General features: G+C 69.3%; 39 protein-coding genes, 1 tRNA gene and 2 pseudogenes (1 of these 42 running past the window's edge). 22 read left to right on the forward strand and 20 right to left on the reverse strand.

Annotated features, from left to right (window positions below; translation table 11 throughout):
* Together NVS89_RS18695 and pyc are read right to left on the reverse strand one after the other, a co-directional pair.
* A pseudogene (locus tag NVS89_RS18695) lies at positions 1-180 on the reverse strand (NAD(P)(+) transhydrogenase (Re/Si-specific) subunit alpha); the annotation flags it as partial.
* 56 nt (positions 181-236) lie between these two features.
* Positions 237-3,704 carry a pyruvate carboxylase gene (pyc, locus tag NVS89_RS18700; protein WP_258734279.1) on the reverse strand — a complete coding sequence of 1,156 codons (3,468 nt, stop codon included), beginning with the start codon at positions 3,702-3,704 and terminating at the stop codon, positions 237-239.
* A gap of 492 nt (positions 3,705-4,196) precedes the next feature.
* Here pyc and pyk point away from each other — a divergent pair, with 492 nt between their 5' ends.
* The gene (gene pyk, locus NVS89_RS18705; RefSeq protein WP_258734426.1) at positions 4,197-5,735 is read left to right on the forward strand and encodes a pyruvate kinase; all 1,539 of its coding nucleotides are present in this window, start codon (positions 4,197-4,199) and stop codon (positions 5,733-5,735) included.
* 116 nt (positions 5,736-5,851) lie between these two features.
* Here pyk and NVS89_RS18710 read toward each other — a convergent pair whose 3' ends face one another.
* Positions 5,852-6,397, reverse strand: a complete 546-nt coding sequence (locus NVS89_RS18710; RefSeq protein ID WP_258734280.1) for a GNAT family N-acetyltransferase — start codon at positions 6,395-6,397, stop codon at positions 5,852-5,854.
* 101 nt (positions 6,398-6,498) lie between these two features.
* Positions 6,499-7,524 (reverse strand): L,D-transpeptidase family protein, encoded by a 1,026-nt coding sequence (locus NVS89_RS18715; protein WP_258734281.1) that lies wholly within the window; start codon positions 7,522-7,524, stop codon positions 6,499-6,501.
* Between the two features lie 235 nt (positions 7,525-7,759).
* On the opposite strand from NVS89_RS18715, the gene NVS89_RS18720 reads away from it, so the two are divergent.
* Positions 7,760-8,926 carry an acyltransferase family protein gene (locus NVS89_RS18720; protein WP_258734282.1) on the forward strand — a complete coding sequence of 389 codons (1,167 nt, stop codon included), beginning with the start codon at positions 7,760-7,762 and terminating at the stop codon, positions 8,924-8,926.
* A 10-nt stretch (positions 8,927-8,936) separates the two neighbouring features.
* Here NVS89_RS18720 and NVS89_RS18725 read toward each other — a convergent pair whose 3' ends face one another.
* Both NVS89_RS18725 and bcsN read right to left on the reverse strand, forming a co-directional pair.
* Positions 8,937-11,417, reverse strand: coding sequence for a thiamine pyrophosphate-binding protein (locus tag NVS89_RS18725; protein ID WP_258734283.1), 2,481 nt, complete (start codon positions 11,415-11,417; stop codon positions 8,937-8,939).
* A gap of 80 nt (positions 11,418-11,497) precedes the next feature.
* A complete protein-coding gene (bcsN, locus tag NVS89_RS18730; protein ID WP_258734284.1) occupies positions 11,498-12,658 on the reverse strand; it encodes a cellulose biosynthesis protein BcsN in 1,161 nt (386 codons plus the stop codon).
* A gap of 300 nt (positions 12,659-12,958) precedes the next feature.
* Between bcsN and bcsA the strand changes: the two genes are divergently transcribed.
* The 4 genes from bcsA to NVS89_RS18750 are packed head-to-tail and all read left to right on the forward strand — an operon-like array spanning position 12,959 to position 21,232.
* On the forward strand, positions 12,959-15,169 hold the full coding sequence (bcsA, locus tag NVS89_RS18735; RefSeq protein ID WP_258734285.1) for a UDP-forming cellulose synthase catalytic subunit: 2,211 nt from the start codon (positions 12,959-12,961) through the stop codon (positions 15,167-15,169).
* A 5-nt stretch (positions 15,170-15,174) separates the two neighbouring features.
* A complete protein-coding gene (locus tag NVS89_RS18740) occupies positions 15,175-17,979 on the forward strand; it encodes a cellulose biosynthesis cyclic di-GMP-binding regulatory protein BcsB (RefSeq protein ID WP_258734286.1) in 2,805 nt (934 codons plus the stop codon).
* Entirely contained in the window at positions 17,976-19,028 is a 1,053-nt protein-coding gene (locus tag NVS89_RS18745; protein ID WP_374114601.1) for a family 8 glycosyl hydrolase, read from the forward strand. Before NVS89_RS18740 ends, NVS89_RS18745 begins: the two co-directional genes overlap by 4 nt.
* Before the next feature lie 20 nt (positions 19,029-19,048).
* Positions 19,049-21,232 (forward strand): tetratricopeptide repeat protein, encoded by a 2,184-nt coding sequence (locus NVS89_RS18750; protein ID WP_258734428.1) that lies wholly within the window; start codon positions 19,049-19,051, stop codon positions 21,230-21,232.
* A gap of 57 nt (positions 21,233-21,289) precedes the next feature.
* On the opposite strand, the gene NVS89_RS18755 is transcribed toward NVS89_RS18750, so the two are convergent.
* The 7 genes and pseudogenes from NVS89_RS18755 to fdnG all read right to left on the reverse strand — a co-directional run bounded on the left by NVS89_RS18755 (position 21,290) and on the right by fdnG (position 30,713).
* Positions 21,290-21,385 (reverse strand) — tRNA-Sec (locus NVS89_RS18755).
* A 117-nt stretch (positions 21,386-21,502) separates the two neighbouring features.
* Positions 21,503-23,347 (reverse strand): annotated as a pseudogene (selB, locus tag NVS89_RS18760) (selenocysteine-specific translation elongation factor); the annotation flags it as partial.
* Entirely contained in the window at positions 23,344-24,771 is a 1,428-nt protein-coding gene (selA, locus tag NVS89_RS18765; RefSeq protein ID WP_258734287.1) for an L-seryl-tRNA(Sec) selenium transferase, read from the reverse strand. The gene selA and the pseudogene selB, both read right to left, overlap by 4 nt.
* A gap of 11 nt (positions 24,772-24,782) precedes the next feature.
* A complete protein-coding gene (fdhE, locus tag NVS89_RS18770; RefSeq protein WP_258734288.1) occupies positions 24,783-25,694 on the reverse strand; it encodes a formate dehydrogenase accessory protein FdhE in 912 nt (303 codons plus the stop codon).
* Between the two features lie 207 nt (positions 25,695-25,901).
* On the reverse strand, positions 25,902-26,621 hold the full coding sequence (locus tag NVS89_RS18775) for a formate dehydrogenase subunit gamma (RefSeq protein ID WP_258734289.1): 720 nt from the start codon (positions 26,619-26,621) through the stop codon (positions 25,902-25,904).
* Positions 26,618-27,613 (reverse strand): formate dehydrogenase subunit beta, encoded by a 996-nt coding sequence (gene fdxH, locus NVS89_RS18780; RefSeq protein ID WP_309486570.1) that lies wholly within the window; start codon positions 27,611-27,613, stop codon positions 26,618-26,620. Before fdxH ends, NVS89_RS18775 begins: the two co-directional genes overlap by 4 nt.
* Before the next feature lie 13 nt (positions 27,614-27,626).
* On the reverse strand, positions 27,627-30,713 hold the full coding sequence (fdnG, locus tag NVS89_RS18785; RefSeq protein WP_258734290.1) for a formate dehydrogenase-N subunit alpha: 3,087 nt from the start codon (positions 30,711-30,713) through the stop codon (positions 27,627-27,629).
* A gap of 242 nt (positions 30,714-30,955) precedes the next feature.
* Between fdnG and NVS89_RS18790 the strand changes: the two genes are divergently transcribed.
* The 3 genes from NVS89_RS18790 (at position 30,956) to selD (ending at position 33,868) form a co-directional block, all read left to right on the forward strand.
* Positions 30,956-31,585, forward strand: a complete 630-nt coding sequence (locus NVS89_RS18790; protein WP_258734291.1) for a TlpA family protein disulfide reductase — start codon at positions 30,956-30,958, stop codon at positions 31,583-31,585.
* Positions 31,582-32,712 (forward strand): transglutaminase-like domain-containing protein, encoded by a 1,131-nt coding sequence (locus NVS89_RS18795; RefSeq protein WP_258734292.1) that lies wholly within the window; start codon positions 31,582-31,584, stop codon positions 32,710-32,712. The genes NVS89_RS18790 and NVS89_RS18795 overlap by 4 nt, the downstream gene beginning before the upstream one ends.
* Before the next feature lie 79 nt (positions 32,713-32,791).
* Positions 32,792-33,868, forward strand: coding sequence for a selenide, water dikinase SelD (selD, locus tag NVS89_RS18800; protein ID WP_374114603.1), 1,077 nt, complete (start codon positions 32,792-32,794; stop codon positions 33,866-33,868).
* On the opposite strand, the gene NVS89_RS18805 is transcribed toward selD, so the two are convergent.
* Positions 33,802-34,209 carry a winged helix-turn-helix transcriptional regulator gene (locus NVS89_RS18805; RefSeq protein WP_258734294.1) on the reverse strand — a complete coding sequence of 136 codons (408 nt, stop codon included), beginning with the start codon at positions 34,207-34,209 and terminating at the stop codon, positions 33,802-33,804. The two genes, selD and NVS89_RS18805, sit on opposite strands and share 67 nt — an antisense overlap.
* Positions 34,210-34,368: 159 nt before the next feature.
* On the opposite strand from NVS89_RS18805, the gene NVS89_RS18810 reads away from it, so the two are divergent.
* The 4 genes from NVS89_RS18810 (at position 34,369) to NVS89_RS18825 (ending at position 38,216) form a co-directional block, all read left to right on the forward strand.
* A complete protein-coding gene (locus NVS89_RS18810; protein WP_258734295.1) occupies positions 34,369-35,220 on the forward strand; it encodes an SDR family oxidoreductase in 852 nt (283 codons plus the stop codon).
* Positions 35,221-35,602: 382 nt separating this feature from the next.
* Positions 35,603-36,169, forward strand: a complete 567-nt coding sequence (locus NVS89_RS18815) for a TetR family transcriptional regulator (RefSeq protein WP_258734296.1) — start codon at positions 35,603-35,605, stop codon at positions 36,167-36,169.
* Positions 36,170-36,296: 127 nt separating this feature from the next.
* A complete protein-coding gene (locus NVS89_RS18820) occupies positions 36,297-36,902 on the forward strand; it encodes an ANTAR domain-containing response regulator (RefSeq protein WP_258734297.1) in 606 nt (201 codons plus the stop codon).
* Between the two features lie 276 nt (positions 36,903-37,178).
* Positions 37,179-38,216, forward strand: a complete 1,038-nt coding sequence (locus NVS89_RS18825) for an aliphatic amidase (RefSeq protein ID WP_258734298.1) — start codon at positions 37,179-37,181, stop codon at positions 38,214-38,216.
* A gap of 112 nt (positions 38,217-38,328) precedes the next feature.
* Here NVS89_RS18825 and NVS89_RS18830 read toward each other — a convergent pair whose 3' ends face one another.
* From NVS89_RS18830 to adhP, 3 genes are all read right to left on the reverse strand, one after another.
* Entirely contained in the window at positions 38,329-40,626 is a 2,298-nt protein-coding gene (locus NVS89_RS18830; protein WP_258734299.1) for a nitric oxide reductase activation protein NorD, read from the reverse strand.
* Positions 40,623-41,435 (reverse strand): CbbQ/NirQ/NorQ/GpvN family protein, encoded by an 813-nt coding sequence (locus NVS89_RS18835; protein ID WP_258734300.1) that lies wholly within the window; start codon positions 41,433-41,435, stop codon positions 40,623-40,625. The genes NVS89_RS18830 and NVS89_RS18835 overlap by 4 nt, the downstream gene beginning before the upstream one ends.
* 171 nt (positions 41,436-41,606) lie before the next feature.
* On the reverse strand, positions 41,607-42,635 hold the full coding sequence (gene adhP / locus NVS89_RS18840) for an alcohol dehydrogenase AdhP (RefSeq protein WP_258734301.1): 1,029 nt from the start codon (positions 42,633-42,635) through the stop codon (positions 41,607-41,609).
* Between the two features lie 228 nt (positions 42,636-42,863).
* On the opposite strand from adhP, the gene NVS89_RS18845 reads away from it, so the two are divergent.
* The 6 genes from NVS89_RS18845 (at position 42,864) to NVS89_RS18870 (ending at position 49,352) form a co-directional block, all read left to right on the forward strand.
* Positions 42,864-43,847 carry a zinc-dependent alcohol dehydrogenase family protein gene (locus tag NVS89_RS18845; RefSeq protein WP_258734302.1) on the forward strand — a complete coding sequence of 328 codons (984 nt, stop codon included), beginning with the start codon at positions 42,864-42,866 and terminating at the stop codon, positions 43,845-43,847.
* A gap of 57 nt (positions 43,848-43,904) precedes the next feature.
* Positions 43,905-46,289, forward strand: coding sequence for a phosphoketolase family protein (locus NVS89_RS18850; RefSeq protein ID WP_258734303.1), 2,385 nt, complete (start codon positions 43,905-43,907; stop codon positions 46,287-46,289).
* A 136-nt stretch (positions 46,290-46,425) separates the two neighbouring features.
* Positions 46,426-46,713 (forward strand): PepSY domain-containing protein, encoded by a 288-nt coding sequence (locus NVS89_RS18855; protein ID WP_258734304.1) that lies wholly within the window; start codon positions 46,426-46,428, stop codon positions 46,711-46,713.
* Positions 46,713-47,276, forward strand: a complete 564-nt coding sequence (locus tag NVS89_RS18860) for a cytochrome b/b6 domain-containing protein (RefSeq protein WP_258734305.1) — start codon at positions 46,713-46,715, stop codon at positions 47,274-47,276. Before NVS89_RS18855 ends, NVS89_RS18860 begins: the two co-directional genes overlap by 1 nt.
* 7 nt (positions 47,277-47,283) lie before the next feature.
* Positions 47,284-47,961: a response regulator gene (locus tag NVS89_RS18865; RefSeq protein WP_258734306.1), complete on the forward strand. Its 678-nt coding sequence runs from the start codon at positions 47,284-47,286 to the stop codon at positions 47,959-47,961.
* Positions 47,958-49,352: a sensor histidine kinase gene (locus NVS89_RS18870; protein ID WP_258734307.1), complete on the forward strand. Its 1,395-nt coding sequence runs from the start codon at positions 47,958-47,960 to the stop codon at positions 49,350-49,352. The genes NVS89_RS18865 and NVS89_RS18870 overlap by 4 nt, the downstream gene beginning before the upstream one ends.
* On the opposite strand, the gene NVS89_RS18875 is transcribed toward NVS89_RS18870, so the two are convergent.
* Complete coding sequence (locus NVS89_RS18875; RefSeq protein ID WP_258734430.1) at positions 49,336-50,139, reverse strand: DUF72 domain-containing protein; 804 nt, start codon at positions 50,137-50,139, stop codon at positions 49,336-49,338. The two genes, NVS89_RS18870 and NVS89_RS18875, sit on opposite strands and share 17 nt — an antisense overlap.
* Positions 50,140-50,432: 293 nt before the next feature.
* Here NVS89_RS18875 and NVS89_RS18880 point away from each other — a divergent pair, with 293 nt between their 5' ends.
* The 3 genes from NVS89_RS18880 to NVS89_RS18890 are packed head-to-tail and all read left to right on the forward strand — an operon-like array spanning position 50,433 to position 55,407.
* Complete coding sequence (locus tag NVS89_RS18880; protein WP_258734308.1) at positions 50,433-51,503, forward strand: HlyD family secretion protein; 1,071 nt, start codon at positions 50,433-50,435, stop codon at positions 51,501-51,503.
* The gene (rbbA, locus tag NVS89_RS18885; protein WP_258734309.1) at positions 51,500-54,292 is read left to right on the forward strand and encodes a ribosome-associated ATPase/putative transporter RbbA; all 2,793 of its coding nucleotides are present in this window, start codon (positions 51,500-51,502) and stop codon (positions 54,290-54,292) included. Before NVS89_RS18880 ends, rbbA begins: the two co-directional genes overlap by 4 nt.
* A 2-nt stretch (positions 54,293-54,294) precedes the next feature.
* On the forward strand, positions 54,295-55,407 hold the full coding sequence (locus tag NVS89_RS18890) for an ABC transporter permease (RefSeq protein WP_258734310.1): 1,113 nt from the start codon (positions 54,295-54,297) through the stop codon (positions 55,405-55,407).
* On the opposite strand, the gene NVS89_RS18895 is transcribed toward NVS89_RS18890, so the two are convergent.
* Both NVS89_RS18895 and NVS89_RS18900 read right to left on the reverse strand, forming a co-directional pair.
* The gene (locus NVS89_RS18895) at positions 55,404-56,804 is read right to left on the reverse strand and encodes an FGGY family carbohydrate kinase (protein WP_258734311.1); all 1,401 of its coding nucleotides are present in this window, start codon (positions 56,802-56,804) and stop codon (positions 55,404-55,406) included. The two genes, NVS89_RS18890 and NVS89_RS18895, sit on opposite strands and share 4 nt — an antisense overlap.
* Positions 56,804-57,671, reverse strand: the 3' portion of a protein-coding gene (locus NVS89_RS18900; protein ID WP_258734312.1) for an NAD(P)/FAD-dependent oxidoreductase. The gene runs 362 nt beyond the window's last position; 868 of the gene's 1,230 nt are visible here — the last part of the coding sequence; its start codon lies beyond the right edge, outside the window — the gene reads right to left on this strand; it ends in the stop codon at positions 56,804-56,806. Before NVS89_RS18900 ends, NVS89_RS18895 begins: the two co-directional genes overlap by 1 nt.

Consider the following 57,671-nt stretch of genomic DNA (forward strand, 5'->3'; position numbering starts at 1 on the left):
GTCCGCCACCACCGACGCCCCCGCGCCCTCATACTCCCCGTCGCCCACGCCCGACGCCGAACCCGCACCCGACGAAACCACAACGTCAGCCCCAAGGCCCACATAACGCTTAACCGTGTCCGGGGACCCCGCCACGCGGGGGTCGACCGATGGGTCTTCCTTCACTATCGCCAGCCGCATTCCCTTCCTCCCTTCAGTCGTTTCGTTAGCCGGTTATCGTTCGATCGTTCCGAAGCTCATTCTTCCAGCACCACCAGCAGGTCCTTGGCGTCGATGGCGTTGCCCGGCGCCACCAGGATCTCCTGCACCGTGCCCCCGCGCGGGGCATGGATCGCAGTCTCCATCTTCATCGCCTCGATGGTGAGCAGCACGTCGCCCGCGCCCACCACCTGCCCGCTATGCACGCCGAGCGAGGAGATGGTGCCGGGCATGGGCGCGGCGACGTGGAGGTCGTTGCCCTCCTCCGCCTTGCGCCGCCCGGCGACCTTCGGCACCGCGTCGCGGTCGGCGACGACCACCATGCGCGGCTGGCCGTTGAGCTCGAAGAACACCTCGACGAGGCCGTCGTCGCGCGTCTCGCCCACCGCGGTGAGGCGCACCATCAGCGTCTTGCCGCGCTCGATCTCGACCGTCGCCTCCTCGCCCGGCTTCATGCCGTAGAAGAAGACAGGGGTGGGAAGCGCCGAGACCGGCCCGAACTTGGCGACCACCGGCGCGAAATCGGCGAACACCTTGGGGTACATCAGATAGGAGGCGAGCTCGCGGTCGTCGGCCTCGTGGCCGACCAGCTTCGAGGCTTCCGCGCGCTCGGCGTCGAGATCGGCGTCCTCCAGCAGCGAGCCGTAGCGCACCGTGATCGGCGGCTCGCCCTTCAGCGCCTTGGCCTGCAGCGCCTGCGGCCACCCGCCGAGCGGCTGCCCGTATTCGCCGTGCAGCATCGCCACCGCCGAAGCCGGGAACGCGACGTCGCGTTTGGGATCGAGCACGTCGGCGGCGGACAACCCCTGGCTCACCATCATCAGCGCGAGGTCGCCCACCACCTTGGAGGAGGGCGTGACCTTGATGATGTCGCCGAACAGGTCGTTGGCATCGCGATAGGCCTTCGCCACCTCGTGCCAGCGGCTCTCCAGCCCCATGGAGCGCGCCTGCTCCTTGAGGTTGGTGAACTGCCCGCCGGGCATTTCGTGCAGGTAGACCTCGGAGGCCGGCCCCTTCAGGTCGCTCTCGAAGGCGGCGTACTGGGCCCGTACGCCCTCCCAGTAGAAGCTGATGCGCCGGATCGCCTCCGGGTCGAGCCCGGTGTCGCGCGCCGAGCCGCGCAGCGCCTCGACGATCGAGCCGAGGCAGGGCTGCGAGGTCATGCCCGACATCGCGTCCATGGCGAGGTCGACCGCATCGACCCCGGCCTCGACCGCCGCCAGCACCGAGGCGCCGGCGATGCCCGACGTGTCGTGGGTGTGGAAGTGGATCGGCAGGCCCACCTCCTCCTTCAGCGCCTTGAACAGCACGCGCGCCGCCGCCGGCTTGACAAGGCCGCCCATGTCCTTGAGGCCGAGGATGTGGATGCCGGTCTTCTCCAGCTCCCTGGCCATGGAGACGTAGTATTTCAGGTCGTATTTCGACCGCGCCGGGTCGAGCATATCGCCGGCATAGCAGATGGCGCCCTCGACCAGCTTGCCGGTCTTCAGCGCCTCGTCGATCGAGACCCGCATGTTCTCGATCCAGTTGAGGCAGTCGAAGACGCGGAAGATGTCCATGCCCGCATCCGCCGCCTGGCGGATGAAGAAGCGCACCACATTGTCGGGGTAGTTGGCATAGCCGACGCCGTTCGCCCCGCGCACCAGGGTCTGGGTGAGGATGTTGGGCACGCTCTCGCGGATCTTCGCCAGCGTCTCCCACGGGTCCTCGGACAGGAAGCGCATGGCGACGTCGAACGCCGCCCCGCCCCAGCACTCCAGCGAGAGCAGTTCCGGCAGGCCGCGCGCATAGGAATCGGCGACCTGCGCGAGGTCGTAGGAGCGCATGCGGGTGGCGAGCAGCGACTGGTGCGCGTCGCGCATCGTGGTGTCGGTGACGAGCACGCGCTCCTGCGCCAGCATCCAGTCGGCGAAGCCCTTCGGGCCGAGCCGGTCGAGAAGCTGGCGGGTGCCCGGCGCAGGCTCGTTGAGGAAGGACGGCGCCTCCGGCACACGCGCGGTGGCGGCAGGCTTCGCGCGGCCCTTCACCTCGGGATGGCCGTTCACCGTGACGTCGGCGATCCAGGCGAGCAGTTTGGTCGCACGGTCGCGCCGGCCGCCGAAGTCGAACAGCTCGGGCGTGGTGTCGATGAAGCGCGTGGTGTAGCGGCAGCCGGTGAAGTCGGGATGGGTGAGCACGTTCTCGAGGAACGGCAGATTGGTCGCCACGCCCCGGATGCGGTACTCGCGCAGCGCCCGGTACATGCGCGCGATCACCTCGTCGCTGGAGGGCGCCCAGGCGGTCACCTTCTCCAGCATCGGGTCGTAGAAGCGCGTGACCACCGCGCCCGAATAGGCGGTGCCCCCGTCGACGCGGATGCCGAAGCCCATGGCGCCGCGATAGGCGGTGATGCGCCCGTAATCCGGGACGAAATTGTTCTCCGGGTCCTCGGTGGTGATGCGGCACTGCATGGCGTGGCCGTTGAGCCGGATCTCTTCCTGAGCAGGAATGCCGGTCTGCGCGACATCGCCGATATGGCCGCCTTCGAGGATGCGGATCTGCGCCTTGATGAGGTCGAGGCCGGTGACGACCTCGGTCACCGTGTGCTCGACCTGGATGCGCGGATTGACCTCGATGAAATAGAAGGCGCCGGTGTCGGCATCCATCAGGAACTCGACCGTGCCGGCGCCGACATAGTCCGTCGCCCGGCCGATGGCGAGCGCGGCGTCGGTCAGGCCCTTGCGGGTCGCCGCGTCGACATAGGGCGCCGGGGCGCGCTCGATCACCTTCTGGTTGCGGCGCTGGATCGAGCAGTCGCGCTCGAACACATGGACGAGGTTGCCATGGGTGTCGCCGAGGATCTGCACCTCGACATGGCGCGCGCGGCGCACCAGCTTTTCGAGATAGACCTCGTCCTTGCCGAAGGCAGCCTTGGCCTCGCGCTTGGCGGTCATCACCGCGTCGAGCAGCTTGTCCTCGCTCTCGATCGGACGCATGCCGCGCCCGCCGCCGCCCCAGCTCGCCTTGAGCATGACCGGGTAGCCGACCTTGCGCGCCGCCTCCAGCACCTGGGCGTCGTCGTCCGGCAGCGGCTCGGTCGCGGGCATCACCGGCACATCAACCGAGATGGCGAGGTTGCGCGCGGCCACCTTGTTGCCGAGCGTGCGCATGGTCTGCGGCGAGGGGCCGATGAAGATGATGCCGGCGGCCGCGCAGGCCTCGGCGAATTCCGGGCTTTCGGACAGGAATCCGTAGCCGGGATGGATGGCGTCGGCCTTCGCTTCCTTCGCGACCCGGATCACCTCGTCGATCGAGAGATAGGCGTCGATCGGCCCGAGCGGCCGCTCCAGCCACGGGCCCCGGCCGACGAGATAGGCCTCATCCGCCTTGAAGCGGTGCAGCGAAAGCTTGTCTTCCTCGGCATAGATGGCAACGGTCGAGATGCCGAGTTCGGTCGCGGCCCGGAAAACGCGGATCGCGATCTCTGATCTGTTGGCGACGAGAAGCTTCTTGATCGTGCGGGTCATGGCGGGACCGGGCCTGTGGTTGCGGTCGGGGAACGACGTTTCGGGACCTACATCCTGGCTTCGGACAATGATGAACGTGACGCCGCCGCCCTGCCGGTCCGTCCCTCCGGCGATGCATGAGCCATGCCGGAGAATTATCGCACCGACCCGCTTGCGCGGACTTCCTATTGGTATACAGAATTACGAATGCCAGCAAGTTGATTTCGCGTCCCGGCGGTCGACCTGCTGTCCATTCCCGGCGAAATGCCATGCCGAGAGCCGGCAAGCCGGTCTGACGGCACCGAATTGCTGCAATGCGAAAGGAATTGCGCGGCACAACATCGATTCAAGTCGCGTTCCCGCGAGCGAGCGCGAAGTTGTGAACGGTGTCGTCGCCAAACCGACACGCTGCAGTGCAAGATAACAACTAAGCGACAACTGTCCCGTTTTGGTTCATAGCTGAGATGCTGGCTGCGCGCCGGCACGCTTCACGACGGAGGATTACCCATGGTTATGCGGCGGGAACGCGCGACGAAGATCGTGGCGACGCTCGGGCCGGCATCGTCGAGCCCGGAAATGATCAAGGCGCTGTTCGAGGCCGGGGTCGATGTATTCCGGCTCAACTTCAGCCATGGCACGCAGGAGAACCATGGCCGCGTGCTGGGCGCCGTGCGGGCGCTCGAGAAGGAGGTCGGCCGCCCCATCGGCGTCCTCGCCGACCTGCAGGGTCCGAAGCTTCGCCTCGGCAAGTTCGTCGACGGCTTCATCAACATCACCGCCGGCTCGACGCTGCGCTTCGACACCGACCCGGCGCCCGGCGATGAGAAGCGGGTGCCGATCCCGCACCCGGAGATCATCGAGGCCCTGCACGAGGGCTCGACCGTGCTGCTCGACGACGGCAAGGTGCGCGTGCGCGTGGTCCGCAAGGGCTCCGGCTACATCGACGCCGAGGTGATCGCCGGCAACAAGCTGTCGAACAACAAGGGCTTCAACGTCCCCGACGTGCTGCTGCCGGTCTCGGCGCTCACCGACAAAGACCGCTCCGACCTGTTCTTCGCCCTCGACCTCGGCGTGGAGTGGATCGCGCTCTCCTTCGTGCAGAGCCCGCAGGACGTGATCGACGCCAAGGAGCTCATCCAGGGCCGCGCCCAGGTGAACCTGAAGCTGGAGAAGCCGCTCGCGGTCGAGCACCTCACCCGCCTGACCGAGCTGTCGGACAGCATCATGGTCGCGCGCGGCGATCTCGGCGTCGAGCTGTCGCTGCCGGAAATCCCGGCGCTGCAGAAGCGCGTCATCCGCGAATCGCGCCGGCTCGGCAAGCCGGTGATCGTCGCCACCCAGATGCTGGAATCGATGATCAGCGCCCCGGTGCCGACCCGCGCCGAAGTGTCCGACGTCGCCACCGCGGTCTATGACGGCGCCGACGCGGTCATGCTCTCCGCCGAGAGCGCGGCCGGCCAGTACCCGGTCGAGGCCGTGGCGATGATGGACCGCATCATCAAGCAGGTGGAGCAGGACCCGGGCTACCGCGCGATCATCGAATCGCAGCGCCCCGATTCCGGCCACTCGGTCGCCGATGCGGTGACGCAGGCCGCCTATCAGGCGGCGAATTCGGTCAATGCCGCGGCCATCGTCACCTACACGCTCTCCGGCACCACGACGTTGCACGCCGCGCGCGAGCGCCCGCGCATCCCGATCATCGGCATCGCCAGCCAGCTCTCCACCGCGCGCCGGTTGGTCATGTCCTACGGCGTCCACGTCGTCCATGCGCCCGAAGAGATCCACACCTTCGGCGAGATGGCGACCAAGGCGACGCAGGTGACGCTGGAGCACGGCTTCGCCAAGGAAGGCAACTGCATCGCCATCACCGCGGGCGTGCCCTTCGCCACCCCCGGCACCACCAACGTGCTGCGCCTCATCACCCTCGACAAGGCGATGATGGCACAGCTTCCGAGCGGCTCGAAGCCGGTCGAGGTCCCGCGCCGCGCCGCGGCGAAGACCGACGACGCTTCGGTGCTCCGCTCCGCGCCCGTCGCGAACGAGGCCGAGTAAGGCCTGCTGCCACGACGAACGGCTGGACGGAAAGGCCCTCCTTCGGGAGGGCTTTTCTCGTTTCGGGGTCACGCGCGGAATGGCGATACGCCGGCGGGGATCAGGCGGGCGGGGGATCAGGCCGGCGGGGTCGTGTCGCCCGCGCCCAGCGCGCGCTGCATCAGCACCGTGTCCACCCAGCGCCCGTGCTTGAAGCCGATCGAGCGGAACGTGCCGACATCGGCGAAGCCGTGCCGGCGGTGCAGCGCGATCGAGCCGGCATTGGCGCTGTTGCCGATCACTGCGATCATCTGCCGCCACGGCCCCTCTTCGCAGCGCGCGATCAGCGCGCCGAGCAGCCGGCTGCCGATGCCACGCCCGCCCTGCCCCTCGGCGACATAGACCGAATCCTCCACCGTGAAGCGATAGGCCCGGCGCGGCCGGTAGGCGGTGGCATAGGCATAGCCGGCAATCTCCCCGCCCGAGACGGCGACGAGATAGGGCAGCCCGGCCTCGAGCACGGCGGCGCGCCGGCGCAGCATCTCCGCGAGCGGGGGCGGCTCCTCCTCGAAGCTCGCCAGCCCGTGGCGCACATGATGGGCATAGATCGACTGCACGCCCGCCATGTCGGCCTCGCACGCCTCGCGCACCACAAGGCCCTCACCGCGAAGACATTCGCTCATCATCCGATCCCGCAGCTGCGGCGCGGGTCACTCCCCCGCCCGCACGGGCTATAGCCGAGCCGTGCGCCGCTGTCCTTCCTTGCGGATTGTGAGCCGCCGGCTCACTGGCTGGCGGTGACGATCTCGCCGCTATAGGGATCGGCCAGCGCCGCGTCGGGGCGGCTGACGGGGATCTTGCTCGAGGTCATCGCGGACAGCTTCTCCGGCCCGGAGCGGCGGAGCACCTCGCGGAAGCTCTCATGCATGCCGCCATCGACATAGGGCGGGGCGATCGCCGGATTGGCGGCGGCGACGGCGACCATCTGCGCCGTCTCGGCGAGCTGGCGCTGCTCGAGCTGCTGCGCGATCTGCTGGCTGCTAGGATCGGCCGGGCAGGCGCCGAGCGGGTCGAGCGCCGCATCCTCCGGCGAGGGCTGGGCGGTGAAGCGGTAGCGCCCGGCGCAGGCGGTGACGACCGGCGGGCGGCGCGTCATGTCGAAATAGTCGACGCCCTCCTCCAGATTGCGCCAGAACGGCACGTTCGGATCGTTGCGATGGGCGGCGAAATTGGCCGGCGTCATGCGGAACGGCAGCGCCTGCACCTGGAATTCCTCCTGCCCGCCCTTCAGCGCCTCGCGCGCCAGCGCGTAGATCTCCGCGACGCCGCCGTCGGTCATGGCGTAGCAGCCGGCCGAGGTGCACGCCCCGTGCACCATCAGCGCGCTGCCGGTGTAGCCGAGCGCGCTCTCCAGCTCGTTCGGGTAGCCGAGATTGAACGACAGGTAGAATTGCGAGCGCGGATTAAGCTGGGCGCGGGTGATGGTGTAGAAGCCTTCCGGCGCCTGCCGGTCGCCCTCGCTGGTCTTCGGCCCGAGCTTTCCCGACCAGCGGCACATCGGATAGGTCTTGAGCAGGGCGTAGGTGCCGCGATTGGTGCGCTTCCACACCTCGAGCTCGCTCTCCTGCTTGTAGATGCGGATCATGATCGGGTCTTCGGGCGTCATGCCCTTCTCCGACATCTCCGACAGGATCTTGCCGTTCAGCGGCACCGCGCCGCGATCGTCGCTATCGATGGAGGCGCAACCGGCGAGCGCCAGCGACGCCAGCAGAAGCGCGCATATTCCAAATCTGGCCAGCAGCTTACTCACGACCCGGAGCTCCCGACGCCTCACATGGCTCGCCCCTCAATGCCGCCCCAACACGGCGGATCGATGGACGGCGAAGGCTTCGGCTCCATAAAGCGCCGAATATGGTTTGCCCTTTATGAACGACGCGCGTGGCAGGGTGGATCGTCGGCGCCGGACGGCGGCCGGAGCATTGATGCGTGCGATGAGGCGATATTAGATCGCCACCCGCTCTCTTCCACCCGCCAAGGCCCGCACCATGCCCGCCTCGATGCCCGCCACCCTCGCCGGCGCCCCCGCGAAGACGGGGCGCGTGACCTGCCTCGACGGGCTGCGCGGCGTCGCCGCCTGCTCGGTGGTGGCGTTCCACTTCTTCTATGCCTTCACCCCCGGCCCGTTCTCCGACAGGGCCCGCACCGGCTTCACCGTCTTCGACACGCCGCTCGCCGTACTGTGGAACGGGCATTTCGCGGTCGCCGTGTTCTTCGTACTGTCCGGTTTCGTGCTCGCCGCCTCGAGCCCGAAAAGCGCGCGCGAAGCGCCGCTGATGATCTTCCTGCGCTATCTGCGCCTCGGCCTGCCCGCCCTCGCCTCATCGGCGCTGGCCTGGGCGTGGCTCAACGGTTTCCCGGACGCCGCGCGCGAGGCGCAGGCGATCAGCACAAGCTCATGGTTCCGCTGGACCTACCAGCCGCCCATCCCGCCGCTGTCGCAGGCGATCTGGGAGGGCGGCGTCGGCGTCTTCCTGAACGGGACAACCCGCTTCAACAACCCGCTCTGGACCATGCAGGCCGAGCTCTTGGGCTCGATCCTGATCTACGGCTCCTACGCGGTGCTGCGCGGGCGGTGGCGGCCGCTCGCCATGGCGCTCGGCATCGTCGGCTTCGGCGCGGCGGGGCTGTTCTATCTCGCTGCCTTCTGCGCGGGGGCGCTGGTGTACGAGATGCGCGAGCGCCTGCGCGAGCTTCCTGTCGCCGGGCTCGTCATCGGCCTCGTCGGGCTGGTGATCGGCGCGACCTACCCCTATCACGCCGGCGGGCCGGGCCTCGTCTCCACCCTCCAGTCGCATCTCGGCATGGACGGGTTCCGGGAGGCCGGCGCGGCGCTGGTGCTGGTGTCGGTGCTGATCACGCCGGCGCTGCGGCGCTTCTTCGAGAGCGGGCCGTTGCAGCGGCTCGGCGAGCTCTCCTTCCCGATCTATCTCGTCCACGTGCCGCTCATCGTCGCGCCGGCGGCGTGGCTGTTCGTCGCCTTCGCCCCGCTTGGCCCGGCGGGACTGACGGCGCTGTTCGCCGCGGCGTGCCTCGGCACGCTGGGGCTCGGCACGCTCTTCCTCGTCGCGGTGGAGCGGCCCGTGCTCGCGGCGCTCAAGGCGATCCGCACCCGCGCCCGCGGGCAGGCGCGCCCGGCAGGGGCGGCGCCCTGACGCGAGGGTCCTAGGCTTCCAATGCCCGCAGGTGCCGGATCGGCCGGCCGGGCGAGATCGACTGCGCCGCCGCGACGATGGCGTTGGCGTCGATGCCGTAGTGCCGGTAGAGATCGGCGATGGTGCCGGTCTGGCCGAAATGCTCGACGCCGAGCGCGCGCGTGCGATGGCCCGCCACCGAGCCGAGCCAGCCCAGCGTCGCCGGATGGCCGTCCAGCACCGTCACCAGCCCGCACTGGCGCGGCACCGCGTCGAGCAGCCGCTCGACATGGCTGCGCGCGTTCACGAGGCCGCGCTCGCGCGCCCGGGCGCCGGCGGTCCAGCCGGCATTGAGACGGTCGGCCGAGGTCACGGCCAGCAGGCCGACATCCTTGCGGTCCTCGGCCATCAGCCCGACCGCCTCGATCGCCTCGGGCGCCACCACGCCGGTATAGACCACGACGATCTCGGCGTTCGGTCCCGGCCGGCGCACCCAATAGCCGCCCTCGATGATGTCGCGCTCCAGCGCCGGGTCGATCACACGCCCCGGCTGCTCAAGCGTGCGGGTGGACAGGCGCAGATAGACCGAGCCGCCGGTCTCGTCGCGCAGCCAGTTCTGCTCCTCGGGCTCGCTCTCGAAATCCGGCGTGCCCTCGCGCTGGAGATGCTCGAACGCCCAGCGCAGCACCACCGCCAGTTCGTCCACATAGGCCGGCTCGAAGGCGGCGAGCCCGTCCTGCGCCATGCCGATCAGCGGTGTGGCGATGGACTGGTGCGCCCCGCCTTCTGGCGCCAGCGTCAGGCCGGAAGGGGTGGCGACGAGGATGAAGCGCGCCTCCTGGTAGCAGGCATAGTTCAGCGCATCGAGCCCGCGCTCGATGAACGGGTCGTAGAGCGTGCCGACCGGGATCAGCCGTGCGCCGAACAGCGAATGCGACAGGCCGAGCGCCGAGAGCAGGCTGAACAGGTTCATCTCGGCGATGCCGAGCTCCATGTGCTGGCCCTTCGGCGAGAAGGTCCAGTCGAAGGTGGAGGGAATGCGCTCCTGCCGGAACAGGTCCGCCACCGCCTCGCGCGCGAACAGCCCGCGCCGGTTGACCCAACCGCCGAGATTGGTCGAGACGGTGACGTCCGGCGAGGTGGTGACGATGCGGTCGGCGAGCGGGCCGCCCATCCGCGCGATCTCCGCCATGATCAGGCCGAAGCCCTGCTGGGTGGAGAGCGCGGTCTGCTTCGGCACCGCGAGCGCGCCCGGCACCTCCAGCTTCGCGTCGGCGAAGCGGCGCGCGCCCAGCGCGTTGAACGGCACCCGGCCGAGGAACGCCTCGACCTCCGCCGGGGCGATGTCGAGCCCCTCGAACCGATCCCACTCGTGGCCCGGGCGTACCTCCATCGCGGCGCGCAGCGTCTCCATCTGCGCCGGCGTCATCAGCCCGGCATGGTTGTCCTTATGCCCGGCGAGCGGCAGGCCGTAGCCCTTGATGGTGTAGGTGATGAACAGCACCGGCCGGTCGTGGTCGATGCGCTCGAACGTGTCGACCAGCGAGGCGAGGTCATGGCCGCCGAGATTGGTCATCAGCGCCGAGAGCTCGTCGTCGGAGCGTCGCTCGATCAGCGCCGTCACGTCGCCCTGGTCGCCGAGATCGTCGAGCAGGCGCTTCCGCCAGGCCGCGCCGCCCTGGAAGGTCAGCGCCGAGTAGAGCTGGTTGGGCGCGCGGTCGATCCATTCGCGCAGCCGCTCCCCGCCCGGCTCGGCGAAGGCCTCCATCAGCTTGCGGCCATATTTCAGCGTCACCACCTCCCAGCCAAAGGCGCGGAACAGCGCCTCCAGCCGCGCGGGAAGGCCCTCGCGGATCACCGCGTCGAGGCTCTGGCGGTTGTAGTCGAGGATCCACCAACAGTTGCGCAGACCCTGCTTCCAGCCCTCGAGCAGCGCCTCGTAGATGTTGCCCTCGTCCATCTCGGCGTCGCCCACTAGGGCGATCATGCGCCCATCCGGCGTATCGGCGCCGAGCTTGTGGGCCCGCACATAGTCCTGCACCAGGCTGGCGAACAGCGTCTGGGCGACGCCGAGGCCGACCGAGCCGGTGGAGAAGTCGACGTCGTCGATGTCCTTGGTGCGCGAGGGATAGGACTGGGCGCCCTTGTAGCCGCGATAGGCTTCCAGCTTCTCGCGCGTCTGGTGCCCCAGGAGGTACTGGATCGCGTGGAAGATCGGGCTCGCATGCGGCTTCACCGCCACGCGGTCGTGCGGGCGCAGCACGGCGAAATAGAGCGCCGTCATGATGGTCGAGAGCGAGGCCGAGGAAGCCTGGTGGCCGCCGACCTTCAGCCCGTCGGCATTGGGCCGCACATGGTTGGCATGGTGGATGGTCCAGGCCGAGAGCCAGGACACCTTCCGCTCCAGCGCGTCCAGCACGGCGAGGTCGCGCGCCGAGGGTACATGCGCACCGGGATCCGCGGTCCGTCCACGAGGTGGGCTGTCATGCCGGCGATCGTCGCTCTTGACCATGTTGTCCTCCCGTCGCGACTAGAATGACGCGGGCGGGATCGGCGACGCAAGGTCAAGTTGCGGGTGTGACGCGAATGCGATCAGTTCGCCGGCGTCGGATAGGTCGAGGCGCCCGGCACCAGCCGCACGGGCGCGCCGACGCCGGAATCGCCGGACGGCGCGGGAGCCGGCGCGTACTGGCTGGCGCCCGACGAGGACGGCGAGACCTGCCGCATCTGCACCGGCGGCACGCCGGGCAGCACGGGCGGGGCGCTGAAGGGCGAGTTCTGCCCGCTGGACTGCACCGCCCGCGAGGGCGCCTCGTCGACCACCGCGCCGGGCTGGGGCGCGCCGCGGGTGATGTGCGGCTGCGTGCTCGGGGCGAGCTGCTGCGAGGTCCCCGGCCCCGGAACCGAGGGATAGCCCTCCACCGGGTCCACCAGATTGCCCTCGTAATAGCCCGGCTGCACCACCGGCTCGGGCGCGGGCACGGCGCTGCCGTAGCGCCGGCGGCTGGGGGTGGCGGTGCGCGCGGGCGCCGGCTCCGGGCCAAGCCAGCCGTCGAGCACGGTGCCGTCGCCGCTGATGCCGGAGGGATAGGCCAGAGGCCCGCCGACGCGGCCGAGCCCTTCCGGCTCGCCCATCGGACGCCCGTAGGGCTGCCAGCCCTGGGGCAGGAAGTAGCCGTTGATCGAGTAGCGGTACATCACCCGCAGCAGGTCCTGCTCGCTGGCGCCGACCTGGCACAGGCGGAGGCGGATGGCGAGGATGCCGCGGTCATGCCAGAACAGATAGACCGGCACCTGCGACTGGATCCTCTGCCAGCCATAGATGCACAGCTCGCCATTGCCGGCATTGCCGATGGCGTAGTTGAACGGCCCGTAGCGGTTCTGCACGTAGTAGTTCGAGACATGCATGGCGACGCCGGGCATGCGCTCGGTCATCTCGTCGTCCAGCACCTCGTCGTTGAGCCAGTCGTCCTTGCGCAGGTTCTCGCGGCCGGTCGAGCCCTTCACCGGCCCGAAAAACACCGCATAGAACGCGTTCTGTCCACGCGTGCGGGAATTCGTTTCGAGGATGATTTCCTGTTCGACCGCATTGAGATAGTCGGTCTGGAGCACCGCGATCACGGGCGGCGCGGCGCCGGGCTCGGGCAGCACCAGCGCGTCGGAGACGGGCTTCTCTATGGTCGTGGTCGCGACCTGCGGGCCGCCGGCGTAATTGTTGCCGAACCATCCATAGGGCGTGCATCCCGCCAGCAAAAGAGCGACGGATACTGCTACACACCTCAGAAGGGGTACGTGCGCACGCCTTCGTCCCATGGACCCTTCGAGCTTTCGACCAATACCAGAGACGAACTTCAGCGCTGACTGAATCGAGGAAACAGCCGCGAAAAGACGCCGAATCACTTGCTTGGTGAGACTTTAGCCCGAGCAACCGCGAGGTGGAATCGACCAAATGACCGGTTAGTCCGAATTTGGATAGATTTCTTCAACCTCTCGGCCCTAAGACACGTTTGGATGGCGACCCCGCGGCATGGTGCAAACCGAGCAGGAGGAACGATGCGGAAGGCTTGGGCTGCCGGCGTGTGGGCAATCGCATCACTGATCGTCGTATTCCTCATTACGCTCCCGATCAGCCTGCAGGCTCATCTCATCGCCGGCTCCATCGTTGTTCTGACGATGATCTTGCTGAAGACCTTCGGCCCCCCGGTCGGCGTCTTCCGCATGATCGCGCTCGCGCTCGGCACCGCCATCGTCCTGCGCTACGTCTATTGGCGTACCACCAGCACCATTCCGCCGATCAGCCAGATCGAGGACTTCATCCCCGGCTTCATGCTCTACATCGCCGAGATGTACAGCGTGTTCATGCTGTTCCTCAGCCTGTTCGTCGTCTCCTCGCCGGTCCCCAAGCGCCCCACGCCGCCGATCCCCGCCGACCAGACGCCCACCGTCGACATCTTCGTCCCGTCCTACAATGAGAGCTCCGACCTGCTGGCCTCGACCATCTCGGCCGCGCTCGGCATCGACTATCCGGCCGACAAGTTCACCGTCTGGCTGCTCGACGACGGCGGCACCGACCAGAAGTGTGAGCAGGACGATTCGGTCGCGGCGGAGGAAGCAAGATCCCGCCGGGCCGAGCTCCAGCGGCTGTGCGAGGGCCTCGGTGCGCGCTACCTCACCCGCGCCCGCAACGAGCACGCCAAGGCGGGCAATCTCAACAACGGCCTGGAGAACTCGACCGGCGACCTGATCGTCGTGCTCGACGCCGACCACGCGCCCACGCGCGATTTCCTGCAGGAAACGGTCGGCTTCTTCCTGCAGGAGGAGAACCTCTTCCTGGTCCAGACGCCGCACTTCTTCATCAGCCCCGACCCGCTGGAGCGCAACCTCGACACCTTCGACTACATGCCGTCCGAGAACGAGATGTTCTACGGCATCATCCAGCGCGGCCTCGACAAGTGGGACGCGGCGTTCTTCTGCGGCTCGGCCGCGGTGCTGAACCGCCGCGCGCTGAAGGAGACCAACGGCTTCAGCGGCATCACCATCACCGAGGACTGCGAGAGCGCGCTGGAGCTGCATTCGCGCGGCTGGCACTCGATCTATGTCGAGAAGCCGATGATCGCCGGCCTGCAGCCGGACAGCTTCGCCAGCTTCATCACCCAGCGCTCGCGCTGGGCGCAGGGCATGATGCAGATCCTGCGCTTCCACTTCCCCCCGCTCAAGCGCGGCCTGACGCTGGCCCAGCGCCTCGGCTACTGCTCCAGCAGCCTGTTCTGGCTGTTCTCCTACCCGCGGCTGATGTTCCTCATCTCGCCGCTGTTCTACCTGTTCTTCTCGCTGCAGATCTTCACCGCGGCGGGCGCCGAGTTCCTCGCCTACACCACGACCTACATGCTGGTGAACCTGCTGATGCAGAACTACCTCTATGGCCGCTACCGCTGGCCATGGATCTCCGAGCTCTACGAATACATCCAGTCGGTCTACCTGTTCCCCGCCGTGGTGTCGGTCATCGCCAACCCGAGCAAGCCGACCTTCAAGGTCACCGCCAAGGGCGAGACGCTGGAGGAAGGGCACGTCTCCCAGATCGGCCGCCCGTTCTTCATCATCTTCGCCATCCTCGTGGTCGGGCTGTTCGTCACCATCTACCGGCTGCTCACCGAGCCGTTCAACGCCGACGTGCTCATCGTCGTCGGCGCCTGGAACGTGCTGAACATCATCATCGCCGGCTGCGCGCTCGGCGTGGTGTCGGAGCGGCGCAACCGCCGGCGCTCGCATCGCGTCGAGCTGATGCGCCGCGGCGAGTTGCTGGTCGGGGGAGCCACCTATCCGGTCTCGATCGAGGACGGCTCGCTCGGCGGCACCCGGCTGCGGCCGAATGCCAATGTCGTGCTGCCGGAGATCAACCGCGGCGACATGGCCCTGCTGCGCTTCAAGACCCTGGCCAACAACATCCCCATCGACACGATCCCGCTGGCCATACGCAACATCGAGAATGACGGCGAGGGCGTGCTGCTCGGCTGCCAGTTCATGCCCGACCAGCCGCTGCACCACCGGCTGATCGCGGACCTGATTTTCGCCAATTCCGACGAGTGGCACAAATTCCAGCACTCGCGCCGCAACAATCCGGGCGTCCTCATCGGCACGATCCGGTTCCTGCGGATGTCGATCTTCCACACCGGCCGGGGCCTGTCCTACCTCGTCCACCTGCACAAGCTCTGGCGGGAACGGCGGCGGCGGCGGCCGACCGGCGCGGCGGCCAAACGGGGATGATGCACATGCGCGCATTCTCCACCCTCGCGGCTGCGAGCCTGATCGCGCTCTTCGCCGCCGGCGCGGCGGCCCAGCAGGCCGGTTCGGCCGGCCAGGGCACGGGCGGGTTCTCGATGACGCCGCCGATCCCGGGCTATAACGATTCCGCGGCCCCGGCGGCGACGCCCGCTCCCCGCACGACCGCCTCCAGCGCGCCGGCCCCCGCGACATCGCCCGCTCCCGCGCCGACGGTTTCGGCGCAGGCGTCCCCGGACAGCGGCTCGGGCGCGACCTCGCGCGTGCCGGCCTTCACCCAACCGAGCTTCCCCTCGGCCGCGGCGGGCGCGCCCGCCCCGGTCACGCAGAACCGCACGGCGCCGATGGCGCAGGCGCCCCAGACCCCGCAGCCGCCCGCCCCCGCGGCGCCGGCGCCCTCGACCTCCGCGCCCAACACATCCGCGCCTAACACCGGGATCGACCTGCCCGGCGAGCCGGGCGCGCCCGCGCCCTCCGCGGCGCCGTTCCAGATGGTTCCCGGCCAGCCGGCCCCGGTGATCACGCCGATCCCGAGCGCCAACACGGCGCCGTCGGCGCCCGCGCGTCCGGACCGCTACATCATTCCGCAGCCGCGCATGATCTTCGCCGGCGAGGTCGCCTCGCGCGCCTGGGTCGTGTTCCTCAATGCCGACGAGGCCTCGCGGGAGGCGACCTTCCTGCTGAGCTTCATCAACTCAGTCGTGGTGATGCCGGAGACCTCGCGCATCCGCGTCACCATCAACGGCCAGGCGATCATCGAGACGCCGATCGCCTCCTCGCAGGAGCCCTCCAGCTTCTCGACGCCAATCCAGCGCGGCATCCTGCGCGCCGGCGCAAACCTGGTCCGCATCGACGTGGTGCAGCGCCACCGCACCGACTGCACCGTCACCGCCACCTATGAGCTGTGGACCGAGATCAACAACGAGGGCACCGGCATCTCCTTCAGCGGCGGGCGTCCGCCGCTGACCGGCGGTCTCGACGACCTGCCCTCGGTCGGCTTCGACGAGACAGGCGTCACCTCGATCCGCGTCATCACGCCCGGCCCGATCGAGGGCGGCGGCAGCACCCGCGTGCTGCGCGCGGTGCAGGGGCTCGCCGTGCGCGGGCAGTTCCCCAACCCGTCCGTGACGATGGCGGAAGGCGTCCAGGGACCAACCCCGCCGGGCGGGCTGACCATCGTCATCGGCACCGCCTCCGAGCTGCCGCGGCTGATGGCGACCCATCTTGCCGAGGCCAGCCAGAGACCGATCACCAGCTTCGTGCAGGATGACCGGCTGGGCGGGCCGACGCTCGTCATCTCCGGGCCGACGCCCGCCGATGTCGACCGCGCCATCGACCGGCTGAACAGCTTCTCGATCGACCAGAGCGAAGCCATCAACACGCAGACCCGCTGGTCGCCCAACGCGCCGATCTTCGACGGCGCGCGCAATGTGCGGCTCGCCGAACTCGGCGTCACCACCCAGGAGTTCTCGGGCCGCCGCCTGCGCGCCGAGTTCCAGATCGCCCTGCCGCCGGACTTCTTCGCCGAGGCCTATGGCAACGCCACGCTGTTCATCGACGCCGCCTTCACCGCGGCGGTCCGCCCCGGCAGCCACATCGACCTCTATGTGAACCAGCAGATCGCCTCGACCCTGCCGATCACCACGCGCGGCGGCGGGCTGCTCCAGCACCAGGCCATGTTCGTGCCGCTGCGCAACTTCCGCGCCGGCATCAACCGGCTGTGGCTCGAGGTCGTGCTCGACACCGAGTCCGACGCGCGCTGCCTGCCCGGCGCCACCCTGCCGGCCGATAACCGCTTCGTGCTGTTCGATTCCTCGGAATTCTCGATCGGCAATTTCGCCCGCATCGGCCGCATGCCCGACCTCGCCGCCTTCACGGCGAACGCCTTTCCCTACTATCTCGACGGCAGCCCGATCGCGGTCGTGCTGGCGCGCCAGGACGCCTCGACCCTGTCGGCGGCGAGCACGCTGATCGCCCGGCTCGCCCTGTCCAAGGGCACGCCGCTGCCGATCGACGCCTCCCCCGCCTCCGTGACGCTGGGCGAGCGCAACGCGATCTTCGTCGGCGGCATCGACCACATCTCGGCCAGTGTGCTGAACCAGGTCGGCGTCGCCGAATCGACCCGCGCCAACTGGGTGGTCTCGGCCGGCGACGAGGCCGCCGGCGATTCGGCCAGCGAGAGCTACGACAACGTGCTGGAGCGCTTCCGCAGCCGGCGCGCGGGCGAGACCCCGGCCATCCCGACCGAGCAGCCGCGCGAGCACAACACGCCGGAGATCTACGAGCGCTGGCGCGAGAACGTGCAGAGCCGCGGCGGCATCTACGCGATCATCGACAGCTTCGAGAGCTGGCTGCGCAGCACCTTCTCCATCGGCTTCGATTCGCTGCGGATCCAGGAAGGCCCGCGCACCATGTACGAGCCGCCGCCGCGCACCTCGATCCTGATGGCGCAGGGCTCCAGCACCAATGGCAACGGCGCGTGGACGCTGGTCACCGCCCGCACCTCTGACGCGCTGGCGGGCACCATGGCGCGCTTCACCTCGGACCCGGTGTGGAACCGCATCGGCGGCCAGGCGGTCGCGTTCCAGAACTCCACCGGCGAGGTCGAGCGGCGTGACGCGGGCGCGTTCCGCTTCATTGTCACCCAGCCGCTGAGCTTCTCGAACTTCCGCATGATCGCCGCCAACTGGCTTTCGACCAACATCATGCCTTATGCTCTGATGCTGCTGATCGCCGGTACCCTGCTGGGTATCTGTACCGCGTTTCTCCTGCGCAGACTGGGACGCCCTACATGATGCGATACCTGCTAGCTGGCGTCCTTCTGCTTGCGTGCGGGGTTCTTCAGGCAATGGCTCAGTCCCAGACCCTCATCTCGCAGGAGGCCTGGGCGACCTATATGAAGCAGTTCGTCCAGGACAATGGACGGGTCGTCGACGAGGCGAATGGCGGCATCAGCCACAGCGAGGGCCAGGGCTATGGAATGCTTCTGGCGTTTTTGGCTGGTGACAGAAGCAACTTCGAGCGCATATGGAGTTTCACGCGTACCGAGTTGCTGATTCGCGACGACGGACTCGCTGCATGGCGCTGGGATCCGAATTCAAATCCTCACGTGACCGACGTCAACGCGGCGAGCGATGGCGATTTGTTAATTGCCTATGCTCTGGCGAGGGCCGGCCGCACTTGGGGAATTCAGGGATATACCGACAGCGCCACCCGCATTGCACGGGCAATCGGCCACAAGCTGGTGGTTCAGAACGGCAGCCGGCTGGTGCTGCTGCCGGGCGCCACCGGCTTCGCGTCGTCCGACCGCAAGGACGGCCCGATCCTCAATCTATCCTATTGGATCTTCGAGACTTTTCCGGTCATGGCGCAGCTCGCGCCGGAGACCGACTGGGCAGCGCTCGCCAAGAGCGGCCTGGAGTTGCTGACCATTGCGAAGCTCGGTCCGGCCCGGCTCCCGCCGGACTGGATCTCGGCGCCCGACAACGCGCCGGTGACCGTGGCCGACGGGTTCCCGCCGGTCTTCGGTTACAATTCGTTAAGGATATCTCTTTACCTGTTGCGTGCAGGGATAGCGGACGCAGAGTTACAAGAGTCATTCCGCCGGAGCTGGCTGACGGAGAACGGGGGAAGTCCCGCCATCGTCGACATTCCGACCGGACGCGTGCTTACGCGGCTGACCGACCCGGGCTATCGGATGCTCGGCGCGGTTCTGGCATGTGCTCTCAATGCGACCCCTATTCCGCAAGACCTGCGGCGGTTTGAGCCCACGCTCTACTACCCGTCGACACTGTATCTTTTGGGTTGGGCCCTGGTCGCGGAGAAATATCCGAGATGTCTCTAAAGCGAGCTGCCTTGCTGATCGTGCTTGCGGGAGCCATCGTTCCCGCGATCGCCCAGCAAGTCCAGCTCCCTGGAGGCTCCGGCAACTCCACCAATAGCGGCTCCCGCCCCAAGGTCGACGAGACCGCCCTGCGCTACTTCGCCTCCCAGGGCGACACGCGCCGCCTCGAGGCCGAGATCGCCCGCCTGCGCGCGCTCTATCCCGAGTGGTCGCCGCCCGCCGACCTGTTCGGTCCGCAGACCGACACCGAGCTGGAGCGGATGTGGAAGCTCTACGCCGACGGCAAGTATTCGGACGTGCGCAGCGCCATCGCCGCCCGTCAGGCCGCCGACCCGCAATGGGACCCGCCGGCCGACCTGCTGGCCCGCCTCAACGAGGCCGAGGGCCGCCAGCGCCTGATCAACGCTTCCGACGCCCAGCAGTGGAACACGGTGCTGCGCATCGCCACCGAAGCGCCGGGCCTTCTGACCTGCGCCAATGTCGACATACTGTGGCGCGTCGCCGAGGCCTTCGCCAAGACCGACCAGACCCCGCGCGCCCTCGACGCCTACACCTACGTGCTCACCAACTGCAACGACACCAGCGAGCGCGTGGCGACGGTGCAGAAGGCGATCCCGCTGCTGACGGACGACGAGATCCAGAACCTGCTCAAGCTCGAGCGCAAGGACGCGCAGGGCAAGCCGGAATTCGCCGTGCTGCGCGACGACCTGATCCGCCGGCGCATGGGCAAGGCGGCCGAGAACCCCGAATTCACCGTCCCCGAGGCCGACATCACCCGGATGGAGGAGCTCTCCAAGCAGAGCACGACCGCGGGCGATCCGCTGGTGCTCGGCTGGTACCTGTTCCGCCACGACGACGCCAAGCGCGCGCTCGAATGGTTCAAGCTGGCGCTGGACCGCAAGGGCGGGCCGAAGGCGGCCGAGGGCTACGTGCTAGCGCTCAACTCGCTCGGCCGCGCGCTCGAGGCGGAGCCGATCGCCTATGAATGGCGCGACAGCGCGCCCGAGAACAACAAGGCCTATCTCGACGTCGTCATCAGCCTGCTGACCGCCGATCCCCCGCCGGTGCTGGACGAGATCGTGCTCACGCGCTTCAGCCCGGTGGTGATGCGCGACAAGTACGTCCCCGGCGCGCAGGCGCTCGGCTGGTACGCCTACAATACCGGGCAGATCGTCACCGCCCGCTCCTGGTTCGAGACCGCGCTCAACTGGGACCCGAACGACGAGCCTTCCGCCTACGGCCTCGCCCTCGCCTACTGGCGGCTGAAGGACGGCGCGCGGCTCAACGCGCTGGTGCGGGCCTGGGGCACGCGCTCCGAGCGCATCGTCGCCCTGGTCGACCCGGCGGTCCGCGCCCGGCTGGAGGCGCGCAACGCCCAGTCCCAGATCACCACCTATACCGACCCGCTGATCGCCGCCGCCGCCCGCCTGACCCCGACCCCGACCCTGCAGCCGCCCCCGCTCGGCGCGCCGAGCGCGACGCTGGGCTCGAACACGCAGTTCCAGCCGGTGCCGGGCTCCACGGTGACGGCCTATGCGCCCACCAGCCAGTTCCAGCCGGTGCCGCAGTTCGAGGGTTCCTCGGCGCAGCCCGCGGCCCAGCCGGTGAGCTACACCGAGCAGACGACCTACACCGCGCCGCCGACCCCGCCGCGCCGCCGGAGCGTGACCCGCTCGGTCGCCCGCACCGGCAGCAGCGTGTCGGAATCGGGCGGCTCGGCCGGCGCCGCGCTCGCCCGCGCCTGGAAGCTGATGGAGCTCAACCGGCCGATCGAGGCGATCCCGGAATTCGACTACGCGATCAAGTACGGCCAGGGCCGCACCGCCGAGGACGCCGCCTACGGCAAGTCCCTCGCCTATATGCGCAAGGGCATGACCAACGCCGCCCAGGCCGCCGCGCTCCAGGCGCCGCAGAACCCGCGCCGTTCGCTGCAGCTCAGCGCCGACCTGCTGGCCCAGCGCGCCTACGAGTTCTATCGCGACGGGCGCTATGTCGAGGCGATCATCTCGCTCGACGAGCATGCCCGCCTCGCCCCCGAGCAGCAGGACATGATGCTGCTGCGCGCCTGGTGCTACTACCAGCTCCACGACTACCAGTCGGCGAAGCGCATCTTCAGGGCGCTGGCGGCACAGGGCAATGTGAAGGCCAACGAAGGCATCAACGCGATCGCCGCTTCCACCCGCCAGCTCCGCGACGCCTACTGAGGGCGCGCCACGGGCTCCGCACCCAAGGTGCGGTGCCGGTCAGCGCGGGGCGGAGAGTGGCGGAAGAGAGTGGGAGTCGAACCCACCAGAGACCGGCTCGCGGCCCCTCCCGGATTTGAAGTCCGGACGCCCCACCAGGGACGCCTCTCTTCCAGAAGCTTCCGGCGCAGTCTCCCCGATCGGCCCGAACAGGTCCAGACGGTGCCGGTTGATGCGCCTGAGATCTCCCCGGCGCAGCGTGACGCCGTGGCGGTCGAGGAATTCGAGGATCTGGATCGCCACCTTGCGCCCGACCGCATGCTCGCCATGCTCGATCCGGTCGCGGAAGGCGGCGGCAGCGAACTGTCCGCCGGGCGCGGCCTCGGCCAGCTCCTTCGCCATGCCCACCATCGCGGCGACGGTGGCGCGCAGGAAGAAGTGGTCGTGCGCCACCTCGTCGACCCGCCCCATGCGGCCGAGCAGCTTCATCAGCCGGCGGATATCGGCCTCCGGCTCGCCGGTCGCCCCGGCGATGTCGCGCACGCGCGGCGGGCGGAAGCGCTCGACCCCGGCAAGGCGCGGTTCGATCCGCTCCCACAGCAGCTCGTCGTCGCGGGTCAGGCGCACCTCGTGGCCGGGCAGCCGCACCCATGCCCCTTCCAGCACCAGCCATCCCTCGCCGGCCAGGCGCCGCAGTGCCTCGGCGAAGACCGGTCTGTCGAGGCGCGGCACCAGCGCCAGCCGCAGCTTCTCCGCGCCCATGCCCGCGAGATCGGGATTTGCGTCGTGAAAGCGTGTCAGCTCGTCCAGCAGCGCGGCGCGCAAGCTTTCCCAGCGCCCGGCCGCGAGCGCGACGCGCGCCTCGCCCGCGCTCAGCAGCACCAGCCCGGCATCGGCCGCGAGCGCCGCGGCGGCTTCCGCGCCCAGCGCCCGGTCGCGGGCGAAGGCGCCGAGCTCGACATGCCAGGGCTCCACCGCCAGCAGCCCGGCGAGCGCCTGCGCGGGGTCGGCCCGCTCCATCGCCTCGAGCTGGGCGAGGCGCGCGGGCGTCCGGCGGTGGCGCGCCGGGGCGCGCAGGTCGAGAAAGGTGCCCCCGCCAATGGTGCGCCGGGCGGAGGTGTCGCGGATCACGAAGCGGTCGCCGCAAGCCGCCGCGACCGGACGGTCGAGTACGAGCTGCACCAGCGCCCGCCCTCCCGGCGGCACGGTCTCGGCCGACAGCGGCACCAGCCGCGCGCCGACCTCGGCGGAGGCATGATGCAGGCGCACCGGAAACCATTGCCCGAGCGGCTTCGGCTCCTCCGCCAGCACGCGAAGGCGCGCGTCGATGCGCGCGGTCGGCGCGTGCAGGGTCGGGTCGAGCACCATGTCGCCGCGCGCGATCGCCTCATGGGTCACGCCCTCGCCGGCGAGGTTCAGCGCGCAGCGGTCGCCGGCGACGCCGCGCTCGGCCTTGCGGTTCTGGGCATGGATCGAGCGCACCCGCGCGCCGAGCCCCGGCGGGCTGACCGTCACCCGGTCCCCCACCGCCACCGCTCCGGAGAGCACCGTGCCCGTCACCACCGTGCCGGCCCCGGCAAGGGTGAAGCAGCGGTCGACGGCGAGGCGGAAGCGGCCCTCCCCGCTGCGGGCGGCGAAATCCCGCGCGGCGGCGACTAGGCGGGCGCGAAGATCCTCGATCCCCTCGCCGGTCGCTGCGGAAACCGGAACGACCGGCGCGCCCTCGAGCACCGTGCCCTCGGCCAGCGCCGCGATCTCGGCCGCGACCGCGTCGCGGCGGTCCGCATCGGCGAGGTCCGCCTTGGTCAGCGCGACGATGCCGTTCGCAATGCCCAGCAGGTCCAGCAGGGCGAGATGCTCGCGCGTCTGCGGCATCACCCCGTCGTCGGCGGCGACCACCAGCAGGGCGAAGTCGATCCCGCTCGCCCCGGCCAGCATGGTGTGGATGAAGCGCTCATGGCCCGGCACGTCGATGAAGCCGAGCGTGCCGGCCTCGGTCGGGAGATAGGCAAAGCCGAGGTCGATGGAGATGCCGCGCGCCTTCTCCTCCTTCAGCCGGTCGGTATCGACCCCGGTCAGCGCACCGATCAGGGCCGTCTTGCCGTGGTCGATATGCCCTGCCGTGCCGATGATCATGGCGCCGTCCCCAATGCGCCGAGGCTGGCGAGGAAGCCTTCCGGGTCTTCGAGGCAACGCAGGTCGAGCAGCAGCGCGCCCTCGGCGATCCGTCCGATCACCGGCACCGGCAGCGCGCGCAGCGCCGCCGCCAGCCCGTTGAGCAGGCCGCCCGACGCCCCGTCGGCGGGGCGGATGGCGAGCGCGGCGCTCGGCAGCGTCTCCAGCGGCAGCGCGCCCGAGCCGATCTGGCTGGCGCAGTCCGCCACCTCGACCGAGAAGTCGGCGCCAAGTATCTGCGCGACCGGCCCGGCCAGCGCGGCGCCGAGCGCGGCGAGTTCCTCGCGCGTGCGGGTCAGCAGGCGCAGCGTCGGCAGCCTCTGCGCCAGCCGCTCCGGGTCGCGATAGAGCCGCAGCGTTGCCTCCAGCGCGGCGAGGCGGATCTTGTCGACTCTCAACGCGCGCTTCATCGGATTCCTGTTGATCCGGGCGATCAGGTCGGCGCGCCCGACGATGAAGCCGGTCTGCGGCCCGCCCAGCAGCTTGTCGCCCGAGAAGGTGACGATGTCCGCCCCCTCCGCCACCGCCTCGCGCACGGTCGGCTCATGGGCGAGGCCGAGCCGCGACAGGTCGACCAGCGTGCCCGAGCCGAGATCGTTCACCAGCGGCACGCCGCGCTCCCCGGCGATTTCGGCCAGCTCGCGCGCGCCGACTTCGCTGGTGAAACCCTCGATCCGGTAGTTCGAGGTGTGCACCTTCAGCACCAGCCCGGTCTCTGGCGACAGCGCGCCCGCATAGTCCTTCGGGTGGGTGCGGTTGGTGGTGCCGACCTCGACCAGCTTCACCCCCGCCCGGGCCATGATGTCCGGCATGCGGAAGGCACCGCCGATCTCGATCAGCTCGCCCCGCGAGACGATCGCCTCGCGGCCGAGGCCGAGCGTGTTGAGCACCAGCAGGACGGCGGCGGCGTTGTTGTTGACGACCGTCGCATCCTCGGCCCCGGTCAGCTCGACCAGCAGGTCGCGCACATGGTCGTCGCGCTCGCCGCGCCGGCCGGTGTCGAGGTCGAATTCCAGCGCCACGGCGGCGCGCATGGCGGAGGTCGCGGCCTCCACCGCCTCCTCCGCCAGCAGCGCCCGGCCGAGATTGGTGTGCAGCACTGTGCCGGTGAGGTTGAAGACCGGGCGCAGCCGGCCGCGCGCCGCCCGCGCCAGCGCGTCACCGGCGGCCAGCGCGACATGGTCGGGCGAGGGAAGGCTCGCGAGCTGGCCGGCCAGCAGGAAGCGGCGCACCTCCTCCAGCGCGGCGCGCACCGCGCCGGTCGCGGCGGCGCGGCCGAAGCGCTCGGCGGCGAGCCGGGCGGCCGGCGTCTTCAGCACGAGGTCGACCGAGGGCAGGTCGCGCAGCGAGGGTCGGTCGAGGGAGCCGTCGGTGGAAGCATCCATGGCGCGTGCCCTCAATAGCCGAGCAGGAAGGGGTTGAACGCGGCGCGCCGATAGGGGCCCTCGCGCATCATCAGGTCGAGCGCGAGCGTGCCGATGTCGTCCGCCATCGGCTCGATGGCGGGGTCCTTGTTCTGGTACATCACCTTCACATAGGTGCGGCACTCGTCGCAGGTCTCGGCCTTGATGGTGCCGGGGCTCTGCTCGATCTCCTGATAGCCGATGCCCTTGGTGGTGCCGCAGGAGCAGCAGCGTATGCGCACATAGTGCCAGAGCGTCGAGCACAGCGAGCAGGCGCAGAAGCGGTTGCCGTGCGCGTTCGGCCACTCGACGATGAGCGAGGCGACCGGCGGGCCGCCGCAGGACGGGCACACGCCGTCGCCGACCGGCTGCAGCGAAGGCGCGTCGAGCGCGGCGGCGAGCCTCGTGAAGTGCACCTGCAGAGCCGCGGCGACATAGATGTGCTCGGCCAGCATTTCCACCGGCATGGCGTGGGCGAGCACGTCGCGCACCATCTGCGCGCGCTGCGCCCCGTCCGCCGCGCTCACCCGGGCCAGCGCCTCGCCCGCCTCGTCCGGCATGGCGACCTGCGTCGCGGCGTCGAACAGCGCATCGAGCGTGGTCTCCAGCGTGTCGTCGAGCGTCGTGCCGGGCCGGTCGAGCGGCGGCATCTGGTGGGAAGCGGCGCGGGCCAGCATCTCCGCGTCCGGCATCTCGACCGGTGGCAGGCCGGCGAGGATGGCGTGCTGGGCATCGACCAGCCCGGCGACGAAGCTGAGATAGGGCTTGAGCGGGCTGACCTCGGCATAGGTCCTCAGCCGCGCGGCGCGCGCCGTGAACACGCTCGCAGGATCGGGCAGAACCGCGAAGGGCGGGGTCGAGACAGTGCCGATCACGCTGGGATCGGGCTGCGGAATGACTGACATGCTGTCCTCACGAACCGTACCGGCCACGTGGATACGCGACGGGGGCCCCTGCCGGGACCCGGAACCCTGCCGGCCGGCGACCGACCGCCGAAGCGGCGGCCGACCGGCCCGACGGGCGATATAGGGCACCGCCGGAGCGCCCGCCAGCCGCCGCCTCACGCGGGAGGCACACCGGCAGGCACGGAGGCCGGACGGCGGTTGTTCCGCCTACTCGGCCGGCGCGCGCGGGCCGCGGGCCCGCCGACCCACCAGCTCGCGCAGCCACTTGCGATGGTGGCGCCACGCCCAGCCGCCGGTGACGCTGCCGCGCGTCATCGCGCCGATCGTTCCCTTCACCCAGATCGCGGCATAGACGTGGATGATCCACACGCAGATGATCACCACAGCGGTGATCGAGTGCACGAGTATCGCGATGCGCTTCTGCTCGATGGTGGTGTAGGGGAAGAAGTACTGGTCCCACATCACCACGCCGGAGAGGATCAGGATCACGATCAGCCCGGACATGGACCAGAACACGCCCTTCTGGCCGGCATTGTACTTGCCGACCTCGGGCATCTTCTCCTCGTGACCCGCCAGCAGGTCGCCCGAATGCGCGACCCAGGTCACGTCCTCGCGCGCCGGAAGGTTGGCGCGGAAGAAGCGGATGAACAGGATCATGAAGGAGAAGAACAGCACCACCCCGATCCAGGGATGGATGGCACGCGTCCACTGCCCGCCGCCGAACAGGGCGGTCAGGAAGAACAGCTTCGGCGTGTAGAGCGCCAGTCCAGACAGCGCGAGCAGCACCAGGCTGATCGCGGTGATCCAGTGGTTGATGCGCGCGGCGACGGTGTAGCGATCGACGATCACCGGCCGGCCGGGATGCACCGCGTCGCCCGCTTCGACATCGTCCGGAACCTCCGGAGCCTTCCGGTCGTAAGCCGTCATGGCGTCCTCCCCCGGCTTGGCGGCTCGGAAGGCGGGGACGGCGGCGGCGCGGTCCGGCCTTCTGTGAGCCTCTCGGCGTTCTCCTCGTCCTCCTCCGTGACCTTGTTCGGTCCGGCGACGACATAGTGCAGGAGACCCGCGGCGGCGGCGAAGCCCATCACGGCGAGGCCGACATATTTGGTCGCGCCCTTCCAGGCCTGCACGATCGGCGAGATGTGCGGATCGTCGGGCAGGTTGGCGTAGATGGACGGCTGGTCCGCATGCGGCAGCACGTACATGACATGGGTGCCGCCCACGCCCTGCGGGTCATAGAGCCCGGCATTGTCGAAACCGCGCGTCTTCAGGTCCTTGATGCGGAAATCCGCCCAGTCCTTCATCTCGGCCTTAGTGCCGAAGACGATGGCCTGGGTCGGGCACGCCTTCTGGCAGGCCGGCCCCTGCCCGACTGCGACGCGGTCCGAGCACAGCGTGCACTTGTAGACCGTGTTGTCGGCCTTCGACATGCGCGGGATGTCGAACGGGCATCCCTTGATGCAGTAGCCGCAGCCGATGCAGTTCTCGTGGATGAAGTCCACGATGCCGTTGGAGTACTGCACGATCGCGCCGGGCGAGGGGCAGGCCTTCAGGCAGCCCGGATCCTCGCAATGCATGCAGCCATCCTTGCGGATGAGCCATTCGAGATTGTCGGTCTGCGGATTCACCCATTCGGTGAAGCGCATCAGCGTGAAGGTGTTCGCCGTCAGGTCCATGGGGTTGGTGTAGACCCCGTGGTTGAAGCCGATCTCCTCGTGCAGCTGGTTCCATTCGAGGCAGGCCGACTGGCACGCCTTGCAGCCGATGCACTTGGAGATGTCGATCAGCTTGGCCACCTCGGTGAGCCGCTCGGCGGGCGGCGTCACCTCGGAGGCCGAGCGGCGCATGATGTCCTTCTCGCCGAAGCGCGGCTTGGCCGCGGCCGGGTCGACGGACGGGTTGGGAATAGGTGGGAACATCGCGCCGCCTCCCTTACGCCACCGGCCCGGTCGAGGGCTCGATATTGACCATGAACGCCTTGTATTCCGGGGTCTGGATGTTGGCGTCGCCCACGAAGGGGGTCAGCACGTTGGCCGGGAAGCCCTTGCGGGCCGCGCCGACGAAGCCCCAGTGGATCGGCACGCCGACGACGTGGACGGTCTTGCCGTCGATCGTCATCGGCTTGATCCGCTTGGTCACCACCGCCTTGGCGAAGAGCGAGCCGCGCTTCGACCACACCCGGACCCAGCCGCCGAGCTCGATGCCCTTTTCCTTCGCCAGTTCCTCGGAAATCTCGACGAACTGCTCGGGCTGGAGGACCGAGTTCACGTGGTTGTTCTTGGTCCAGTAGTGGAAGTGCTCGGTGAGGCGGTAGGTCGTCCCCGCATAGGGGAAGGCCGGGTCGCCGATGTCGGCGAACTGCTTCCAGTCGTCCGCGAACACGCGCGCCGCCGGGTTGCCGCGCACCTTGGGCGCGATGACGTTGGCGACCGCGCTCTCGAACGGCTCGTAATGCACCGGGAACGGCCCCTCGCGCATCATGGTGCGCGCGAACAGGCGCCCGGTGCCCTCCGGGTTCATGATGAACGGCCCGACCTCGCGCGGATTGGCGGTCGGCGCGATGTCCGGCACGTCATAGCCGGTCCATTTCTGGCCGTTCCACTCGATCAGCTTCCGCGAAGGGTCCCACGGCTTGCCGTCGAGGTCGCAGGAGGCGCGATTGTAGAGGATGCGCCGGTTGGCCGGCCAGGCGAACGCCCAGTTGAGATAGGCGCCGGTGTCGCCGGGATCGGAATTGTCCCGCCGCGCCATCATGTTGCCGGCCTCGGTGAAGCTGCCGGTGAACAGCCAGCAGCCGGACGCCGTGGTGCCGTCGTCGCGCAGCTGGCCGAAGCCGGAGAGCTGCTTGCCGCCCTCCAGCAGCCGCTTGGTCGGGTCGTTCGGATCGAACACGTCGACCAGCGCCGAGCCGTTCATCTCCCTGGCGAGCTCGGCGGGGGTGGGCTCGCCGGGGTCCTGATAGGCCCAGTTGAGGTTGACGATCGGATCGGGGAAGGCGCCGCCTTCCTTGCGGTAGAGGTCGCGCAGGCGCAGGAAGATCTGCGCCATGATCCAGCTGTCGTGCTGGGCCTCGCCCGGAGGCGAGCCGCCCGCCCAGTGCCATTGCAGCCAGCGGCCGGAATTCACCAGTGCGCCCTCGTCCTCCGCGAAGCAGGTCGTGGGAAGCTGGATCACCTCGGTCTGGATGCTCGCCGGGTCCGCCTGGTTGAAGTCGCCATGGTTCTCCCAGAACCGCGCGGTCTCGGTCTCGAGCGGGTCCATGATCACGAGCAGCTTGAGCTTGGCGAGTGCCTCGGCGAGCTTGGCCTTGTTGGGGAAGGCCTGCAGCGGATTGAACCCCTGGCAGAAATAGAGGTTCATCTTGCCCTGCTTCATCCGCTCGAAGGCGAGCAGGATGTCGTATTGCGGCACGTCGAGCTTGGGCAGGTAGTTGTAGGCCCACTCGTTCTCCGCCGTGGCGGCGTTGCCGAACATCGACTTCATGAAGCTGACGAAGAACTTGCGGTAATTCTGCCAGTAGCTCATCTGGTTCGGCCGCAACGGCTTGAAGCCGCGGGTCGACATGTAGGTCGCGAAGTCCGGCTCGCTGTCCTTGGGGATGTTCAGATAGCCCGGGATGAGGTTGCTCAGCAGCCCGAGATCGGTCAGCCCCTGGATGTTGGAGTGGCCGCGAAGCGCGTTCACCCCGCCGCCGCGCATCCCGATATTGCCGAGGATGAGCTGCAGCATCGCCATGCAGCGGATGTTCTGCGCGCCCTTGGAGTGCTGGGTCCAGCCGAGCGCGTACATCGAGGTCATGATCTTGTTCGGCGCCGAGCACTCGCCGATCATCTCCGCCACCTTCAGGAACTTGTCCTTCGGCGTGCCGCAGATGCGCTCGACCACTTCCGGCGTGTAGGCGGCGACATGCTCCTTCAGCAGGTTCCAGACGCAGCGCGGATTCGCCAGCGTCTCGTCGACCACCGCATAGCCGTCGTCGCCGATCTGGTAGTCCCAGGTGGAGCGATCGTAGTCGCGCTTTTCCTCGTCATAGCCGGTGAACAGGCCGTCATGGTACTCGAAGCCCTCCTTCACCACGAAGGTCGCGTTGGTGAAGGGCTTCACATAGTCCCAGAGCACCTTGTCGTTGATGATGCACTGGTTGATGACGCCCAGCAGGAAGGCAATGTCGGTGCCCTGGCGGATCGGCGCGTAATAGTCCGCCACCGCCGCCGAGCGGTTGTAGCGGGGGTCGACGACGATCAGCTTGGCGCCGCGGTTGGCCTTCGCCTCCGTGACCCATTTGAAGCCGCACGGATGCGCCTCGGCGGCGTTGCCGCCCATGATGATGGCGAGGTCGGTATTCTTGATGTCCGTCCAGGAGTTGGTCATTGCTCCACGGCCGAAAGTTGGGGCGAGACTCGCCACCGTCGGGCCGTGTCAGACGCGTGCCTGGTTGTCGAACGCCAGAATGCCGGTCGCGCGCACCACCTTGTAGGTGGCGAACGCGGTTTCGTTGGTGGTCGCTGAGGCGGCCAGGAAGCCGGCGGTCAGCCAGCGGTTCACCGTGACGCCCGCCTCGTTGGTCGGGATGAAGTTCGCGTCGCGGTCGTCCTTCATGGCGCGGGCGATCTTGTCGAGCGCCGCATCCCAGGAGATCGGCTCGAACCGGTCGGACCCGGCCTTGCGCAGCATCGGCCGTGTCAGGCGCGTCTCCGACTTCACGATGTCCAGGAGCGCCGCGCCCTTGGGGCACAGCGTGCCGCGGTTGGTGGGATGGTCCGCATCGCCCTCGATATGGACGATGTTGGCCTTCTCGCCCTTCCTGAGGTCGCCCTTCGAATAGAGGATGATGCCGCAGGCGACCGAGCAGTAGGTGCAGGTGTTTCGCGTTTCCGTGGTGTTCACCAGGCGGAACGGCTTGACCGCCGCGGCCACCGCCGCCTCCGCCTCGCTGAAGCCGAAGGCTCCGAGCGTCGTCCCCGCGATCCCCGCTCCGGACGTTTTCAGGAACGTCCTGCGCGAGAGCTCCATGTTCATGTGAGCCTCCCGAGTTGCCGTTGCGAAACCCATCACGCGATAGGCATCGCTGATCAACGACGCTAACTTTTTCACTGTTCCAATGTCAAACCGTCTAAAGACGTAGCCGGCCGGAAAAACGCTTTCATTCCAATAACCTCTCCACCCCTGCCGTGCGTTTCGGCAATATTGCGATGCGGGAGGGCCGAGTTCGCCCCGCCGGCCGATTGACGAGGTGGCGGCAGCGGCGCAGCATCGCCCGCGTGCTCACGAAGCAGGCTCCCGCGTGCCGGGGCTCCCTCAACTGGCTTGCCGCGCTGACTTTTGCTTCCCTTGCGTCAATATCGCCGGGGGAAACGGCGCTCGCCGCGCCCGAGACCCTCTCGGCCGAGCCGACATCGCCTCTGCCCTATGGCCAGCCCGCCCCGCCGCTCGCGCGCCCCTCGCTCGATCACGGGCCGATCGACCGCGCCGCGCTGCACAATCGGACCGTCATCGTTCACTTCTTCGCGACATGGTGCGAGCCGTGCCGCGAGGAGATGGCCGCGCTCACCCGCTTCGTCGAGCGCCACCGCGACCAGCCGGTCACCGTGCTCGCGGTCGATGTCGGCGAGGTCGAGGTGCGGGTGCGCCGCTTCTTCGAGAGCCAGCCGGTGCCGTTCGCGATCCTGCTCGACGAGGACCGCTCCGCCACCAAGCGGTGGGGCATCGAATTCCTGCCGACCAGCTACGTGGTCGACCCGGCCGGCAATCTCGGCCTCTTCGTCGCCGGTCCCGTCGACTGGGACGACCCCGCCACCGACAGCATCATCCAGAGCCTGACGACCCCTGCGACCTCGCCCGCGCAAGGCGAGCTGCCGCCCTCTCAACCGATGATCGGGAGCAAGCCATGACCAGCCGTCGCGATTTCCTGAAAGCCGGCGCCGCCCTCACGGCCGTCGCCGCCCTTCCCCCGTCCGCCTTCGCGCAGGCCGCGAGCCCCGCCGCCGCCGCGACCTTCGCGCCGAAGCCCGGCGCCTGGCGCCAGTTCGAGGTCGTCACCACGCTCGACGTCGCCCCGGTCGAGGGCAAGGCCGGCCCGGCGCAGGCCTGGGTGCCGCTGCCCTCCTACACCGCCGAGGACTGGTTCAAGCCCGCGAGCAATAGCTGGAAGACCAACGCCAGGACCGCCGAGATGGTGAAGGATCCCCATTACGGCGCCGGGATGCTGCATCTCGTCTGGGCCGAGGACGAGGCCAAGCCGACGGTCGAGATCACCTCCAAATTCGCCACCCGCGACCGCGCCACCGACTTCTCCGCGCCGGGCAACGTGCCCGCGCTGGCGCCCGAGCAGCGCGCGCTGTTCCTCGCCGCCACCGACCTCATCCCGACCAACGGCATCGTCAAGGAAACGGCGGACAGGATCGTCGCCGGCAAGACCACGGACATCGACAAGTCCCGCGCCATCTATGAGTGGGTGGTCGAGAACACCTATCGCAACGCCGCCACGCCCGGCTGCGGCACCGGCGACATCGCCTCGCTGCTCAAGAGCGGCAATCTCGGCGGCAAGTGCGCCGACCTCAACGCGCTGTTCGTCGGGCTCAACCGCGCCGCCGGCGTTCCCGCGCGCGACCTCTACGGCATCCGCGTCGCCCCCTCCGCCTTCGGCTACAAGAGCCTCGGCGCCAACTCGCCGGTCATCTCCAAGGCCCAGCACTGCCGCGCCGAGGTGTGGCTCGACGGCTATGGCTGGGTGGCGACCGACCCCGCCGACGTGCGCAAGGTCGTGCTGGAGGAGCCCCCGGGCAAGAACGCCATGGACGACGCCAAGGTGCTCGCCGCCCGCAAGGCGCTGTTCGGCGCCTGGGAGGGCAACTGGCTCGCCTATAATGACGGCCATGACATCGCCCTGCCCGGCTCAAGCGGCCCGAAGCTCGGCTTCCTGATGTACCCGCAGGCGGAAGTCGCGAGCCTGCGCCACGACTGCCTCGACCCCGGCACCTTCGCCTACAAGATCACCGCGAGCGAGCTCTCGGCCTGATCCGGCGCGCTTTCGGCGCCCGTGCGCCCCTACCGACGCGATCCCTCCTCCGCGCGGGGAGGCAAGCATGGAGCCCATCATGCTCGACAAGCCTGCCGCGGGCGCGCCGTCCGGCGCCCCGTTCCGCCTCACCAGCCTCGCCCATGGCGGGGGGTGCGGCTGCAAGCTCGCGCCCTCGGTGCTGCGCGAGCTCCTCGCCGAGCAGCCGGCCGGCGGCCCGTTCGAGCGGCTGCTGGTCGGCACCGAAACCGGCGACGACGCGGCGGTCTACCAGCTCGACGACGAGACCTGCCTTATCGCCACCACCGACTTCTTCATGCCGATGGTGGACGACCCCTACGAGTTCGGCCGCATCGCCGCCACCAATGCCATCTCCGACGTCTACGCGATGGGCGGCAAGCCGCTGATGGCGCTCGCCATTCTCGGCATGCCGCTCGGCAAGCTGCCCACCGCCATGGTGCGCGAGATCCTGAAGGGTGGGCAGGCGATCGCGGCGGAGGCCGGCATTCCCGTCGCCGGCGGCCATTCCATCGACGCGCCCGAGCCGATCTACGGCCTCGCCGTCATCGGCACCGCCTCGCCGGCGACGATCCGCAAGAACAGCACCGCCCGGGCCGGCGACGCGCTCATCCTCACCAAGGCGCTCGGCGTCGGCCTCTATTCGGCGGCCTTCAAGAAGGAGGCGCTGCCTCCCGCCGCCTATGCCGAGATGATCGGCTCCATGACCACGCTCAACCGCATCGGCACCGAGCTCGGCCGCCGCGCCGAGGTGCATGCGGTGACCGACGTCACCGGCTTCGGCATTCTCGGCCACGGCCTCGAGGTCGCGCGCGGCTCCTCGCTGACGCTCCATCTCGACGCCGACGCGCTGCCCGTGCTCGCCGAGGCGGAAAGGCTGGCACGCGAGGGCTTCGTCACCGGTGCCTCGCACCGCAACTGGGCGAGCTATGGCGAGGCGGTGGCGCTGCCGGACGACTTCCCGGACTGGCGCCGCCACCTGCTCACCGACCCGCAGACCTCCGGCGGGCTGCTCGTCGCCTGCGAACCGGGAGCGGCGAGCACCCTGCTCGCCGAGATCCGCGCGGCGGGCTACCCCTCGGCCGCCGTCATCGGCCGCATGGCCGAGGGCGCGCCGGGCGTCGTCGTCTCCGGCTGACGGCGGGCCGCGCGCACCCGCGCGTGGTTCGCGTCCGCCCAGGCGATCAGCCCGCCCAGCGGCACCATGAGCGAGCGGCCGAGCTCGGTCAGCTCGTAGTCGACGCGCAGCGGCACGGTGGCGAACACCGTGCGCGAGATCAGCCCGTCATTTTCCAGTGAGCGCAGCGTCTGGGTCAGCATGCGCTGGGAAATATCCGGGATCGCCCGGCGGAGCTCGGAGAAGCGCCGCGCGCGAAGGGCGAGCTCCATCAGCACCAGCACGCTCCAGCGATCGCCGATGCGATCGAGCAGCGAGCGTGTCGGGCACGCCTCGGCCACACTCGCCCTGTCCGGCTTCATCCTCGTCTCCCGTGCCTTCGCGCCCGCGAGAGGCGCCCATGGTTACGCGGCGCATACCGAGGCACTTCAAAAACCCTTCTTGCGCCTTGGATACGTTTTAGCATCTTAGTCTCAATTCGTAACCATGGGCAGCAGACTGTCCGTCAGAAGGAACCGACCATGATCGCCATCACCGCCGCCAGCGGAAAGCTGGGCGCCGCCATCGCCGACGTGCTCCTCGAAAAGGGCCGGGCCGCCGGCACCCGCCTCGTCGCCCGCTCGCCGGAAAAGCTCGCCGCCCGCAAGGCGCAGGGCTTCGACGTCGCCGCCGGCGACTATGAGGATCCCGAAAGCCTGAAGGCCGCCTTCGCCGGCGTCGACACGCTCGTGCTCATTTCCGGCATGGGGCCGAACGAGGTGCGCATCGCCCAGCACCACAACGCCATCGAGGCGGCGAAGGCCGCGGGCGTCGCGCGCATCCTCTACACCAGCGCCACCAACCCGAGCGACGCCAGCCTGTTCGACTGGGCCAAGGCGCATGTGGCGACCGAAGCCGAGCTCAAGGCCAGCGGGCTCGCCTGGACCATCCTGCGCGACAATTCCTATTTCTCGAACAACGACGCGCTCTTCGCCCAGGCGAAGGAGAGCGGCGTGCTGCCCTTCACCGGCATCGACGCCAAGGTCGCCTATGTCACCCATGAGGACGTGGCGGAATCGGTCGTCGGCGCGCTGGCGCCCGGCCATGAGAACAAGGTCTACGAGATTGCCGGCAGCGAGGCCTGGAGCGCGGTCGATCTCGCCGCCATCCTCTCCGAACTGACCGGCAAGGAGATCCGCGCCATCGACGTGCCGGTGGCTGCCTTCGAGCAGCAGTTCCGCTCCATGGGCCTGCCGGACTGGGTCGCCTCCGGCGTCGCGAGCTTCTACGCCGCACTCGGCGCGGGCGAGTATGCCGCCACCTCGGCCGATGTCGAGCGCCTGGCCGGCCATCCGTCTACCAGTGCCCGCGACTACCTCGCCTCTGTGGTCTAGCGCCGAACTAAAGGCGGCGCCGTCTTCGACGAAAGGAGCGGCGCCTGCTGCAAATCCGCCGAAATCTTGCCGCCAGCCGGGGCTAGATCGCGTCCCATGGCAAGCTTGTACGGCGATCTCATCAGCCTCATCACCATGGTCGGTCACCTGATCATCGAGGCCTTCCGGTTCCTTGGCAGGTAGCCGGGCGCACGCGCGGCGCCCGGTTCTGCGGGCCGCGACATCGCGCCCTCGTTGATCAGGCTCGTCATACGGTAACCAGATGTGGGACTATGGCGGTGCGGGACATCGTTACCCGGCTTAGTCCCAATAGGAACGGCGTGAACTTTGTGGCTGATAGAACGTCAACGATGAAGCGGCTCACGAAGGACGGAGGAACGGCGTGCGGGTCACAAGGGAAAAGGTTCTGGAGCATCGCCACGCCATACTCGACGCGGCGTCGCAGCTTTTCCGCGAGCGCGGCTTCAGCGATGTCGGCGTCGCCGAGATCATGCAGGCGAGCGGGCTGACCCACGGTGCCTTCTACGGCCATTTCGACTCCAAGGCCGACCTCGCCCACCAGGCGTGCCGCAACGCCTGCGCCGAGGGCCTCGCCCGCATGGCCGAGACCGGCAGCCTCGGCGCCATCATCGAGCGCTACCTCTCCCCCGCCCACCGCGACAATGCCGCGCATGGCTGCGCCCTCTCGGCGCTCAGCGGCGAGGTGGCCCGCCAGTCGCCGAGCCTGCAGGGCGATTATGCGGCGGGGCTGGCGGACTTCATCGGCGAGATCGAGCGCCGGCTCGAGGAACCCGATCCGGACGCCCGGCGCCGCGAGGCGATCGGCATCCTCTCCACCATGGTCGGGGCGCTGACCATGGCCCGCGCCGTCGCCGGCGGCGACGCGGAACTGTCGGACGAGATCCTCGCCGCCGCCCGCGCCCGCCTCGGCGAAGACGCAGCCGAGTGACGCCCGGCGCGTGAGGCCGGCGCGTAAGGCCCGGCGGGGCGACCCCCGCTGAACGACGTATTGCCCGCGCGGGACCGGCCGGGGACAAACGGGGGGACGCCATTCCGGCGCAGGGTGCCGCCTCCGCATGTCGATCCGGATCCTCCACGAATTTCGCGGCCAGCGGGTCGGGGTGATCCACCCGCCGGGCGAGCCGTGCACGAGCCTCGTCGGTCACCTGCGCGGGATAGGCTGCACGGTCGAGACGATCTGGCCGGTGCCGGAGGCGTGGCCGGAAGCGGAAATCGTGTTCCTCGCCATGCCACCCGAGGCCAAGGCGGCGATCCTCGCCCTGCTCGGCGCCCCGGCCGAGCGGCGCCCGATGCTGGTCGCCGTCGTCGGCCACGAGGACGCGGCGGCGCTGCCGCTGGTGCTGGAATCGAACGCGGCGGCGGTGATCGAACAGCCCATCGAGCCGGTCGGCCTGCTCGCCAATCTCGCGGTCGCGCGGGGTCTCTGGCTGGAGCGGGAGGAAGCCCGCCGGACCATCGCCCGGCTCGAGCGCAAGCTCGGCGGCGTGCAGAAGATCCAGCGGGCGAAGAACATCCTGATGGCGTTCCAGGGCATTTCCGAGGAGGACGCCTATCAGAGTATCCGCCGCCAGGCGATGGCCAAGCGCATGCCGATGGAGGATATGGCGCTCACCATCATCCATGCCAGCGAGCACTTGAACTACAGGCCCAAGGATGCTTAAGTCAGTAATCGGATGAACAGCGTTCTTTATATGCGCTACACCTTCCGTCGGGCCATCAATGACGCTGGCTCCGCCTGGCTATGCAGCCCGTGACGTTCGCAAGGACCTGACGGGCTTTTTTTGTTGCTTGCCTCTGGCGGGACAATGACGTCGCCGCCGCGCAGTCCACTCACCCTCCGGCAGGTCCCGACGCCGGCGGGCCTTCAGTCCATGTCCCGGAACGCAGGGCCGCACCGCCGAGGTCGGCGGCACAGGCTTTCACGCGAGGAGAAGACCATGTTGCACGGCGATGTATCCAGCAGCAAAGACACCGTCGGTGTCGCGGTGGTGAACTACAAGATGCCGCGGCTGCACACCAAGGCCGAGGTGCTCGCCAACGCGAAGAAGATCGCCGACATGGTCCTCGGCATGAAGGTCGGCCTGCCGGGCATGGACCTCGTGATCTTCCCCGAATACTCGACCCACGGGATCATGTACGATTCCAAGGAGATGTACGACACCGCCTCGACCGTGCCGGGCGACGAGACCGAGATCTTCGCCGAGGCGTGCCGCAAGGCCAAGGTGTGGGGCGTGTTCTCGCTCACCGGCGAGCAGCATGAGGAGCACCCCAACAAGGCGCCCTACAACACGCTGATCCTGATGAACGACAAGGGCGAGATCGTCCAGAAGTACCGCAAGATCATGCCGTGGGTGCCGATCGAGGGCTGGTATCCGGGCAACTGCACCTATGTCTCGGAAGGCCCGAAGGGGCTGAAGGTCTCGCTCATCATCTGCGACGACGGCAACTATCCCGAGATCTGGCGCGACTGCGCGATGAAGGGCGCCGAGCTGATCGTGCGCTGCCAGGGCTACATGTACCCGGCCAAGGACCAGCAGGTCATCATGGCCAAGGCGATGGCCTGGGCCAACAACTGCTATGTGGCGGTCGCCAACGCGGCGGGCTTCGACGGGGTCTATTCCTATTTCGGCCACTCGGCGATCGTCGGCTTCGACGGGCGCACGCTCGGCGAGTGCGGCGAGGAGGAGTACGGCATCCAGTACGCCGCGCTCTCCACCTCGCTGATCCGCGACGCGCGCAAGAACATGCAGTCGGAGAACCACCTCTTCAAGCTGGTCCATCGCGGCTACACGGGCATGATCAATTCCGGCGACGGCGACAAGGGCGTGGCCGAGTGCCCCTACGACTTCTACAAGAAGTGGGTCGCCGACCCGGAGGGCACGCGCGAGATGGTGGAATCCTTCACCCGCCCGATGGTCGGCACCGAGGAAGCTCCGATCGAGGGCATCCCCAACCCCGAGACCGCGCATCGCTGACGCGCCGCGCCCCTCCCGGCCACGGGGCGGCGGCACCGCCGCCCCTTCTCACAACAACGCGGCGGCGGCACCGCCGCCCCTCTCCCGCCGCCGTCCCTCCCGGCGCTACCCCTCAGCGCCGGGCGAGGCGGAAATAGAGTTCGGACAGGCGCATCGGCAGGTCCTCCGCGCGCCGCACCGGCATGGCGTTGGCCTTGCCGAAGATGCGCGCACCCGAGCCGACGCCGGCCGGGTCGAGCATGACGCCAAACGTGTCGATGCCGGCCGCGCGCAGCGCCATGACGGCGCGGCGGGCGTCGACCACAAGGTCCCCGGACGCCACGTCGATGTCGGACGGCTCGCCGTCGCTCAGCACCAGCACCAGCTTGCGGAAGCTGCGCACCCGGGCGATCGCCGCGCCCGCATGGCGTAGCGCCGCGCCGAGCCGCGTCGAGAGCCCCGATTCCAGCCCGGCGAGCCGGGAGAGCGCCTCCCCGCCATAGGGCTCGGCGAAGTCCTTCACCGTGGTCACCCGCACGTCGCCGCGCCCGGCCGAGGCGAAGGCCAGCAGCGCGAAATCGTCGCCGAGCTGGTCCAGCTTCCCGGCCAGCATGGCGACCGCCAGCTTCTCGATGTCGAGCACCGTCGCGCCGTCCGCCAGCCGCTCGCGGGTGGACTGCGAGACGTCGACCAGAACCAGCACGGCGAGGTCGCGCTGGTTGAGCACGGTGGAGCGGAACACCCGCATGTCCGTCACCTCGCCGGCCTTGCGGGCGATGGCGGTCTCGATCGCGGCGTCGAGGTCGAGATCGTGGCCCTCCGCTTGCCGCTTCAGCCGCAACGCCCGCCCGACCTTGGCCGCCCGCACCAGCCGGGCGATGCGTGCGCGCAGCGGCGCGGCGCGGTCGAGCGCGCGTTGCAGGGCGCGGGGGTCGCCCCAAACCGGGACGATGGCGCGCACGCTGGTCCAGTCCGCCCGCTCGATGCCGGCCGCCGCGTCCCATTCGGGATAGGTCGCGATCACCCGGCCCTCGCTTGCGGGCGGGGACGGCCGCGCCCGCCTCGTGGGCTCGCTCGCGGGCGGCTCGTCGGCCTTTCCGTCCTCGGCCTCGCGGCGCTCGATGCGGGCGGCGTCGACGGCGAGTTCGACCTCGTCCGTCATTTCGGGATCAATGTCGGAGAAGTCCCACAGCCCCAGCCCGTCGTCGCGATAGGCCGGCTCGACCACATGGCCGCGCGCGTCGAAGCGCAGGCGCCGCTGGCCGACATCATTGGCGAGGCGGGTGCCGATATCGAGGCTGATGGCGGGATCGCCGATCCGCTCCTGCGCCTCGCGGAACAGGCGCTGGGCCTTGCCCACCAGTTCGTCGGGATCGCGATAGGAGGGGTCGAACAGCCCGCGCGCCACCCGCGCCAGCAGCGCGGCGGTGGTCGGCCCGTCCTCGGGCGTGGCGACATGATAGGGCGCCCACAGCCGGCGCAGCCCGGGATAGCGGCCCATCGCCAGATATTCGATCCGCGCATCCTCCACCAGCGTCGCCAGCGCCATCTGCACCGGCTTGAACCGGGCGATCGGAAAGCGCGGATTGCCGAAGGCGAGATGCGCGCCGGCATGGATGGCGGCGGCGAGATAGAGCCGGCGCGCGCCCGCCTCGTCCACCCCGGGGAACACCGCCGGCATGCGGATCACCGGCCCGGCGATGTTCACGCGCCGGGGCGCGTCCCGCGCGCCGGGCGGCAGAGGCTGGAGCAACGGGGGCTGGAACGGCGGGGCGGCGCCCCACAGCGCGGCGAGCACCATCTTCAGTTCGCCCTCGAGCGCGTCGAAGCCCGGCCCGGCGCCGATGCGCTCCAACATCGCCCGCGCCAGCGCGTCGTCGAGCGCGAAGAACGCCAAGCGGCGCGCGCGGTCGCGCCCGGCCGCCTTCAACCCGGCATCGACGAACGCCTCGAACGCCGCCACATGGCCGGCTACCAGAACGTCCGTGGCGCGCAGGGCGAGCGGCTCGACGCCCTCCGGCGCCGCCATCGCCAGCTTCACCAGCGAGCGCCACCAGACCGCGCGCTCGCCCGCGTCGGCGAGCCGCGTGTCGATGCGGGCGAAGGCGTCGAGCGCCGCCGCGGCCGGCTTCGCGCCGGCCTCGCGGCAGATGGCGGCGGCCTGACGCCCCGCCTCGGCGAGGCTCTCCACGTCGAGCCGTCCGCAGAGCCCGGTGCTGGCCTGCCAGAAGGCGAGCAGGCAGCCCGCGCCGGCATTGGCCTCGACCAGCGCGAGCGCGCCCTCGGCCCAGGCCTCCATCGCGCCGGCGCCGAACCGGCCCTCGAGCCGTCGCCATGTCGTCTCGAAAGGGCCGCGCAGCGTCTGCCGGCCACGCATCAGCCGGGCGAGGCGCGCCCCGGCCGGCGCCTCGATAGCCGGCAGAACGCTCATGCGAGACAGGCGGCGATCGCCGCGCCGAGCGCCTCGCGCACCTCCGCGTCGTCGGTGATCGGCAGCACGATCCCCGCATGCACCGCCGCCTCCAGCGACACGCCGCCGGCCGCAAGGCGTCCGGCATGGATGAGCATGCGGGTCGAGGCGCCCTCGTCCAGCCCCTGCCCGCGCAAGTTTCGCGAACAGGCGGCGATAGAGACCAGGGTGCGCGCCAGATCCGGGCCCACGCAGGCCTCGCGCATGACGATCTCCGCCTCCAGCTCAGGGACCGGATAGTCGAAATCGATGGCGACGAAGCGCTGCTTGGTGGACTCCTTCAGGTCCTTCACCGCGCTCTGGTAGCCGGGATTGTAGGAGATCACGAGCTGGAAGTCGGGATGGGCGGAGACCAGCTCGCCGCGCTTCTCCAGCGGCAGGATGCGCCGCGCATCGGTCAGCGGATGGATGACGACGGTGGTGTCCTGCCGCGCCTCCACGATCTCGTCGAGATAGCAGATGCCGCCATGGCGCACCGCCTGCGTCAGCGGCCCGTCATGCCACACCGTGCCCTCCGGGGTGAGCAGGAAGCGCCCGGCGAGGTCGGCGGCCGTCATGTCCTCATGGGCGGCGACGGTGATCAGCGGCTGGTGCAGGCGCCAGGCCATGTATTCGACGAAGCGCGTCTTGCCGCAGCCGGTCGGCCCCTTCAGCATTACCGGCAGGCGGTGGAGCCAGGCCGCCTCGAACACCGCCACCTCGTCGCCGACGGGGCGGTAATAGGGTTCGGCAGCGATGCGGTAGGCGGAAAGGTCGGTGTCGACGAGCATGCGGGGTCTCCGTGAGGGCTCCACGGGCACTCCCCGGCATGCAGGGACCACCCCGGAAAGGGCTGCCGGCCGTCCCTGCCGCCAAGGCCGCGACGACGCTGTCGCGGCCCTTCGCAATTAGAAATCCGATTTGCCGCGCCGCACAAGAGGGCGAATGCCCCCGGGCGACGCTCAGGTGAAGTCGAGCACCATGCGCCCGTCGATCCGGCCGTCCTTCAAATCGGCGAAGATGTCGTTGATCTTCTCCAGCGGCGCCTTGTGGATCTCCGCCTTCACCTTGCCCTCCACGGCAAAGGCGACCGATTCATCGAGGTCGCGCCGCGTGCCGACGATCGAGCCCCGCACCGTGATGCGCTTCAGCACGACGTCGAAGATCGGGGTCGCGAATTCGCCGGGCGGCAGGCCGACGAGGCTCACCGTGCCCTTGCGCCGCACATAGGACAGCGCCTGGCTGAAGGCCGGCGGCGAGACGGCGGTCACCAGCACGCCATGCGCCCCGCCGCCCGTCGCCTTCACGATCTCGGCCACCGCGTCGGGCGAGCGCGCGTCGACGGCGAGGTCGGCGCCGGTCGCGCGCGCGCGTTCCAGCTTGTCGGGCGAGACGTCGAGCGCGGCGACGTGGAAGCCCATCGCCTTGGCGTACTGGATCGCGATGTGGCCGAGCCCGCCGACGCCGGAGATGGCGACCCATTCGCCCGGCCGCGCCTCGGTCTCCTTCAGCCCCTTGTAGGTCGTCACCCCCGCGCACAGGATCGGCGCGAGCTGGGCGAAGTCGCCCTTCGGCGGCAGGCGCGTGACGAAGGGTGCGGCGGCGATGACATATTCGGCGAAGCCGCCGTCGCAGCTATAGCCCGTGTTGTGCTGGTGCTCGCACAGCGTCTCCCAGCCGGTCTCGCAATATTCGCAAGCGCGGCAGGCGTCGTGCAGCCAGGCGACGCCGACCGCGTCGCCCTCCTTCAGGCCGGTCACGCCCGGGCCGAGCGCGACGACATGGCCGGCCGCCTCGTGGCCGGGGATGAAGGGCGGGGAAGGCTTCACCGGCCAGTCGCCATCGGCTGCGTGCAGGTCGGTGTGGCACACGCCGCAGGCGACGACCTTGACCAGCACCTCGCCCGGCCCGGGGACCGGCACCGGCACCTCCTCGATCGTGAGCGGCTTGCCGAACGCCCGCACCACTGCCGCCTTCATCATGTTCGCCATGTCAGATCCTCCGATGTCGGGCGGACCTTAACGGCCGGCGGGCCGGCGGCGTTGACAGCGGTCAAGTCGGGGCGCGGCGAAAAGGGGCATGATGGGTAAATCACGTCGCCCGGGGCGTCCGTCCCGCCAAATCCCTTCCGCCTGCACAGTGGCGCCCCATTCCGGTCGAATGGTGATGGCGCGTCCGGCCGGCCTATACTACCGAACCGCTGCTTCGAGGTCGTCACGATGAAGGCTATGGTCCTTTCCGCCTACCGCACGCCGCTGCGGATGGAGGAACGCCCGACGCCCGTTCCCGGGCCGGGCGAGATCCGCGTGCGGGTGGAAGCCTGCGCCGTCTGCCGGACCGACCTGCACGTCGTCGACGGCGAGCTGCCGCCCGGCAAGATGCCGGTCGTGCCGGGCCATGAGATCGTCGGCATCGTCGAGGCGCATGGCGAGGGTGTCACCGCGCCCGCCGTCGGCCAGCGCGTCGGCATACCCTGGCTCGGCCATACCTGCGGAACCTGCCCCTACTGCACATCGCACCGCGAGAACCTGTGCGACGATCCTTTGTTCACCGGCTACACACGCGACGGCGGCTTCGCGACCCATGTGGTGGCCGACGCCAGCTACGCCTTCGCGCTGGACGGATTCGACGACCCTGTTTCCACCGCGCCGCTGATGTGCGCCGGGCTGATCGGCTGGCGCTCGCTCAAGATGGCGGGCGAGGCGCGCCGGGTCGGCCTCTACGGTTTTGGGGCCGCCTCCCATCTCATCGCCCAGGTGTGCCGCTGGCAGGGGCGCGAGTTCTACGCCTTCACCAGCCCCGGCGACCAGGCGGCGCAGCAGCATGCGCTGTCGCTCGGCGCCTCGTGGGCCGGCGGGTCGGACGAGCCGCCCCCGGTCCTGCTCGACGCCGCCATCATCTTCGCCCCCGTCGGCGCGCTGGTGCCGGCGGCGCTGCGCGCGGTGCGCAAGGGCGGGCGGGTGGTGTGCGGGGGTATCCATATGAGCGACATCCCGCAGTTTCCCTACTCGATCCTTTGGGAGGAGCGGCAGGTGCTCTCGGTGGCGAACCTCACGCGCGACGACGCGCGCGAATTTCTCGCCCTGGCGCCCGAGGCTGTCGCAAAGGTGACAACAACGACCTATCCGCTGGAGCGCGCGAACGACGCTCTCGCGGATCTGCGCGCGGGCCGCTTCCAGGGCGCGGCCGTGCTGGTACCGTGACCGGCGCCGCCGGTCGCTCGACTTCACGTGATGATGGATCTGACAGGAGGACAACGGATGGCGGTTGAGCAGAGCGCGACGACAGGCCCGCTGACGCCCGAACTGATGTCGCGCATGAATGCGTGGTGGCGGGCGGCGAACTTTCTCTCGGTCGGACAGATCTATCTTCTCGACAACCCGCTGCTGCGCGAGAAGCTCGCCATAGAGCACGTGAAGCCCCGCCTGCTGGGCCATTGGGGCACCACGCCGGGGCTCAACTTCCTCTATCTCCACCTCAACCGCGTGATCAACGACACCGGCTCGAACGTGCTGTTCATCGCCGGGCCGGGGCACGGCGCGCCGGGGGTGGTCGCCTCCACCTATCTGGAAGGCACCTATAGCGAGCTCTACCCGGACGTCTCGCGGGACGAGGAAGGCATCCGCCGGCTGTTCCGCCAGTTCTCCTTCCCGGGCGGCATACCGAGCCATGCGGCGCCGGAGACGCCCGGCTCGATCCACGAGGGCGGCGAGCTCGGCTATTCGCTCTCGCACGCTTACGGCGCCGCGCTCGACAATCCCGACCTCGTGGTCGCCTGCGTGATCGGCGACGGCGAGGCCGAGACCGGGCCGCTCGCCACCTCCTGGCACGGCAACAAGTTCCTCAACCCGGCCTCGGACGGGGCGGTGCTGCCGATCCTGCATCTCAACGGCTACAAGATCGCCAACCCCACCGTGCTCGCCCGCATCACGCCGGAGGAGCTGAAGTCGCTGATGGAGGGCTTCGGCTACACGCCGGTGTTCGTCGAGGGTGACGATCCCGAGCTGATGCACCAGGCGATGGCGAGCGCCTTCGACAAGGCGTTCGCCGACATCCGCGCGATCCAGAAGGCCGCCCGCGAGGACGGCTCGAGGGAGCGGCCGCGCTGGCCGATGATCGTGCTCAAGAGCCCCAAGGGCTGGACCGGCCCGAAATTCGTCGACGGCAAGAAGACCGAGGGCTTCTGGCGCTCGCACCAGGTGCCGTTCTCCGACATGTCCAAGCCCGAGCACCTCGCTCTGCTCGAGGAATGGATGAGGAGCTACAAGCCCGAGGAGCTGTTCGACGCCGATGGCAGCCTGAAGCCGGAGATCGCCTCGCTGGCGCCGGATGGCGCGCTGCGCATGAGCGCGAACCCGCACGCAAACGGCGGCGCGCTGCGCCGGCCGCTGCGGCTGCCGGACTTCACCGACTATGCGGTCGACGTGCCCCAGCCCGGCGCCAAGGACGGCGAGTCGACCTACATCATGGGCACCTTCCTGCGCGACGTGATGAAGGCGAATCTCGAGAGCCGGAACTTCCGCGTGTTCGGCCCGGACGAGACCGCCTCCAACCGGCTGCAGGCGCTGTTCGAGGTGACCGAGCGTGCGTGGGACGCCTCGACCATCCCCGAGGACGAGCATCTCGCCCATGACGGGCGGGTGATGGAGATGCTGAGCGAGCACATGTGCCAGGGCTGGCTGGAGGGCTACCTCCTGACCGGCCGGCACGGCCTGTTCTCCTGCTACGAGGCGTTCATCCACATCGTCGATTCGATGTTCAACCAGCACGCCAAATGGGTGAAGTCGGCCAATGCCGTGGAATGGCGCCGGCCCATCGCCTCGCTGAACTACCTGCTCACCTCCCATGTCTGGCGGCAGGACCACAACGGCTTCAGCCATCAGGACCCCGGCTTCATCGACCATGTGGTGAACAAGAAGGCGGACATCGTGCGGGTCTACCTACCGCCCGACGCCAACACCCTGCTCTTCGTCACCGACCACTGCCTGAAGAGCTGGAACCGGGTTAACGTGATCGTCGCCGGCAAGCAGCCGGAGCCGCAATGGCTCGACATGGACGCGGCCATCAACCACTGCACCAAGGGCATCGGCATCTGGGAGTGGGCGAGCAGCGACGCGGAGGGCGAGCCGGACGTGGTGATGGCCTGCGCCGGCGACGTGCCGACGCTGGAGACGCTGGCGGCGGTCGACTTGCTGCGCGGCTATTTCCCGGAGCTGAAGATCCGCGTCATCAACGTCGTCGACCTGATGACGCTGCAGTCGAGCACCGAGCACCCGCACGGCCTGAACGACCGCGACTTCGATGCCCTGTTCACCACGAACAAGCCGGTGATCTTCGGCTATCACGGCTATCCGTGGCTGATCCACCGCCTGACCTACAAGCGCACCAACCACCACAACATCCATGTGCGCGGCTATGTGGAGGAAGGCTCCACCACCACGCCCTTCGACATGGTTGTGCGCAACCGGCTGGACCGCTTCCATCTCGCCATGGACGCGATCGAGCGCATCAGCTCGCTGGGCAGCGTCGGCGTGCATGCGCGCGAGGAGCTGCGCGACAAGCTTACCGAGCATGCGCGCTACATCCGCGCCCACGGCGTCGACATGCCGGAGGTGCGCGACTGGCGCTGGCCGACCGAGGCCTGACGCCGCGCCGACGGAAAAGCGCGATGGCGGGGGAGCCCGCCGCCATCGCGCACGCCCGACAGCTTCCTGACAGGTGGCCGGCCCTAGCGTGCCGGTGCTCGCCGAGCGAGCCCAACGCCCGAAAGGAAGAACACCCATGCGCAGAATCGTTGCCGGCCTCGGCGCCCTCGCCGTGATCGCCCCCGCCCTGCTTGCCCCCGTCGCCGCGTTCGCCGGCCCCACCTGCACCACCGAAGCCAAGGACAAGTGGATGAGCCAGGACGCCATGAAGGCGAAGGTGGCGGAGATGGGCTACCAGAAGATCAAGACCTTCAAGGTCTCCGGCAGCTGCTACGAGATCTACGGCTACACCAAGGACAACAAGAAGGCCGAGGTCTACTTCAACCCGGTCACCGGCGCGGTCGTCAAATCCGAGATCGATTGATGCGCGAGCGCATCGCTCCGGCCGGAGACGCGACGTCTCCGGCCACCGGCACCGCCGTCCGGGTGTGGGACCCGGTCGTGCGTCTGTTCCACTGGACGGTGGTCGCCGCCTGCATCCTGAATCTGTTCATCCTCGACGACGGGGACCCGCCCCACAGGATCGTCGGCTATGTCGTCGCCGGCGCGCTGGCGGTCCGGCTCGTCTGGGGCTTCATCGGCACGCGCTACGCCCGGTTCTCCGATTTCGTGCCGACGCCCTCCCGCCTCGCGCGCTATCTCGCCGCGCTGGCGAAGGGCCGCGAGCCGCGCGTGCTCGGGCACAATCCGGCCGGCGCGGTGATGATGCTCGCCCTCATGGTCCTGCTGGCGGGCGTCTGCCTGACCGGCTGGATGATGGGGCTCGACGCCTTCTGGGGCGAGGACTGGCTGGAGGGGCTGCACGAGACGCTCGCCAACGCCATACTGGTGCTGGCCCTGCTGCATGCCAGCGCCGCGCTCTTCGAAAGCTGGCGCCACCGTGAAAACCTCGTATGGTCGATGGTGACGGGACGCAAGCGCGCATGAGGGAGCGGTGAGGCTGCTTCTGGTCGAGGACAGCGCACGCCTGCGCCAGCTGATCGCCGAAACGGTCCAGGGCGCAGGCTGGCGCCTCGACATGGCCGGCGGCCTCGACGAGGCGGAAGCCGCGCTCGCCGCCGCGAGCTATGATCTCGTGCTTCTCGACCTCGGCCTGCCGGACGGCGACGGGCTCGACCTGCTGCGCGCCCTGCGCCGCCGCAAGGACCCCACGCCCGCCCTCGTGCTCACCGCGCGCGGCGCGGTCGACGAGCGCATCGCCGGCCTCGACGCCGGCGCCGACGACTATCTCACCAAGCCGTTCAACAATGGCGAACTTCTCGCCCGCGCCCGCGCGCTGCTGCGCCGCGCGCCGCTCTCGGCCGCGCCGGTGCTGGAGGCGGGCGCGCTGCGCTACGATCCCGCCACCCATGAGGTGAGCTGCAACGGCACCGCGATCGTCCTCGGGCCGCGCGAGCGCGCCGCGCTGGAAATCCTGATGCGCCATGCCGGCCGCGTCACGCCGAAGCGCGGGCTGGAGACCATGCTCTCCCATTTCGAGGGCGAGACCAGCGCCAACGCGATCGAGCTGCTGCTCTCGCGCCTGCGCCGCAAGCTCGCCGCGCATCCCACCGGCACGGCGATCGTGACGGTGCGCGGCGTCGGATACATGCTGCGCGAGACCGGCGCGTGAACGCCGAGCCGCCCGCCCCGCGCCGCTCCCAGCCGCTGGTGCGCATCGTCGCCGGCCGCATCGTGCTGTTCGCCGCCATCGCCATGCTGGCCCAGCTCGTCGCGGTGCTGGTCGAATATGGCCGCGACCCGCAGAATCTCGCCCGGCTCCTGCTCGAGCGGGAGACCGCGGAACTCGCCGGCGGCCTGTCGCTTCATGACGGCCGCCTCGCCTTCGAGCTGCCCACCGATCTCGCCTCGCGCTACGGGGTGCCCGCCTCCGGCTATTTCGGACGCATCCGCACGGCGAGCGGCGTGGTGCTGTTCTCCCATTGCGACGAGGAATGCACCGAGCATTTCCTGCCGCTCGAATTCAACCCGCCCTCCTTCTGGATGCGCACCATCCGCCCCGGCTACCCGCTCACCTTCGCCGGCGGGCGTGAGGTCGACATCGGCGAGCGCAGCGTGCTGGTGGAGATAACGGTATTGGGAGACCGCCAACAGGCGGTCTGGAGCGTGCTGGCGAACGAGGCGCTCGACCACATGCTGCTGCCGATGAGCCTCACGCTCATCTTCGTGCTCGGCGCCACGCTGGCCTCGATACGCACCGCCCTGCGCCCGGTCGCCGCCGCCGCCGGGCAGGCCGAGAGGTTCGATCCGCTCGTTCCCGACAGCCGGCTGGACGAGGCCGGCATGCCGCTGGAAATCGCCCGCCTCGCCGGGGCGGTGAACCGTTCCTATGCGCGCACACGCGAGCTGATGGCGGCGCAGAAGCTCTTCACCTCGGCAATCGCCCACGAGATCCGCACGCCGCTCGCCATCATCCGCATGGAGCTGGAGCGTATCGATCACCCCGCCGCCCGCCAGGCGATCGGCGAGCTCGACGAGCTCGACCATTTCGTCGGCCAGCTCGTCATGCTCGCCCGGCTGGAGGCGGCCGACCGCTCCGGCTTCGAGCCGGTGGATCTCGACGAGCTCGGGCGCGACATCGTCGGCGCGCTCGCCCCCTATGTCTACGATCACGGCGCCAGCATCGCCTTCGACGCCTCGTCCGGCCCCTCGGTGCTCGCCCATCCGCCCCTTCTCAAGGATGCGGTGCGCAACCTCATCGAGAACGCGGTGCGCCATGGCGGCCCGGCAGTGCACATCCGCGTCGGCACCGATAATGGGCCCGGCCTGTTCGTGGAGGATGACGGCGTCGGCTTCGCGCCCGCCTCCCGCGACGCGCCCGCCGGCGACGCGCCGGGGCATTACCGGCGCGCGGGCGGGCTCGGCATCGGGCTCGAGATCGTGCGCCGGATCATGGCGCTGCATGGCGGTTATCTGGAGACCAGAGAGGCGACGCCGTGCGGCGCCCGCGCGCGTCTCGTCTTCCCGCCGGCCGGGGAGGCGCCGGTCACACCCGCTCGATGAGCGCCATCGCCGCCGCGGGATTGCGGACCTTGAAGCCCGAGATCACGAACAGGAACACCTCGCGCGGCGTCTTCTCCGCCGGCGCGGCGACAAGCTTGTCCTTCAGCGCCGCCGGCGTCTCGCCCTTCGCCCATGCCTTGGCGCAATCGGCCCAGCGGTCGAGCGCGGCCGGCGCATAGCCGAGCGGATGGTCCTCGCTCGTGCCCATGATCCGCGCATAGACAAAGGGCGCCGTCACGTCGGCGATCTCCGGAAATTCGGAATCCCCGGCATAGATCACCGCCACGCCATGGGCGCGGGCGAGCGCGATGAACTCCGGGTCCCTGAAGCTGTCATGGCGCACCTCCACCGCGTGGCGGATGGCGTGCCCGCCGACGGATTTCGGCAGCAGCTTGAGGAAGCCCTCGAAATCGGCGGGATCGAACTTCTTGGTCGCCATGAACTGCCAGTTCACGGGGCCGAGCTTCTCCTTCAGCTCGGTGACGCCGCTGTTGAAGAAGCGCTCGATCGACTCGCCCGCTTCGGCGAGTACGCGCCGGTTGGTGGCGAAGCGCGGCCCCTTCAGCGCGAACACGAAGCCGTCCGGCGTCTCGGCGTGCCATTTGGCGAAGCTTTCCGGCTTCTGCGAGCCGTAATAGGTACCGTTGATCTCGATCGCCGTGAGCTTGCCGCTGGCGAATTCGAGCTCGCGCTTCTGCGCCAGCCCGTCGGGATAGAAGGCGCCGCGCCACGGCTCATAGGTCCAGCCTCCCACGCCGATGCGGATCGGTGCCGCGTTCTTCGCCATCATGGATCTCCGGGTTCGCGCAAGGCGAGGCACGATAGGCGCCTGTTGATCGGAATCAATGCCCGCCCGCCGCTGCCGGGGCATTTCCCACACAGGGGAAAATCATCTCCCCGATCTTCAGAAGCATGCGGAACCGCTGGAAGCGAGCCTTGTCCGAAAGGCCGGCTCGCCGCTGTCACCGGCTCCCGCTAGGCTGGTTCGCGCTGCGGAAGATCAATCCGGGTGCAGGGGCGGTTTGGGGGAGCCGGCCCGGTCCCGTTCACGGTCCGAACGATCAGGAATCGGTTTGACGCATGACGAAATCCCCCAGGAAGCTGATCCTCGCCATCGTCACGCTCGCCGTGCTCGGCGCCGCCTATTACGGCTGGCGCTTCTATCAGGGGAACGGGCTACCCGAAGGCATAGCGGGCGGCAACGGGCGCATCGAGGCCACCGAGATCGACGTCTCGACCAAGACCGCCGGCCGCATCCGGCAGATCCTCGTCGACGAGGGCGACTTCGTCATTGCCGGCCAGGTGCTCGCCCGCATGGACACGGTGCAGCTCGAGGCGAAGCTGCGCCAGGCGCAGGCCGAGCTCAAGCGCGCGATGATCAGCGTCGACACGGCGAACAGCCTCGTCACCCAGCGCGAGGCCGAGCGCAACGCCGCTGAGGCGACCATCGCCCAGCGCCAGGCCGAACTCGACGCCGCCGAGAAGCGGCTCGCCCGCTCCTCGCAGCTCGTGACGACCAACGCCGTGTCGCAGCAGACGGTCGATGACGACCGGGCGAGTGAGCAGGGCGCGAAGGCGGCGGTGGAGGCGGCGAAGGCGCAGCTCGCGGCCGGCGAGGCGGCGATCGGCTCGGCCAAAGCCTCGGTGGTCGACGCCGAGGCCGCCGTCGATGCGGCCAGGGCCGCGATCGAGAGCATCCAGGCCGACATCGACGACAGCGTGCTCACCTCGCCGCGCGACGGACGCGTGCAGTACCGCGTCGCCGAGCCGGGCGAGGTGCTCTCGGCCGGCGGGCGGGTGCTGAACCTCGTCGACCTCGAGGACGTCTACATGACCTTCTTCCTGCCTACCGCGCAGGCCGGGCGGGTGGCGCTCGGCACCGAGGCGCGCATCGTCCTCGACGCCGCCCCGCAATATGTGATCCCCGCCAGCGTCAGCTTCGTCTCCGACGTCGCCCAGTTCACGCCCAAGACGGTGGAGACCGAGGAGGAGCGGCTGAAGCTGATGTTCCGGGTCAAGGCGCGCATCCCGCCGGACCTGCTGCGCAAGCACATCCACCAGGTGAAGACCGGCCTGCCCGGCATGGCCTATGTCCGGCTCGATCCCGATGCCGCCTGGCCCGCCGACCTGACCGAGAACCTTGTGAAATGACCGAGGCGCCCGGCGAAGGGGGCGGTGCCCCGCCCGGGGGGGCGCCACGGGCGGAGAACGTCGCGCGCCTCGAGGGCGTCGGCCTGTCCTATGGCAAGACGCGTGCGCTCGACGCCATCACGCTCGACCTCCCGGCGGGGCGGATGGTCGGGCTGATCGGCCCGGACGGGGTCGGCAAGTCGAGCCTGCTCTCGCTCGTCGCCGGCGCGCGCAAGGTGCAGCAAGGCCGCATCGAGGTGCTCGGCGGCGACATCGCCGACGCCACCCACCGCCGCCTCACCTGCCCGCGCATCGCCTACATGCCGCAGGGGCTGGGCCGGAACCTCTACCCCACGCTGTCCGTGTTCGAGAACATCGACTTCTTCGCCCGCCTGTTCGGCCAGGGGCGGGAGGAGCGCGAGCGGCGCATCGGCGAACTGCTGAAGGCGACTGGGCTCGACCCGTTCCCGGACCGTCCGGCCGGCAACCTTTCGGGCGGCATGAAGCAGAAGCTCGGCCTGTGCTGCGCGCTGATCCACGACCCGGACCTGCTCATCCTCGACGAGCCTACCACCGGCGTCGACCCGCTCTCGCGCCGCCAGTTCTGGGAGCTGATTGGCGAGATCAGGCGCGAGCGTCCGGGCATGAGCGTGGTCGTGGCGACCGCCTATATGGAGGAGGCGCAGGGCTTCGACTGGCTGGTTGCGATGGATGGCGGGCACGTGCTCGCCACCGGCACGCCGGCGCAGCTGCTCGAGAGCACCGGCGCGGCCAATCTCGACGCCGCCTTCATCGCCCTGCTGCCGGAGGAGAAGCGGCGCGGCCACAAGGCGGTCGTCATCCCGCCGCGCCCGGCCGACGGCAAGGAGGAGTTCGCCATCGAGGCGGAGCACCTCACCATGCGCTTCGGCGACTTCACCGCCGTCGACGACGTCAGCTTCCGCATCCCGCGCGGCGAGATCTTCGGCTTCCTCGGCTCGAATGGCTGCGGCAAGACCACGACCATGAAGATGCTCACCGGCCTGCTGCCGGCGAGCGAAGGCACGGCCCGCCTGTTCGGCCGCGAGGTCGACCCCAACGATATCGAGGTGCGCCGGCGCGTCGGCTATATGAGCCAGGCCTTCTCGCTCTATACCGAGCTCACCGTCCGGCAGAATCTCGACCTGCACGCGCGCCTGTTCCGCATGGCGCCCGAGGCAATCCCCGGACGCATCGAGGAGATGGCGCGCCGCTTCGGCCTCACCCACATCATGGACACGCTGCCGGACGCGCTGCCGCTCGGCATCCGCCAGCGCCTGTCGCTCGCGGTGGCGATGATCCACGCGCCCGACATCCTCATCCTCGACGAGCCGACCTCGGGCGTCGACCCGGTCGCGCGCGACGGCTTCTGGCAGATGCTGTCCGACCTGTCGCGCAAGGACAATGTGACGATCTTCGTCTCCACCCACTTCATGAACGAGGCGGAGCTGTGCGACCGCATCTCGCTCATGCATGCGGGCCGCGTGCTGGTGAGCGACACGCCGAAGGCCATCGTCGGCAAACGCGCGGCGGCGACGCTGGAGGAGGCGTTCATCGGCTATCTCCAGGAGGCGATCGGCGCCAGTGCCGCCCCGCCCTCGCCCACCCCCGGGGCCGCCGGCGAGTTGGCCCCGGCGCCGGCGCCCGCCGCGGCGGGCCGCGCCCGCTTCGACCTGCGCCGCATGCTCGCCTATTCGCGCCGCGAGGCGCTGGAGCTCCAGCGCGACCCGATCCGCGCCACCCTCGCCCTGCTCGGCACGGTGATCCTGATGTTCGTCGTCGGCTACGGCATCAATCTCGACGTCGAAAACCTGACCTTCGCCGTGCTCGACCGCGACGACACCACGCTCAGCCACGATTACACGCAGCAGATCGCCGGTTCGCGCTACTTCATCGAGAAACCGCCGCTGCGCGACTATGGCGACCTCGACAAGCGCATGCGCGAGGGCGACATCAGCCTCGCCATCGAGATCCCGCCCAACTTCGCGCGCGACGTCTCGCGCGGGCGCACGGTCGAGGTCGGCGCCTGGATCGACGGCGCCATGCCCACGCGCGGCGAGACCGTGCGCGGCTATGTCGAGGGCATGCACGCGCAGTGGCTGACGCAGAAGGCGCGCGAGCTCTATGGCGACGCGGCGACCATCGGCGATTTCACCATCGCGCTGCGCTACCGCTACAACCCGGGCATCGAGAGCCTGATCGCCATGGTGCCGGCGGTGATCCCGCTGCTGCTGATGATGATCCCGGCCATGCTCGCCGTGCTCAGCGTGGTGCGCGAGAAGGAGCTCGGCTCGATCATCAATTTCTACGTCACGCCGGTGACGCGGATGGAGTTCCTGCTCGGCAAGCAGCTTCCCTATGTGGCGCTGGCGAGCCTCAACTTCCTGATGCTGGTCGCCTTCGCGATCTACGTCTTCAAGGTCCCCCTCACCGGCAGCTTCGCCGCGCTCAGCGCCGCCGCGCTGCTCTATGTCTTCGCCGCGACCGCGCTCGGCCTGCTGCTCTCGACCTTCATGCGCAGCCAGATCGCCGCCATATTCGGCACCGCGCTGATCACGCTGATCCCCACCGTGCAGTTCTCCGGCATGATCGACCCGGTCTCCTCGCTGCAGGGGGCGGGCGCCTTCATCGGCCACATCTATCCCGCCAGCTACTTCGTCACCATCGCGCGCGGCACCTTCTCCAAGGGGCTCGGCTTCGAGGAGCTCGGCTCCGCCTTCATCCCGCTGCTGCTGGCCGGGCCGATCCTTCTGGCGCTCAGCGCCGCCCTTCTCAGGAAACAGGCGGACTGACCATGCGCGCGGCCAATGTGCTCCAGCTCGGGATCAAGGAACTGCGCGGCCTGCTGCGCGACCCGATGCTGCTGATCCTGATCGTCTATTCCTTCACCGTCTCGATCTACACCGCCTCGACCGCCATGCCCGAGACGCTGAACCGGGCCTCGATCAGCATCGTCGACGAGGACCGCTCGCCCGTCGCCTCGCGCATCGTCACCGCGTTCTACCCGCCCTATTTCACCGTGCCGAAGCTCATCACCGCCTCGCAGATGGACCGGCGGATGGATTCCGGGCTCGACACCTTCGCGCTCGACATCCCGCCGAACTTCCAGCGCGACCTGCTCGCCGGGCGGGCGCCGACCATCCAGCTCAACGTCGACGCCACCCGCATGTCGCAGGCCTTCTCGGGCGGGGGCTACGTGCAGTCCATCGTCTCGGGCGAGGTCAACGAGTTCCTGAATCGCTACCGCGGCGAGACCGAGGTGCCGGTCGAGCTCACGCTGCGCACGCGCTTCAACCAGGAGCTCAACAAGAGCTGGTTCGGCGCCGTGACCAACGTGATCTCCTCGATCACCATGCTCTCGATCATCCTCACCGGGGCGGCGCTGATCCGCGAGCGCGAACACGGCACCATCGAGCACCTCCTCGTCATGCCGGTCACGCCGGTCGAGATCATGCTCGGCAAGATCTGGTCGATGGGGCTCGTCGTGTTCATCGCCACCACCGTCTCGCTGATCCTCATCGTACAGGGCGCGCTCAAGGTGCCGATCAACGGCTCGCTGACGCTGTTCCTCATGGGCACCGCGCTGCACCTCTTCGCCACCACCTCGATGGGCATCTTCCTCGCCACCGTGGCCGGCTCGATGCCGCAATTCGGGCTGCTGCTGATGCTGGTGCTGCTGCCGCTGCAGGTGCTCTCCGGCGCCACCACGCCGCGCGAGAGCATGCCGCAGATCATCCAGGACATCATGGCGTTCGCGCCGAACACCCATTTCGTCATCCTTGCCCAGTCGATCCTGTTCCGCGGCGCCGGGCTGACGGTGGTTTGGCCGCAATTCCTGGCGCTGCTCGCCATAGGCGGGGCGCTGTTCTTCCTGTCGTTGCGCCGGTTCCGGCGCTTCCTGCGCTAGAAGCGGCGCCAGCCGCGGCTCTTGCCGACAGCTTCCGCAAAGCGGGCGTGATCCTCGCCGGTCACCGACCCGTCCGGCTCGAAGCGCCGGGCGGGCACGCGCAGGGAGGCGATGTCGGCGCCGCACAGTTCGGCGAGGCCGAGCGAGGTCATCTCGTGATGGGCGGGAACGACGACCGCCCGCCCGCTCGCCGCGGCGAGGAAGCGGCCGAAATAGGCGCTCTGCGACAGGCCGCCATCGATCGAAACGGTAGCGATCGACCCGACCGATGCCGTTGCCGCCTCGATCAGCCCGACGGTGAGCATGGCGATGCCTTCCAGCACCGCCCGCACCATGTCGGCGCGCCCGGTCGCGGCGTCCATGCCGATGAAGAGCGGCGCCGCCTGCCGGTCCCAATAGGGCGCGGCGAGGCCCGACAGCGCCGGGACGAAGACGAGGCCGCGGCCGAGCGCGGAGGGCCCTTCGAAGCCGTCGAGCTCGGACGGTTCCGCATAGAGCCCGATGCGCCGCGCCCAGTCGAGCGCCGCGCCGGCGTCATAGACCCCGCCCTCGATCGCGAACATCGTGCCCTCGCCCGTGCGCCGCCACGCCACCGTGGGCAGCAGGTCGGACGGCGCGGGCCGCTCGTCGCCGGTGACCGCGAGCAGGAAGGCGCCGGTGCCGAAGGTGATCTTGGCGTCGCCCGGCCGGCGGCAGCCATGCCCGTAGAGCGCCGCCTGCTGGTCGACGATCGACACCTTCACCGGCGTGCCGTCGAGGCTGCCGAAGCCGGCATCGACGGCGGCGATCTCCGGCAGGCACTCCATCGGCACGCCGTGGAGCGCGCACAGCTCCGGGCTCCAGCGCACGGTCGAAAGGTCCAGCAGGCCGGTGCGCGAGGCGGTCGCGATGTCGGTGACGAAGCTGCCGCACAGCCGGTCGAGGAAGAAGGCGTCGGTGGTGCCGAGCCGCAGGCGCCCCGCCTCGAGCGCGGCCGCGACCTCGGGGAGCTCCGCCAGCAGCCAGGCGAGCTTGCCGGCCGAGAAATAGGGATCGAGCGGCAGGCCGCAGATCGCCTTCGAGCGCGCCTCGGCCGCTTCGCCGAGCGCCGCCAGCGCGCCGGCCGTGCGCGCGTCCTGCCAGACGATGACGGGCGACAGCGGCGCGCCGCTCACCCGGTCCCAGGCGAGGCAGCTCTCGCCCTGATTAGCAATGGCGATCGCGTCCACCTGCCCCGCCGCCTGCAGCACGGCGCGGATGTTGCGCAGCAATTCCTCCCCGTCCTGCTCGACCCGGCCAGGCGCGGGGTGGTGCTGGCTATGGCGCAGGCTCGCGACGACGCGCGCCTCGCCGGCCGCCTCGTCAACCAGCAGGCAGCGCGTAGAGGTGGTGCCCTGGTCGATCGCCGCCACCCGCATCAGCCGGCCTCCCGGAACCGGACATGCACCGCGCCCGCCTCGGCGGCGCCGGGCGGGATCGGCACCAGGATGCGCCGCTCCGGCAGGAAGGTGCCCTCCCCCGCCCATACCTCCGATCCGTCGAGCGCCAAGGACAGCCGGCCGCGCGCGCGGCGCAGGAAGCGGAGCTGGAACTCGCGGAAGGCGGGCTCGCTACCCGCGCCCCGACGCAGCAGGCCCGGCACCACCAGCTTGACCGGCGGGTCGAACGTCACCGGCACGGGCGGGGCGATCTGCGCGTCGCGCGCCAGGTCCGCCGCGATCGCCCGCCCGACGGCGCGCCCCTCGCGAAAGGCCCAGCCGCCGGTCTCGACCGCGCGCAATATGTTGCCGCTGGCGAAGACCATCGGATCGGCGGTCCGCCCGTCCTGGTCGATGGCCGGTCCCGCGCTGCCGGCCTCGACCCCGATCGTCGACTGCCGGAACAGCGCCGATTCCGGGGTGAAGCGCCCGGTCAGCAGCACCCCGTCGCAGGCGAGCGTCTCGACCGCGCCGTCGCTCCGGCGGAAGGCGACCGCCTCGACCCTGTCCGCGCCACGAATGTCGATCACCTCGGCCCCACAATGGAACGGCACGCCGGCGATGCGCGGGAACCACGCGAAGGGGGCCCGGGCCAGCGGATTCGGCGCGCTCTCCAGCAGCGCGAGCGGGCGCGCGCCATGGGTGAGGCAGGTCAGGACGGCGGAAAGGCTCACCAGCTCGGAGCCGAGGATCACCGGCCGCCGGAACGGCATCAGCCCGTGAAACGCGACATAGGCCTGCAGCGTGCCGGTGGTGACAACGCCGATCGGCCGGTCGCCGGGCAGCAACCGGTCCGCGCGCGGGCGC

It is taken from the genome of Ancylobacter mangrovi, assembly GCF_024752355.1.
GTDB classification, from domain to species: domain Bacteria; phylum Pseudomonadota; class Alphaproteobacteria; order Rhizobiales; family Xanthobacteraceae; genus Ancylobacter; species Ancylobacter mangrovi.

Bases quoted from the DNA above. Each gene is read 5' to 3' on its own strand.
- NVS89_RS18830 (WP_258734299.1), bottom strand. From the start codon at position 40,626: ATGAGCGTTCTGCCGGCTATCGAGGCGCCGGCCGGGGCGCGCCTCGCC.
- selA (WP_258734287.1), bottom strand. From the start codon at position 24,771: ATGGATGCTTCCACCGACGGCTCCCTCGACCGACCCTCGCTGCGCGAC.
- NVS89_RS18890 (WP_258734310.1), top strand. From the start codon at position 54,295: ATGCGCGCGGCCAATGTGCTCCAGCTCGGGATCAAGGAACTGCGCGGC.
- NVS89_RS18820 (WP_258734297.1), top strand. From the start codon at position 36,297: ATGTCGATCCGGATCCTCCACGAATTTCGCGGCCAGCGGGTCGGGGTG.
- NVS89_RS18775 (WP_258734289.1), bottom strand. From the start codon at position 26,621: ATGACGGCTTACGACCGGAAGGCTCCGGAGGTTCCGGACGATGTCGAA.
- NVS89_RS18745 (WP_374114601.1), top strand. From the start codon at position 17,976: ATGATGCGATACCTGCTAGCTGGCGTCCTTCTGCTTGCGTGCGGGGTT.
- bcsA (WP_258734285.1), top strand. From the start codon at position 12,959: ATGCGGAAGGCTTGGGCTGCCGGCGTGTGGGCAATCGCATCACTGATC.
- pyk (WP_258734426.1), top strand. From the start codon at position 4,197: ATGCGGCGGGAACGCGCGACGAAGATCGTGGCGACGCTCGGGCCGGCA.
- NVS89_RS18835 (WP_258734300.1), bottom strand. From the start codon at position 41,435: ATGCTCGTCGACACCGACCTTTCCGCCTACCGCATCGCTGCCGAACCC.
- NVS89_RS18845 (WP_258734302.1), top strand. From the start codon at position 42,864: ATGAAGGCTATGGTCCTTTCCGCCTACCGCACGCCGCTGCGGATGGAG.
- NVS89_RS18860 (WP_258734305.1), top strand. From the start codon at position 46,713: ATGCGCGAGCGCATCGCTCCGGCCGGAGACGCGACGTCTCCGGCCACC.
- adhP (WP_258734301.1), bottom strand. From the start codon at position 42,635: ATGGCGAACATGATGAAGGCGGCAGTGGTGCGGGCGTTCGGCAAGCCG.
- NVS89_RS18740 (WP_258734286.1), top strand. From the start codon at position 15,175: ATGCGCGCATTCTCCACCCTCGCGGCTGCGAGCCTGATCGCGCTCTTC.
- fdxH (WP_309486570.1), bottom strand. From the start codon at position 27,613: ATGTTCCCACCTATTCCCAACCCGTCCGTCGACCCGGCCGCGGCCAAG.
- NVS89_RS18810 (WP_258734295.1), top strand. From the start codon at position 34,369: ATGATCGCCATCACCGCCGCCAGCGGAAAGCTGGGCGCCGCCATCGCC.
- rbbA (WP_258734309.1), top strand. From the start codon at position 51,500: ATGACCGAGGCGCCCGGCGAAGGGGGCGGTGCCCCGCCCGGGGGGGCG.
- NVS89_RS18895 (WP_258734311.1), bottom strand. From the start codon at position 56,804: ATGCGGGTGGCGGCGATCGACCAGGGCACCACCTCTACGCGCTGCCTG.
- NVS89_RS18795 (WP_258734292.1), top strand. From the start codon at position 31,582: ATGACCAGCCGTCGCGATTTCCTGAAAGCCGGCGCCGCCCTCACGGCC.
- NVS89_RS18850 (WP_258734303.1), top strand. From the start codon at position 43,905: ATGGCGGTTGAGCAGAGCGCGACGACAGGCCCGCTGACGCCCGAACTG.
- fdhE (WP_258734288.1), bottom strand. From the start codon at position 25,694: ATGTCAGTCATTCCGCAGCCCGATCCCAGCGTGATCGGCACTGTCTCG.
- NVS89_RS18805 (WP_258734294.1), bottom strand. From the start codon at position 34,209: ATGAAGCCGGACAGGGCGAGTGTGGCCGAGGCGTGCCCGACACGCTCG.
- NVS89_RS18875 (WP_258734430.1), bottom strand. From the start codon at position 50,139: ATGGCGAAGAACGCGGCACCGATCCGCATCGGCGTGGGAGGCTGGACC.
- NVS89_RS18825 (WP_258734298.1), top strand. From the start codon at position 37,179: ATGTTGCACGGCGATGTATCCAGCAGCAAAGACACCGTCGGTGTCGCG.
- selD (WP_374114603.1), top strand. From the start codon at position 32,792: ATGCTCGACAAGCCTGCCGCGGGCGCGCCGTCCGGCGCCCCGTTCCGC.
- NVS89_RS18855 (WP_258734304.1), top strand. From the start codon at position 46,426: ATGCGCAGAATCGTTGCCGGCCTCGGCGCCCTCGCCGTGATCGCCCCC.
- NVS89_RS18880 (WP_258734308.1), top strand. From the start codon at position 50,433: ATGACGAAATCCCCCAGGAAGCTGATCCTCGCCATCGTCACGCTCGCC.
- NVS89_RS18720 (WP_258734282.1), top strand. From the start codon at position 7,760: ATGCCCGCCTCGATGCCCGCCACCCTCGCCGGCGCCCCCGCGAAGACG.
- NVS89_RS18710 (WP_258734280.1), bottom strand. From the start codon at position 6,397: ATGAGCGAATGTCTTCGCGGTGAGGGCCTTGTGGTGCGCGAGGCGTGC.
- NVS89_RS18725 (WP_258734283.1), bottom strand. From the start codon at position 11,417: ATGGTCAAGAGCGACGATCGCCGGCATGACAGCCCACCTCGTGGACGG.
- pyc (WP_258734279.1), bottom strand. From the start codon at position 3,704: ATGACCCGCACGATCAAGAAGCTTCTCGTCGCCAACAGATCAGAGATC.